The organism is Rouxiella badensis, from assembly GCF_002093665.1.
GTDB lineage: Bacteria > Pseudomonadota > Gammaproteobacteria > Enterobacterales > Enterobacteriaceae > Rouxiella > Rouxiella badensis.
This window is the reverse complement of sequence record NZ_MRWE01000001.1, coordinates 230,687-280,267: the sequence shown is the minus strand read 5'-3', so window position 1 is coordinate 280,267 and position 49,581 is coordinate 230,687. Positions and strand designations below refer to the sequence as shown.

At 53.1% G+C, this 49,581-nt stretch carries 44 protein-coding genes and 1 riboswitch (1 of these 45 running past the window's edge); of the genes, 18 read left to right on the top strand and 26 right to left on the bottom strand.

Features of this window, described 5'->3' with window-relative positions; all coding sequences use genetic code 11:
- Positions 1-328 precede the first annotated feature (328 nt).
- The 9 genes from pqqU (at position 329) to cspE (ending at position 14,571) form a co-directional block, all read left to right on the top strand.
- On the top strand, positions 329-2,512 hold the full coding sequence (gene pqqU / locus BS640_RS01320) for a TonB-dependent receptor PqqU (RefSeq protein ID WP_017491398.1): 2,184 nt from the start codon (positions 329-331) through the stop codon (positions 2,510-2,512).
- Between the two features lie 211 nt (positions 2,513-2,723).
- On the top strand, positions 2,724-5,123 hold the full coding sequence (locus BS640_RS01315; protein WP_084911662.1) for a glucose/quinate/shikimate family membrane-bound PQQ-dependent dehydrogenase: 2,400 nt from the start codon (positions 2,724-2,726) through the stop codon (positions 5,121-5,123).
- Positions 5,124-5,365: 242 nt separating this feature from the next.
- Positions 5,366-7,906 carry an OTU domain-containing protein gene (locus BS640_RS01310; RefSeq protein WP_084911660.1) on the top strand — a complete coding sequence of 847 codons (2,541 nt, stop codon included), beginning with the start codon at positions 5,366-5,368 and terminating at the stop codon, positions 7,904-7,906.
- Between the two features lie 117 nt (positions 7,907-8,023).
- Entirely contained in the window at positions 8,024-8,689 is a 666-nt protein-coding gene (locus BS640_RS01305) for a DUF1345 domain-containing protein (RefSeq protein WP_017491395.1), read from the top strand.
- Positions 8,690-8,783: 94 nt separating this feature from the next.
- Positions 8,784-9,797 carry a Ppx/GppA phosphatase family protein gene (locus BS640_RS01300; protein ID WP_084911658.1) on the top strand — a complete coding sequence of 338 codons (1,014 nt, stop codon included), beginning with the start codon at positions 8,784-8,786 and terminating at the stop codon, positions 9,795-9,797.
- Between the two features lie 68 nt (positions 9,798-9,865).
- Positions 9,866-11,935 carry a prolyl oligopeptidase family serine peptidase gene (locus BS640_RS01295; RefSeq protein WP_084911656.1) on the top strand — a complete coding sequence of 690 codons (2,070 nt, stop codon included), beginning with the start codon at positions 9,866-9,868 and terminating at the stop codon, positions 11,933-11,935.
- Positions 11,936-12,164: 229 nt separating this feature from the next.
- Entirely contained in the window at positions 12,165-13,292 is a 1,128-nt protein-coding gene (locus BS640_RS01290) for an ABC transporter substrate-binding protein (RefSeq protein ID WP_084911654.1), read from the top strand.
- 132 nt (positions 13,293-13,424) lie between these two features.
- Positions 13,425-14,186 (top strand): DUF2076 domain-containing protein, encoded by a 762-nt coding sequence (locus tag BS640_RS01285; RefSeq protein ID WP_017491391.1) that lies wholly within the window; start codon positions 13,425-13,427, stop codon positions 14,184-14,186.
- Between the two features lie 175 nt (positions 14,187-14,361).
- Complete coding sequence (cspE, locus tag BS640_RS01280; protein ID WP_009636912.1) at positions 14,362-14,571, top strand: transcription antiterminator/RNA stability regulator CspE; 210 nt, start codon at positions 14,362-14,364, stop codon at positions 14,569-14,571.
- A gap of 74 nt (positions 14,572-14,645) precedes the next feature.
- On the opposite strand, the gene BS640_RS01275 is transcribed toward cspE, so the two are convergent.
- From BS640_RS01275 to crcB, 3 genes are all read right to left on the bottom strand, one after another.
- Positions 14,646-15,845: a multidrug effflux MFS transporter gene (locus BS640_RS01275; RefSeq protein WP_017491390.1), complete on the bottom strand. Its 1,200-nt coding sequence runs from the start codon at positions 15,843-15,845 to the stop codon at positions 14,646-14,648.
- Complete coding sequence (locus BS640_RS01270) at positions 15,845-16,504, bottom strand: TetR/AcrR family transcriptional regulator (protein ID WP_026110462.1); 660 nt, start codon at positions 16,502-16,504, stop codon at positions 15,845-15,847. Before BS640_RS01270 ends, BS640_RS01275 begins: the two co-directional genes overlap by 1 nt.
- Before the next feature lie 422 nt (positions 16,505-16,926).
- Positions 16,927-17,310 (bottom strand): fluoride efflux transporter CrcB, encoded by a 384-nt coding sequence (gene crcB, locus BS640_RS01265; protein ID WP_017491388.1) that lies wholly within the window; start codon positions 17,308-17,310, stop codon positions 16,927-16,929.
- A gap of 67 nt (positions 17,311-17,377) precedes the next feature.
- Positions 17,378-17,440: riboswitch (Fluoride riboswitch) on the bottom strand.
- Between the two features lie 106 nt (positions 17,441-17,546).
- Between crcB and BS640_RS01260 the strand changes: the two genes are divergently transcribed.
- Entirely contained in the window at positions 17,547-17,972 is a 426-nt protein-coding gene (locus tag BS640_RS01260; protein WP_017491387.1) for a GNAT family N-acetyltransferase, read from the top strand.
- Between the two features lie 50 nt (positions 17,973-18,022).
- Here the strand turns inward: BS640_RS01260 and BS640_RS01255 are convergent, their stop codons facing one another.
- Positions 18,023-19,366 (bottom strand): aminotransferase class I/II-fold pyridoxal phosphate-dependent enzyme, encoded by a 1,344-nt coding sequence (locus tag BS640_RS01255; protein WP_084911652.1) that lies wholly within the window; start codon positions 19,364-19,366, stop codon positions 18,023-18,025.
- 177 nt (positions 19,367-19,543) lie between these two features.
- Between BS640_RS01255 and BS640_RS01250 the strand changes: the two genes are divergently transcribed.
- From BS640_RS01250 to tatA, 6 genes are all read left to right on the top strand, one after another.
- Positions 19,544-20,500 carry a substrate-binding domain-containing protein gene (locus BS640_RS01250; RefSeq protein WP_017491385.1) on the top strand — a complete coding sequence of 319 codons (957 nt, stop codon included), beginning with the start codon at positions 19,544-19,546 and terminating at the stop codon, positions 20,498-20,500.
- A gap of 59 nt (positions 20,501-20,559) precedes the next feature.
- Positions 20,560-21,348 (top strand): deaminated glutathione amidase, encoded by a 789-nt coding sequence (locus tag BS640_RS01245; protein ID WP_017491384.1) that lies wholly within the window; start codon positions 20,560-20,562, stop codon positions 21,346-21,348.
- 226 nt (positions 21,349-21,574) lie between these two features.
- Positions 21,575-22,471 (top strand): ABC transporter substrate-binding protein, encoded by an 897-nt coding sequence (locus BS640_RS01240; RefSeq protein WP_017491382.1) that lies wholly within the window; start codon positions 21,575-21,577, stop codon positions 22,469-22,471.
- Positions 22,468-23,412, top strand: coding sequence for an amino acid ABC transporter permease (locus tag BS640_RS01235; protein WP_017491381.1), 945 nt, complete (start codon positions 22,468-22,470; stop codon positions 23,410-23,412). The genes BS640_RS01240 and BS640_RS01235 overlap by 4 nt, the downstream gene beginning before the upstream one ends.
- A complete protein-coding gene (locus BS640_RS01230) occupies positions 23,409-24,194 on the top strand; it encodes an amino acid ABC transporter ATP-binding protein (RefSeq protein WP_017491380.1) in 786 nt (261 codons plus the stop codon). Before BS640_RS01235 ends, BS640_RS01230 begins: the two co-directional genes overlap by 4 nt.
- A 333-nt stretch (positions 24,195-24,527) precedes the next feature.
- Entirely contained in the window at positions 24,528-24,725 is a 198-nt protein-coding gene (gene tatA, locus BS640_RS01225; RefSeq protein ID WP_017491379.1) for a Sec-independent protein translocase subunit TatA, read from the top strand.
- A 92-nt stretch (positions 24,726-24,817) separates the two neighbouring features.
- Here the strand turns inward: tatA and lipA are convergent, their stop codons facing one another.
- The 13 genes from lipA to leuS form a co-directional block, all read right to left on the bottom strand.
- A complete protein-coding gene (lipA, locus tag BS640_RS01220) occupies positions 24,818-25,783 on the bottom strand; it encodes a lipoyl synthase (protein WP_017491378.1) in 966 nt (321 codons plus the stop codon).
- Positions 25,784-25,961: 178 nt separating this feature from the next.
- Entirely contained in the window at positions 25,962-26,666 is a 705-nt protein-coding gene (gene lipB, locus BS640_RS01215; RefSeq protein WP_084911650.1) for a lipoyl(octanoyl) transferase LipB, read from the bottom strand.
- Positions 26,667-26,734: 68 nt separating this feature from the next.
- Entirely contained in the window at positions 26,735-26,998 is a 264-nt protein-coding gene (gene ybeD / locus BS640_RS01210) for a DUF493 family protein YbeD (RefSeq protein WP_017491376.1), read from the bottom strand.
- Positions 26,999-27,129: 131 nt separating this feature from the next.
- Positions 27,130-28,341 (bottom strand): D-alanyl-D-alanine carboxypeptidase DacA, encoded by a 1,212-nt coding sequence (gene dacA / locus BS640_RS01205; protein WP_017491375.1) that lies wholly within the window; start codon positions 28,339-28,341, stop codon positions 27,130-27,132.
- Between the two features lie 261 nt (positions 28,342-28,602).
- Positions 28,603-29,775: an endolytic peptidoglycan transglycosylase RlpA gene (gene rlpA / locus BS640_RS01200; RefSeq protein ID WP_084911648.1), complete on the bottom strand. Its 1,173-nt coding sequence runs from the start codon at positions 29,773-29,775 to the stop codon at positions 28,603-28,605.
- A 9-nt stretch (positions 29,776-29,784) separates the two neighbouring features.
- Positions 29,785-30,897, bottom strand: coding sequence for a peptidoglycan glycosyltransferase MrdB (mrdB, locus tag BS640_RS01195; RefSeq protein WP_017491373.1), 1,113 nt, complete (start codon positions 30,895-30,897; stop codon positions 29,785-29,787).
- Between the two features lie 6 nt (positions 30,898-30,903).
- Positions 30,904-32,808, bottom strand: coding sequence for a peptidoglycan DD-transpeptidase MrdA (mrdA, locus tag BS640_RS01190; RefSeq protein ID WP_084911646.1), 1,905 nt, complete (start codon positions 32,806-32,808; stop codon positions 30,904-30,906).
- A 42-nt stretch (positions 32,809-32,850) separates the two neighbouring features.
- Complete coding sequence (rlmH, locus tag BS640_RS01185; protein WP_009636890.1) at positions 32,851-33,321, bottom strand: 23S rRNA (pseudouridine(1915)-N(3))-methyltransferase RlmH; 471 nt, start codon at positions 33,319-33,321, stop codon at positions 32,851-32,853.
- A 3-nt stretch (positions 33,322-33,324) separates the two neighbouring features.
- A complete protein-coding gene (gene rsfS / locus BS640_RS01180) occupies positions 33,325-33,642 on the bottom strand; it encodes a ribosome silencing factor (protein ID WP_017491371.1) in 318 nt (105 codons plus the stop codon).
- A gap of 66 nt (positions 33,643-33,708) precedes the next feature.
- Positions 33,709-34,374 carry a nicotinate-nucleotide adenylyltransferase gene (gene nadD, locus BS640_RS01175; protein WP_017491370.1) on the bottom strand — a complete coding sequence of 222 codons (666 nt, stop codon included), beginning with the start codon at positions 34,372-34,374 and terminating at the stop codon, positions 33,709-33,711.
- Positions 34,374-35,414 (bottom strand): DNA polymerase III subunit delta, encoded by a 1,041-nt coding sequence (gene holA / locus BS640_RS01170; protein WP_017491369.1) that lies wholly within the window; start codon positions 35,412-35,414, stop codon positions 34,374-34,376. Before holA ends, nadD begins: the two co-directional genes overlap by 1 nt.
- A 2-nt stretch (positions 35,415-35,416) precedes the next feature.
- The gene (gene lptE, locus BS640_RS01165) at positions 35,417-35,998 is read right to left on the bottom strand and encodes an LPS assembly lipoprotein LptE (RefSeq protein ID WP_038327936.1); all 582 of its coding nucleotides are present in this window, start codon (positions 35,996-35,998) and stop codon (positions 35,417-35,419) included.
- A 31-nt stretch (positions 35,999-36,029) separates the two neighbouring features.
- Positions 36,030-38,612, bottom strand: coding sequence for a leucine--tRNA ligase (gene leuS / locus BS640_RS01160; protein ID WP_017491367.1), 2,583 nt, complete (start codon positions 38,610-38,612; stop codon positions 36,030-36,032).
- Between the two features lie 349 nt (positions 38,613-38,961).
- Between leuS and BS640_RS01155 the strand changes: the two genes are divergently transcribed.
- On the top strand, positions 38,962-39,483 hold the full coding sequence (locus tag BS640_RS01155; protein WP_017491366.1) for a zinc ribbon-containing protein: 522 nt from the start codon (positions 38,962-38,964) through the stop codon (positions 39,481-39,483).
- A 140-nt stretch (positions 39,484-39,623) separates the two neighbouring features.
- Here the strand turns inward: BS640_RS01155 and BS640_RS01150 are convergent, their stop codons facing one another.
- The 9 genes from BS640_RS01150 to miaB form a co-directional block, all read right to left on the bottom strand.
- Positions 39,624-40,349 carry an amino acid ABC transporter ATP-binding protein gene (locus BS640_RS01150; RefSeq protein WP_084911644.1) on the bottom strand — a complete coding sequence of 242 codons (726 nt, stop codon included), beginning with the start codon at positions 40,347-40,349 and terminating at the stop codon, positions 39,624-39,626.
- Positions 40,346-41,023: a glutamate/aspartate ABC transporter permease GltK gene (gene gltK / locus BS640_RS01145; protein ID WP_017491364.1), complete on the bottom strand. Its 678-nt coding sequence runs from the start codon at positions 41,021-41,023 to the stop codon at positions 40,346-40,348. Before gltK ends, BS640_RS01150 begins: the two co-directional genes overlap by 4 nt.
- A gap of 3 nt (positions 41,024-41,026) precedes the next feature.
- A complete protein-coding gene (locus BS640_RS01140; RefSeq protein WP_084911642.1) occupies positions 41,027-41,767 on the bottom strand; it encodes an amino acid ABC transporter permease in 741 nt (246 codons plus the stop codon).
- 226 nt (positions 41,768-41,993) lie between these two features.
- The gene (locus tag BS640_RS01135; protein WP_017491362.1) at positions 41,994-42,890 is read right to left on the bottom strand and encodes an amino acid ABC transporter substrate-binding protein; all 897 of its coding nucleotides are present in this window, start codon (positions 42,888-42,890) and stop codon (positions 41,994-41,996) included.
- A gap of 478 nt (positions 42,891-43,368) precedes the next feature.
- Positions 43,369-44,892, bottom strand: a complete 1,524-nt coding sequence (lnt, locus tag BS640_RS01125) for an apolipoprotein N-acyltransferase (protein ID WP_017491360.1) — start codon at positions 44,890-44,892, stop codon at positions 43,369-43,371.
- A 139-nt stretch (positions 44,893-45,031) separates the two neighbouring features.
- Positions 45,032-45,910 (bottom strand): CNNM family magnesium/cobalt transport protein CorC, encoded by an 879-nt coding sequence (corC, locus tag BS640_RS01120; RefSeq protein WP_017491359.1) that lies wholly within the window; start codon positions 45,908-45,910, stop codon positions 45,032-45,034.
- Positions 45,911-46,068: 158 nt separating this feature from the next.
- The gene (gene ybeY, locus BS640_RS01115; protein WP_017491358.1) at positions 46,069-46,539 is read right to left on the bottom strand and encodes an rRNA maturation RNase YbeY; all 471 of its coding nucleotides are present in this window, start codon (positions 46,537-46,539) and stop codon (positions 46,069-46,071) included.
- A complete protein-coding gene (locus BS640_RS01110; protein ID WP_193791201.1) occupies positions 46,536-47,624 on the bottom strand; it encodes a PhoH family protein in 1,089 nt (362 codons plus the stop codon). Before BS640_RS01110 ends, ybeY begins: the two co-directional genes overlap by 4 nt.
- A 165-nt stretch (positions 47,625-47,789) precedes the next feature.
- Entirely contained in the window at positions 47,790-49,214 is a 1,425-nt protein-coding gene (gene miaB / locus BS640_RS01105) for a tRNA (N6-isopentenyl adenosine(37)-C2)-methylthiotransferase MiaB (RefSeq protein WP_017491356.1), read from the bottom strand.
- Between the two features lie 311 nt (positions 49,215-49,525).
- Here miaB and ubiF point away from each other — a divergent pair, with 311 nt between their 5' ends.
- Positions 49,526-49,581, top strand: the start of a protein-coding gene (gene ubiF / locus BS640_RS01100; RefSeq protein WP_139802750.1) for a 3-demethoxyubiquinol 3-hydroxylase. The gene runs 1,144 nt beyond the window's last position; 56 of the gene's 1,200 nt are visible here — the first part of the coding sequence; its start codon is at positions 49,526-49,528; the stop codon falls past the right edge of the window.

The following is a 49,581-nucleotide window of genomic DNA, read 5'->3' as shown; positions in this document are numbered from 1 at the left end:
ATATTCTATAATTAGGTGAGTGCTGGCGAGGCGTCTTTTTTGAATTTCGATATTTTATTCTGTTCTCTGGTTGTGTAACCGATTACACTCTTTCGTGGATACATATTTCATACGTCTGGATAACTTAAAAAATCAGGGGCGTTAACTCTGCGTGCTATATTTTTTAAAATAAGGCCATTCTGTAAGGAACTGTATATACTCGTCGCTTAATTAAATTTATATTATGCAACTGCGTAACAGGGTCGCTGGGGATTACGAGTTTCACCGACTTATTCTGAGGAGTCGGCAGGCGCGTAAGCAGGCTTAACTTACAAATCGAAATCTTTCCGTGAATAACAAAACTTCAATTTCAACTTTCGTTATTTTGTCTATTTTTTGGCCATTATCAGTAAGTTACGCGCAAACCGCAGTCACTGCAGATAAATCTTCGGCGAAGGACAATTCGGTTAAGTCTGACTCAACGCAAGGCAATACGCTGCTTATCGTTCCCCAGCAGCAGAATACCGGCCTGTCGGAGCTTGATACTCCCGCCGCCGTAAGCATAGTCAACGGCGACGACGTGCGTGACAGCAAGCCTCAGGTCAATCTTTCGGAGAGCCTAACCGGCGTCCCCGGCCTGCAGGTACAGAACCGCCAGAACTATTCACAAGATCTTCAGCTGTCGATTCGTGGCTTTGGTGCCAACTCGACCTACGGCGTCAGCGGCGTGCGAATTTACGTGGACGGTATTCCGGCGACTATGCCAGACGGTCAGGGCCAGACCTCCAACATCGACCTGGCCTCGGTCGACAAGATTGAAGTGCTGCGCGGCCCGTTTTCGGCGCTGTACGGTAACGCCTCCGGCGGCGTGGTTAACGTCGAGACCCGGTCTGGCACCCAGCCGACGACGCTGACTGCCGGCACTTATTTCGGCAGCTACGGTTCGTTTCGCAACAGCGTCACGGCCTCGGGTGCCACCGGCGATGGCACCCATGCGGGTGATGTGAATTACACCCTTTCGGCTTCGCGTTTTACCACCCAGGGCTTCCGCGACCACAGCTCGGCGCGCAAGAATCTGGGTAACGGTAAGCTTGGCGTACGCCTCGACGATCGCAGTACCTTGACGCTGATGTTTAACAGCGTCTCGGTTGATGCGGGCGATCCTGGCGGTCTGACCGAGGCCGAATGGAAGGCAAATCCGACGCAGTCACCGCGCGCCGATCAGTACAACACTCGAAAATCTATTGACCAGACGCAGGTGGGTTTGCGCTATCAGCGTGAAATGAGCGACAACGACCAGCTCACCATCATGACCTATCAGGGTGAGCGTCATACCACTCAGTATCAGTCGATCCCGAAGGCGACGCAGGCGAATCCGGCTTATCCGGGCGGCGTGATTGTGCTCGAGCGCCGTTATCAGGGGATTGACACGCGCTGGAAGCATAACGACCAGTGGGGATCGGTGCCTTTCACCCTCATTGGTGGGCTGGATTATGAAACCATGACCGAACGTCGTCAGGGTTATGAGAATTTCGTGGTGGAGAATGACTTTACCGAGTACGGCGTGAAGGGTGACGAGCGCCGTAACGAAAAGAACAAGATGTGGAATCTGGACCCTTATCTGCAAACGAGCTGGCAGCTAACGGACCGACTGACGTTGAACGCCGGGATGCGCTACAGCACCGTGAGCTTCAATTCGAAAGATTATTACATTACCACCGGCAACGGCGATGACAGCGGCAGTACGCGCTATCACAAAGCGCTGCCGATGGCTTCTCTGAGTTATGCGCTAACGCCTGCCTGGAACGTATACGTTTCAGCGGGGCGCGGATTCGAGACGCCAACCATTAATCAGCTGTCTTATCGCCCTGACGGTACGGCGGGTCTGAATATCAACCTGAAACCGTCGACCAGCAACACCGTCGAGATTGGCAGCAAGACGCGTATCGGCTATGGCCTGTTGACGGCAGCGCTGTTCCAGACCGACACCGACAACGATTTGGCCGTCGCGACCAGCGGCAGCGGGCGCACCAGTTATACCAACGTCGGCACGACGCGACGTCGCGGGCTTGAACTGTCGTTCGATCAGCAGTTTGCCTCAGACTGGCGCGTGCGCATGGCCTGGACGCTGCTCGATGCGACCTATCGTGATGACGTCAATACGGCAGTGAGCAGCATTCCTGCCGGTAACAAGATGCCGGGTATTGCGCGCAACTCCGCTTACGCCTCGCTGGGTTGGGCGCCGCCGGAAGGTTTCCATGCGGGCGCCGAAATTCGCTACATGAGCGATATTCAGGCCAACGATGCCAATACCGCTCAGGCACCGGCTTATACCCTGACCAGTCTGAACGCGGGATACCGTCTGGACTGGCGCAGCAACTGGTCGCTGGATTTATTTACCCGCGTCGACAACCTGTTCAACAGGAATTATGTCGGCTCGGTTATCGTGAACGAAAGTAATGGCCGTTATTTTGAACCGGCTCCCGGAAGAAATTGGGGCGGCGGCGCAACTCTTACCTATACTTTCGAATAATTGCACAAAATTCATACATGGTTACCTGCCAGGGAATAGACGGGACCGTTAAAGAACCTAGAGTAAGCCAGTTTTTTATACTCATTTAACCGGGGTATTGCTGCGGCTGGCTTGCTCGAGGAAGGACATTCCGTGCTTCGCCGAATGTTTTTAAGATCTCCTTTTTAATGGGCGAGATCGAAGACAATGAAAATCTTGTAAGGTTAATAATATGCAAACTAAAGCTTCGTTATCGCGCATCGTCGTTATAATTACCGCTTTGTTCGCCGCGTTAAGCGGATTATATCTGTTGGTCGGCGGGATCTGGCTGACTGCAATAGGGGGCTCCCTCTATTACATCATCGCCGGTGTTGTTTATCTGGCGACAGCATGGCTGTTGTTACGCCGCCGTGCTGGGGTTTTACTGCTCTATGCCGTATTCCTGTTTGCCACCACTCTTTGGGGTCTTTGGGAAGTAGGGTCTGACTTCTGGGCCTTGACGCCACGTTTAGATGTGACGTTCTTCCTGGGTCTGTGGATCCTGCTGCCAATCGTTTATAACTACATGAGCGTCAAGAATGCCGTTGCACGTGGTGCACTGGCTCTCTCTCTGGTGTTCACCGTCGTGGTACTGGTTTACTCAGTATTCAACGATCCACAGGAAATCAACGGCACTATCCCTGCTGCCGACAATGCGCCTGTACAGTCTACCCCAGGCGTTGCTGACGGTGACTGGCCGGCATACGGTCGTACTCAGGGCGGTACCCGTTATTCTCCACTCAGCCAGATCAACGACAAGAACGTGGGTCAGCTGAAAGAAGCTTGGTCATTCCAAACGGGTGATGTGAAAACTTCACACGATCCGGGTGAGATAACTGACGAAGTTACCCCGATTAAAATCCACGATACTCTTTATCTTTGTACTCCTCACCAGAAGCTGTTTGCTCTGGATGCGGCCACCGGTAAAGAGAAGTGGACGTTTGATCCCCAGCTGAAAACCGACCCAACCTTCCAGCACGTGACCTGCCGTGGCGTTTCTTACTATGAAGATCCTGCTGCTGCACAAAGCAACGAGACTCAGGGTGCCGCTCCGGCCATCTGTTCTCGCCGCGTCCTGCTGCCGGTCAATGACGGTCGTCTGTTTGCCCTCGATGCAGAAACTGGCGCGCGTTGTGCAGATTTCGGTAACAACGGCGAGCTGAACCTGCAGAGCAACATGCCTTATGCGACTGCGGGCCGTTACGAGCCAACCTCACCGCCGATTGTTACCAAAAGCGTAATTATCGTTGCCGGTGCGGTAACCGATAACTACTCAACCAAGGAACCTTCAGGCGTTATCCGTGGTTTCGACGTACATACGGGTAAACTGCTGTGGGCATTTGACCCAGGCGCTGCGGATCCGAACAAGATCCCAGCTCCGGGCGAAAACTACACGCCTAACTCACCAAACTCATGGGCACCTGCTGCCTACGATGCAAATCTTGACCTAGTTTACCTGCCAATGGGCGTGGAAACTCCGGATATCTGGGGCGGCAACCGTACTCCAGACATGGAGCGTTACGCGAGCAGCCTGCTGGCGCTGAATGCGACCACCGGTAAACTGGCCTGGGTTTATCAGACCGTACACCATGACCTGTGGGACATGGACGTACCCGCACAGCCAACGCTGGCTGACATCACTGACAAGAGTGGCAACAAAGTTCCGGTTATCTATGTTCCTACCAAAACCGGTAACATTTTTGTTCTCGACCGTCGTGACGGCAAACTGGTTGTTCCAGCGCCTGAAAAACCTGTTCCACAGGGCGCGGCAACGGGCGACCATACGTCTCCAACTCAGCCATTCTCTGACCTGACTTTCCGTCCATCAGCCAAGCTGACCGGTAAAGACATGTGGGGCGCAACCATCTACGACCAGCTGATGTGTCGTGTGATGTTCCATCGTCTGCGTTATGAAGGGACCTTTACACCTCCTTCAGAGCAGGGCACGTTGGTATTCCCGGGTAACCTGGGTATGTTCGAGTGGGGCGGTATCTCTGTTGACACCGATCGTCAGCTGGCTATTGCTAACCCGATCGCACTGCCGTTTACCTCTAAACTGATCCCACGTGGTCCAGGTAACCCGATTGAACCTCCAGCGGGTGCAACCGGCGGTAGCGGGACTGAATCTGGTATCCAGACTCAGTACGGCGTGCCTTACGGCGTTGAACTGAACGCGTTCCTGTCTCCACTGGGCTTCCCATGTAAGCAACCTTCATGGGGCTACATCTCCGGTGTTGACCTGAAAACCAACGATATCGTATGGAAAAAACGTATCGGTACCGTTCGCGACAGCTCACCAGTTCCATTACCGTTCAAAATGGGTATGCCAATGCTGGGTGCTCCGACCTCAACCGCGGGTAACGTCTTCTTCATCGCGGCAACGGCGGACAACTACCTGCGCGCATTCAACATGAGCAACGGTGATCAACTGTGGCAGGCTCGTCTGCCGGCGGGGGGGCAGGCTACACCAATGACCTATGAAGTGAACGGTAAGCAGTATGTGGTTATTGCTGCTGGCGGTCACGGTTCATTCGGTACCAAGCTGGGCGACTACATCATCGCTTATGCATTGCCTGACGATGCTAAAAAGTAATTAACTTAAGAGCGGCTGCGGCTGCGCGAGAGTGAAAACAAGAGGCCGCTGATTGATTCAGCGGCCTTTTTTTTATCTCGAAGGTGGATAAAAAAAAGGCATCAACAGGTCTTGTTAAGGTTGTTTTATTCTTTTAAAAGATTGAAAAATTGGAGTTTTTTATTAGTGGGATCGGTAACGTCTTGTCTCCATTCCACGAGAAGCGCTGTTAACGTGTTTAACATCTTCGGAGAGAACTCACCATGTACCGTCCGGCATTATCAGCAAGCAGGCCTGAAACAAACCCGGCTATTCCGATCAACCTCCCTGGTGAAGTCACGGCCTCATTTTCTTCAGCCATTCCCGACATTCAAAACGTGCTCAACAGCAACATGAATCTTGCCTCATTAACGCTCGAACAAATCAGGAGGCGATATGAAAAAAGTGCCCATAATTCCGCACCTATAAATCGCTCTCAGCAGGGAGGCTCCGTCTCTAAAATGCCGCCCGCTGCGCCTGTTAACGAGCGGAAGTCGGTTATCGTTGCGCCAGAAAAAAGGCTAGCGAATTTTACGCCCGAGACCCTGCGTGATATCGCCGAGCTGATGCTTAGAACACCAGGAAGTTTCAACAATCAGCTTGGCGATCATGTGCCATATTTACTGATCAATTCGGGAGCACTGCCCAGACGTGCGGTCATCTCGGTGCGCCAGAATGATGAGCCGCCGAATTACATTCGTGCTGGTCAACAGCAACAGTCCAGAATGCCTCGTGAAATAGTCATCGAATTACGGCGCACCTTTAGGCTGGGAGACGATGCGAGCGCACACTATAACTTGATTCGCGACGGGGTATCTGTCACCAATGCTCCAGACGGAGAATGCCTTTATCGCGCCATCTCACAGGGGTTAGCTGACATGGATATCCAGATCAGCATTGAGCAACTCAGGTCAATCGCTGCCGATGAACTGATTAGCCATCCCGCACGCTATCTCGGCGCGATTGACCGCGATATCTTAGATGAGGAGTATCAGGCGCTTTGTGAACAAAGGAGCGCCTGTGATGGCGGCAAGCTGCCTATTGAAAGCGCACCAGAGTGTATCGATATCGATTCACTCTCAAGCTCCGCCAGCCATCTTTCGATTGAAGAAGGCCCCTCGGCGAAAAAACCCATGCACCGCCAAGAGAGAGAGCCGGGGATTTCTACGCGGCTAGCAGGGTTATTACGAGATATGAATGGCTTACATCATGCAGAAGCGCAGGAGCTGCTCGACTTGCTTATTGTTGAACAGGTCGTGAAATACGCGAGTACGGGCATTATGAGCGGAGAGGCTGAAAAGGTCGGCGGGCGGGTTATACACAGCGTAGCCGAAGGTTTATTGGATGTTTTGCGTAGAAAAGAGAAGTCTGAAGATGAGGTTTTCCGCGCGCTTTTCCCGGACGCCTTTGATGACAAAGTGGTCTTTGTAAATGCGCTCCCGATTATCATGCATCTCCCCGCCGGACTCAGGGTGATGGAATTAATGCACTTGCTGAGCAAAGATCCCGCGCTTAAAGAGACTATCAATGTTTTTTTACATTATTCACACGTTGCTAACCGGGCAAAGAGTCTTGAATATATCAATGCCAAAAATTTCTTTGAAAGGGTGAAAATTTCTGCAGGTTCGATCACCAGGATGACTTTGGTCGATAGGGAGGTATTAAAACGCTGTGGAGCTAATAAAGAGTCTGCCGATTTATCGAAAGTCATTATGGATCACTCAATAAAACTGCTCGAAGATTCTGGCTTCACCAGAAAGAGTCTCCTAACCACAAAGTTATTTCCAGCGGGGAGAATGGGCGGCCGGCCAATGAGTGTAAAAGAAGTGCAGCTCTCTGCTGGAATCTTGTATACCGGCAGGCGACAGGCTGTCTCAGAGTTTACATTGCAAAAGCTTCAGCAGTTGGATTACGTCAGTTATTCTCGTTTCCTCAGTCGCACCCTTGGGCTTCGGAGTCACACGCAGCAGGTAAGGACGCAGTCGGATGCCAAATCCTCGCAAAGCTACAAGCTTTCAACCCTGGCGGCGGTCGCCGCATTGGGGGCATCGGCTCAGCACAGCGTGCATCTGGCAAGGGCACGCAATGCCGAAAAAGACCGCGAATGGGAGACTGGGAATGAAGCCGGCAAGGTATATGACCGTGCCGTGCGCGATAACTTCAACGAAAGAGGGCGGCTTATGGCGCCTAATTTGATCGGCATCGGCTTTAACCTGGCGCTAGACTCTATGCACCAGCAAGAAAGGCAACTGCCCTCAAGGCCTTCCCCACTGAGGATGAATCCAATTTTCAAGCAGCCCGCGCTGCCGCCTGAGAGTGCCCCTGTCACTGTGCCTGGGGCCGAGGAGAATGAGCCTATCGCTCACGTCCTTCCACGAGCATCTTCCCGCTCAAGCCTGGTTTCAGGCACTGGTATGGCCAATTTATTCGATGTTGATTCTGCGATAATGGATCAAGCGGAAGGGATGATGGATAACCTGAGTGAATTGGATTGTGAATTCGACCGCGAGCACTTGAAATCCAGGGTGGCTGATGTCTACGCGACGCAATCTGAATTTAAGAGCGATAACGAAATCAAAAAAGAGCTCCTCAAGATAGACTATAGAGACTATGTTAAATTTCGCGAGCCTGAACAACAGCAGAAACGGCGGCAACTTTATGGACCGCTGAATGCCAACTGGCTGCCCTCCAACTCTGAAAGCTCGCCACAGAAAGAACTTTCAAAGACTGAGCGCCAGCGCGAAACGGAGAAGTCATCGATTTAACCTGCCAAGAGCCAAGGCCACTTCGGTGGCCTTAAAATCAGAATCTTTCAGCCGTTCAATTTTACCCATTGCCGTCTACAGTTAACTCATCCCTGTCTCACTAACAACTGGCGGAAAATGAATCTATTACGTCCCTTCAAGCATTACTATCAAAGCCGTCCCAGGCTGCTAGCTGCGCTGCTGCTGGGCATTTTGAGCTTTTTCGCCTTACCCTCGAACCAGCCACTGCTTCAACGATTGCTGATTAGCTGGAACGTACTGGCGTGGGTGTATCTGTTTTTCCTGTGGTGGATGATGCTAAGAACGGCACCCAAAGGGATAGCGCGTATTGCACGTCAGCAGGACGAAAGTGCCAAAACGGTGCTGGCGCTGGTCTGCGTCACCTGTCTGGTCAGCATTCTGGCGATTCTTTTTGAGCTGGGGGCGGTCAAGAATCTTCACGGGGTAGACAAAATTCTGCACATTGCCCTGACTGCCGCGACGCTGGTAGTTTCATGGTTCTTACTGCCGACGTCGTTCACCATGCACTACGCCCACATGCACTACCTGCACAGCGACGGTGACGAAAAGGTGTTGTTGTTTCCGGATAAAATCCCGCAGCCCGGCTACTGGGACTTTGCCTATTACTCTTTCACCCTTGCGGTAGCGGCGCAGACGGCGGACGTCGGGACCGGCAACACCACGGTGAGGAAAATAACCCTGCTGCAGGCGGTATTGTCATTTATTTTCAACCTGGCCATTTTAGGGCTGTCGATTAACGTTGGCGCGGGGTTGATGAGTTAGCCATAAATGTCATATTCCGCTTGAAATCATCAACCTAATGACGTTATGTCTATTATTCACTTTTCTTTGCAGATTATTTCAGGGCTGGATACTGATGAATAAATGGATGAACACCGTCACCGCACTCCTTTGTCTGGGATTTGCCATGCAGGCATCGGCAAAAAACTGCACCGAAGTGCGCGCCGGTATCGATATGGGGTCGGGTACGACCAAGATTCAGGTCAGCGAAGTCAATGTCTGCAATAGAACGCTGGGCAAGGTACTGTTCTCGCAGGAAAGGCCGATTGGTTTTAACGAAGATCTCGCCGAGTCTGGCAATACTCAGCTCAGTCCGGCGATTCAGCAGCAGGGCATGACCACGCTGAAAGCGTTGGTCAGTCAGGCCGAGAAATTCCACCCGAAGCGCATTACCGGCGTCGCGACGGCGGTATTTAGAGCCGCGAGCAATGGGCAGCAGGTTATCAGACAGTTTAATCAGCAGGCGCACGTCACGATTAGGATCATTACTCAGAAACAAGAGGCCGAGTTGGGCTTTATCTCGGCCAAGGCCGCGCTGAACGATCCCAAGCTAAAAGACTCCGACCTGCTGGTCTGGGACATTGGCGGTGGGTCGATGCAAATGACCACCTATGACAGGATTGATGGCTTCAAAACGCCGGAGATCTATGAGGGCAAACTGGCGTCGGTGAGCCTCAAGGATATGGTTATTGAGGTGATGATGAACAAAAATCTCACTCAGGTGAATTCGCCAAATCCAATCGGGTCGCTAGCCGGTGAGATCCTCCGTTTCGTTAATTTCTATGCTCGCACCCACGTTCCGGCTGAAATCAAACAGGCGGCAAAAAGCAGAAAAGTAGTGGGTATCGGCGGCGTGCACGGCTATTCAATCAAAGAGCAGCTTCATCCGCTGAACAATCAATACACCGCCGCAGATCTCGACCGTGTCGCGCAGGTGAAGATTAATCAAACCGATGCCCAGCTGCCGGGCGATTATCGCGCCACGGACGTTACCAATCTGCTGCTGGTCGAAGGGTTTATGCAGGCGCTTGGGATCCCGCAGGTTACGCTCGTAAAGGCAAACCTGATTCAGGGCATTCTGTTGAAATAAACAGCTCGAAAAAATTAACCGTTGAGCGGTAAATTTGTGCCGCTCAGAACATGCAGGAGCAAGCTTATATGGTATCTGGAACCTCCACACCTCAGTCCGAACCGGTTGACGATTTTGTCTGGCTGGAAGAGATAAAAGGGGAAGTCGCCGTCGAGTGGGCAGTGCAACAGAGCAAACAGACCCGTCGCGAATTCGCCGAAAGCGATCGTTTTGAGCAGATTCGCAGCGACGTGTTTGACTGCCTGAACGCGACAACACAGATCCCGATGGTGGTTAAACGCGGCCCGCATTTTTATAATTTCTGGCAGGATGAAAAGAACCCGCGTGGCCTGCTGAGACGCACCAGCTTTGAATCTTATCGCAGCGACACCCCAGAATGGGAAACGGTTCTCGACGTTGACGCGCTCGGTGCGGCAGAAAACGTCCCCTGGGTTTATCACGGTATTCAGGCGCTGGCGCCCGATTTCCAGCGTGGGCTGGTGCACCTTTCGCCCGACGGCGGCGACGCCTCTTCCGTGCGCGAGTTTGACTTAACCACGCTGTCGTTTGTCGAAGATGGCTTTAACCTGCCTACCGCCAAGAGCCGCCTGACCTGGATAGACAAAGACCGATTGCTGGTGGCCACCGACTTTGGCCCCGACTCAATGACTACCTCGGGGTATCCGCGTATTGCCAAAATTTGGCAGCGCGGTACGCCGCTTGAGGAGGCGCAGACGCAATTTTCCGCCGAGCCGACGGATATGTCGGTGATGGTCTTTCACGACGATACCCGCGGGTTTGAACGCAGTTTTGTGGGGAGGGTGATCGATTTTTACCACCGCGAAGTTTTTCTGCTGGATAACGATAACGATAACGGTCTGTTGCAGATTGATTTACCGCAGGACGCAAGGTTCAGCACTTGGCGTGAATGGCTGCTGATTTCTTTATCAAGCGACTGGCACGTGGCGGGGCAAACCTATCCTACCGGTGCGCTGTTGGTGACTGACTTCAGGGCCTTTATGGCGGGTGAGCGTCAGTTCAAGACCCTGTTTAGTCCTGCGGAAACGACCACGCTGGACAACTACTCGATGACCCGTGATTACCTGATCCTGAGCATCATGGACGACGTAGTGAATCGCCTCGAAGTGTTGAAGCCAGAAGGCGGGCTGTGGACGCGTCAGGGACTAGGCGATGCGCCCGAGTTGAGCAAGATAAGTGCCTCGGGCATCGACGACGAAACCAATGAATTCTTCATGACTGTCACGGGTTTTCTGCAACCGACCTCGTTGTATTACGGCGTGCTGGGCGACGAGCAGACTTCCTCCGAGATAATCAAACAGGCTCCGAGCCACTTTGACGCCGAGCATTATCAGGTGGCGCAACATTTCGTGACCTCGGACGACGGAACACGCGTGCCGTACTTTATGATATCGGCTAAAGATATCGAACTCGACGGCAGTAATCCGACCCTGCTTTACGGTTACGGCGGTTTCCAGATATCGCTGGATCCCTACTATCTCGGGGTTACGGGGCCTGCATGGCTCGAGCGCGGCGGGGTCATGGTGATTGCCAACATTCGCGGCGGGGGAGAATACGGCCCACGCTGGCACCAGGCGGCGCTCAAGGACAAACGCCTGCGCGCCTACGAAGACTTCTCGTCGGTGGCGAAGGACCTGATCGCCCGTAAAATTACCTCTCCGGCGCATCTTGCCGCGCAGGGTGGCAGTAACGGCGGCCTGCTGGTCGGCAATATGTTGACTCGTTATCCTGAGCTGTTTGGCGCGATTGTGTGTGAGGTGCCGCTGCTCGACATGCAGCGCTACACGCGTATTTCCGCCGGTGCGTCGTGGATTGCCGAATACGGTGACCCGCAGAAGCCCGAGGAGTGGGCGTTCATCCAGGCTTTTTCGCCGTATCAGAATATCGACCCGTTAAAAACCTATCCGCCGGTGCTGTTTACTACCGCAACCAGCGACGACAGAGTCGGTCCAGGTCATGCCCGAAAAATGGCGGCCAAAATGCAGCAGCTGGGCATTGAGAACGTCTATTTCTATGAAAACACCGAGGGCGGTCACAGCGCAGCGGCCGATAAGGCGCAAAATGCCTTTAAGCGAGCGATGGTGAGTGAGTTCTTATGGAAGTATCTTGCTGAAAAATAAACCTTAGCAACAGGCTGCCCGGCGCTTTGTCGGGCAGCTGCTGTCTGCGCCTGTTAATCCTGAACTTTTCACTTACCCGACGTGATATTCATATTTAGACATAGTTAAAACTCTGTTCTACAGGTAAAAACGTTGCCCGCCAATCCGCTAAATGTTTATTATTTGAACCTGATTTGATAATGGTTATTAGAATCATTCATATTTATAAATCATTTTCCTGGATGCAAAAATGCTGAAAAAAACGACGCGCGTGCTTTCCGTTGCCGGCCTGATGGCGGCCTCTTTTGCGACTTTCGCAACGACTTATCCGCTGACGGTCACCGACCTTGCCGGACAGAAGCTGACCATTAATAAAGAGCCTGAGCGCATCATCATTCAGGACGGCCGTGACATTCTGTCTCTGGCTGTGTTGGATAAAAGCGATCCTTTCAAGCGCGTAGTGGCCTGGAATAACCTGCTTAAAAACACCGACTCCGGTACCTGGGACATGCTGAAAGGCAAATGGCCAGAATCGACCAAAATCCTCGACATGGGATTCAGCGACAAAGGCCAGGTTGATCTGGAAACCGTTATCGCTAAAAAACCTGATTTGATGATAGCGCAGCTGCGTGCCAAACAGTCACTGCAACAGGGCGGCGTTATCGACAGACTGAATCAGCTGCATATTCCCATCGTCTTCGTGGATTACGATATCAACCCGGCGAAAGATACGGCGCCAAGTATCGACCTGCTGGGTAAAGTGCTGAATCAGGAGAAGAACGCGCAGGCCTATACCGCTTTCTATCGTCAGCATTATCAACACATTCAGGACGAAATTGCGTCCATCAAGAATCGTCCAAACGTGTTTATTGAACCGCTGGCCGGTCGTAGCGACTCCTGCTGCTTCACTCACGGTGAAGAGGGCTGGGGCAAGCTGATTGAGGCCGTAGGCGCCAAAAATATCGGCTCCGAGCTGCTGCCGGGCGCGTCGGGTGAAGTTTCGCTCGAAAAAGTCATTAGCATGAAGCCTGATGTCTACATCTTTACCGGTTCAATCCATCCGGGCAAAGGGCAGACCACCATGATGCCTTTCGGTTTATCAGCTAACCAGGCTGACGTAGATAAAGAAGCCAAGGTGCTGACCTCCCGCACCGGTGTGGCACAGGTGCCTGCCGTGATGGACCAGCGCGTCTATGCGGTTTACCACCAGTTCTACAACCACCCGTACAACATCGTCGGCATGGAATATTTGGCGAAATTTATTTATCCGCAGCAGTTTAAAAATTTGGATCCGGCGAAGACGTATCACGAAATCATCCGTAATTACACTCAGTTACCGGACAAAGATTTCATCTTCAGCTGGCAGCCGAAGAAATAAGCGTACACAACTTTACGCCCGTCACATTTGTTGACACTCAGTTAATTCATAGATGAAACTAATTGTATTAGTGTGAGTGTCAACTTGGCCATGCTTTCGCATGGCCAGAATAAACAGTGATAGGGTGATCCCATGCAATCCGAAGAACAGCGTTTGATTGAAGGTCTTTTTAGCCGTTTACAACAGGCTGAGTCCAATACTGCACCACGTGACGCTGAAGCCGAGCGCCTCATACAGTCCTACGTGAGCAAGCAGCCTTCCGTGCCTTACTACATGGCGCAGGCCATGATCATTCAAGAGGCCGCACTGAAGCGATTGAATGCGCAGGTTCAGGATCTGCAGCAGCAGGTTGCTCAGTTGCAAAACCAGCTGCAGACCCAGGCTCAAAACAGCAAACCGCAAAGCACCGGCTTCCTGGCTGGCTTGTTCGGCGGCGGCGGTCAGCCGCAGAATCAGCAGTCCTCAGGCAGCGGCCCGATTCCGGGTACCCAGCAAAATAACGGCTGGGGCAATAATGCGGCACCGGCACAGCCGGCTTACCAGCAGGCTCCGCCGACAGCGGCCGCTGCGCCAATCGGTTCTGGCTTTATCGGTGGCGCACTGAAAACGGCTGCGGGCGTCGCGGGTGGCGTTGTGTTGGCCGATATGCTGACCGGTATGTTCCACCAGAGCCGTCCTGAAGAAATCGTCAATGTTGTTGAAAATAATCAGGTTACGGAGAATTTCAATCCGTCTACCGATCCGCTGCTGAGCGGTGACAACGCCTGGGACAACCCGGTGTACAACGACAACAATAACAGCAATGACAACACCTATTCGGGCTTCCTGAATGATTCAGACGACAGCTTCTTTGGTGGTGGCAATGACGATGACGACGACGATTCTTTCTTCTAATCGCCTTCGTTGAATCGGAAAAATTGGCATTAAGCAGTATGAACGGTTGCAGTAAGTCGAAGAGTGAGAGCTTTATCGCTTATTGCAATCGGATTTCTGGACAAAAGCTGAATCTATTGCTGTACTGTAATTGACACACTTTTTGTGTCTTACAAATCACGTAAAGGTAAGTTTGATGTCTAAGATTAAAGGTAGCGTTAAGTGGTTCAATGAATCAAAAGGTTTTGGTTTCATTACCCCTGAAGATGGCAGCAAAGATGTTTTCGTTCATTTCTCTGCTATTTCAAGCAACGGTTTCAAGACCCTTGCTGAAGGCCAACGTGTAGAGTTCGAAATCACCAATGGCGCCAAAGGCCCGTCGGCTGCTAACGTTATCGCTATCTAACTCTAGCCGATTTCTGAAAAACCCGCAGATGCGGGTTTTTTTTTGCCTGTCGTTAGAGATACAGCAAACAACGGTCAGGATTTTTTGGCGAAGGTAGGGCGGGCAAGGGTGAGGAATATCAGGATGGCAATAAAGAAACAGCCACAGATAGTCAGCCCCATTGAGAGCGCCGAGGTGCCGCCAATACCGGTTAATGGCACGGCCGTTGCCCCGAGCGCAAACATGCAGACACCCAGCAAGGCTGAGGCGCTGCCTGCATTTCTTCCCTGACTCTGCATCGCCAGCGACCCCGCATTAGGACCGATAATCCCGATATTGATAATCGAGAAGAACAGCGGCACCAGCAGCACAGCCAGCGGTGCATGCATCGCGCCTGCTACCACCAGTATCACCGAGGCAATTGCCGCAATTGTCAGGCCAATCTTGACCATCATCAGCTCGCCCCACATCACCGCAAGGCGGGATGAGATCTGCGCTGCAAACACCAGACCCATGCCGTTAAGGGCAAAGCACAGGCTGAAGGTCACCGGACTGAGGTGGTAAATCTGCTGCAAGACGAAGGGTGACGCGCCAATGTAGGCAAACATTCCGGCCATGATAAAGCCCTGCGTCAGGCAAAGCCCCATGAATTGACGCTCATGAAGCAGTTTGCCCACTGACTTTATCATCGCCACTGCGCCACCCGTCGAGCGACGTTCCGCAGGCAGGGTTTCATGCAGTTTCACGGAGGATAAGACAAACAGCAGGATGGAGATCGTCGCGATGGCTCCGAAAATTCCACGCCAGCTGAGGAAAGTCAGCAGTCCGCCGCCGAGAACGGGCGCAATAATCGGCGCAAGGCCGTTGACCAGCATCAGGAGTGCAAAGAATTTAGTCAGGTCGTGTCCACTGTACAAGTCACGCGCTACGGCTCGAGACAGTACGGCACCCCCCGCTCCAGCGATGCCCTGCAGCAGTCGGGCAACGATCAATTGATCGATATTGGTCGCCAGTGCGCACCCTACGGAAGCGGCCAGCAGCAGGAGCAGTGAGAGTAGCAGAGGGCGCATGCGGCCAAAGCGGTCACTCAGCGGCCCGAAGATCAGTTGTCCGGCACCGAGACCCAACAGACCGGCGGTCAGACTGAGCTGGCTAGTGGCGGTGTTGGTTTCCAGTTCTGCTGCCAGAGTAGGCAAGGCGGGAAGATAGAGATCGGTGCAGAGGGGGCCAAGTGCGGCAAGCGAACCCAATACCAGGGCATAGCCGAGGCGTTTTTGTACTAAATGGTCGTTCATTAATTTTCCGGAGTGTGGGAGGGAGTCGAGTCACTAAAGACTTTTAAAAAGACTTGGTTATAAATAGTTTTAAGTGTTTCTGGATCGGCATGCGCCTGCGTCAAACGACGGAATGCGGTGCCTTCACACATCACGGCCATCATTTCCAGACGCGCAGTCAGCTCTTTTTCCGGCATGTCGGGGTAGTAGGGGGTCATCATCGCTTTAGCTTCGTTAAACAGCTTGGATTCAGCGTCGCGAAGGATTTTCTCAACCACCGGGTTACGCGTCGCTTCGGCAGTCACTTCCAGCATCAGCGCATGGTCAATTTCATTCTGTTCTGGACTGAGTTCAGGGCAGTCAATTTTACTGTGATCAATATTTTGTACGCCAATCACCCGATACGCCAGATTACTGGCCATCTGTTTCAGATTGTGGGCACCGCCGGTCATTATTTGTATTTTTTTGAAGACGATACGTCGCACAATTTCTTCAATGATGGCGTCTTTATTGACGAAATAACGGTAGATTTGACCCACGCTAAGCTGCGACATTTTGGCAATTTCCGCCATGCCTGCGCCGTGGAATCCGTGCTTACGAAAACACAGTCGTGAAGCGGCGACGATCTGGTCCCTGCGGGCACAAACGCGTTGGTCTTTTGTTTGGTTAGCGGGATGCATAGAGGCACCTGAAAAGTAAAAGTAAACTTTTTTTCTCAAATTAACCCGCAATGCATTTTTTAAATTAAAAACGAGAGGATAACTTGAGAGAAAAAGTGTGAACGCTCGTTCTCAATTATAGGGAATACTGGGGGGAAGGTAAATAATTGTATTATAAATGTAGCAAAAAGAGCTTTTGTCCTTAGACAAAAGCTCTTTTAAGGGAATTTTGGCGAGGAAATCTGCGGTTACAGCAGATAGCTATGCAGGAAGCTCAACACCACAGCCAGGCAAAAAACGGAAGTCGTGATTTCGCTGGCCGTTGTCGGGAATGAAAACATCGTTAGCCTCAGGTTATCTAGACATTATGCTGTAATAAACTGAGGCTAGTATCGCTGCCGAACGTTAAGGAAACATTAAATCAGAGCGGGAGATGCGCAAAATTAATGCCCGGTGTACCAACTCACCAGCATGAAGCCCAGCAGGGTCAGCGCCAGCGAGCCAAACAGGTTGAGGGCAATATTAAGCAGCGCCGCGCCGAAGCGTCCGTCTTGCAGCATGTACACCACTTCTAGCGAAAAGGTCGAAAAGGTGGTCATACCGCCGCAGAATCCGGTGGTTAGCAGCATTTTCCACACCGGGTCAAGGTGGGTCATGCGGTTGAAAATAGCGATGCCCAGGCCGATGATAAACGCTCCCGCCAGATTGACCGTCAGTGTTCCAATCGGCAGCAGGGAGGTGGTCGGGTTGAGTTTTAAGCTGATGAACCAGCGGGCAACACTGCCCACACCGCCGCCAATTAATACTGCAAGGAAGGTGTTAAACATAAATGCCTTTCATATAAAAGTGGATGTTCAGAAAGGTCCCGGCGTCATGCTACGAACCTCTCTATGAGATTGCGTAGACATCATTAGCCGGTAAAGGCGGTTTGGGAGGAATGTCATCTCCAACTGCTTGAGCACTGAACAAGCCGTGGCTTAAACAATGAGCCCATGATATTACCGAAGTTGAATTTGATTGTGTAGTATTAACCCAAGCATTAGCCCGAGTTTAAGGAACAAAGATGATCATTCGTGATGCGCAAACGGCCGACGCGGCCGCATTGGTCCGGCTGCTCGCAGATTTGGATTATCCAGCCAGCGTCGAGTGTATCGCTCAGCAAATTATCCGCATGGAGGGCAATCCCGACAGCGTGCTGTGGGTGTCTGTCATTGACGAGCAGGTATGTGGGTTCATATCGCTGCATTTTATTCCTCAGCTGCCGCTCGCAGGCGATTTTTGCCGAATTAGCTATCTTTGCGTCAGCGACCAGCACCGCGGTGCGGGCATCGGCCAGCGTCTTCTCGATGAGGCAGAACGTTTGGCCAGCGAGCGTGGCTGCGACCGTATGGAGGTTCACAGCCATTCACGCCGCGTGCGGGCACACCAGTTTTACGCCCGCGCGGAGTATGAAGAGTCGCCTAAGTACTTGATCAAGCGCCTGCGCTAATCTGATTTTTATCTGAGGCTTTTCTGACGTTTTCCTGAAGATTACAGGCCTCAGCCCATGGCCAGCGCAATCGTGTCGGCGATAGTGTCGACCTGATCCAAACGCATCAGGCTGGTGCTGGCGCGAATAAACTGCCCAGGCCCGATTCGGCTGCGTTCGCCGGGCAGCACGGCAATGCCACGTGCGGCCAGCGTTACCAGCGCAAACTGCTCCGAGGGTACCGGAATCAACACGGAAAGCCCCTCGCGTTTCGGCAGGTGGATCCCGCGAACCGCCAGCGCATCGACCAGCGCCTGACGACGTTGCGCATAGACTTTCTTCGCTTCGGCGATCCCTTCCTGAGTGACCGGATCGTTAATCAGCCACGCCAGCGCGTGTTGCAGGATTCGGCTCGACCATCCTGCACCAAAATTACGGAACGATTTGATCTGCTTGATTAAATCATGGGATCCCGAGATAACCGCCATCCGCAGATCCGGTCCGTAGGCTTTAGAGTATGATCGTACATGCACGGTTCGCTTCGGCAAGAAAGACCCCATGCTGCGCGGTTCAGTGCAGGCCAGCTCACCGATTCCGTCATCTTCAATAATCAGCGTCTGACTGTTCTGTAAAATAGCGGCCATCTGCGCCATGCGTTCCGCGCTGACGATATGCCCACAGTGCGAGTGTGTGCGCGGCTGATAAATAAATGCCGCCGGATTTTTGTTTAATGCCGCCAGCAGAGAATCAGGGACAGGACCAAACTCGTCGCATTTCACCGCAATCACCTGGGCACCAATGTTGTCCAGCATGTCCAGCAAGCGGGTCGCGGTCGGGTCCTCAATCGCGACGACCGAGCCTTGCATAATCAGCGTTTGCAGCGTCAGGTTCATGGCATCGAAACCGCCGTCGGCGGCCATAAACGCGTCTGCTGCATAGGGCCAACTTGGCTGTACGGCATCAAGCAGCACCTGAGAAATGGCTTCGCGCTGATAGCTGTTGAGATTTTCAGTCTCGACGCTGCTAAGCAATGCCTGGTTCAAACGAGGCAGGAGCTCGGGATCCGGCGAGGCCAGCGTCATATCGGCGATGATATTGTCGCCAAAGTTGCCGATTTTCTCGAATCGTGCAGGGCGCGGGGAGAGCGTATCGCCACACACCCACACCCCGTTGCGGCCTCTGCCGGCGATAACTTTTTGGCGTCTCAGCTGCCCCCACGCCGCTGACACGGTGGCAGGACTGACGCCGAGCGCCTGAGCCAGCTCGCGCACGGCGGGGAGGTGGGTGCCGATTTCAATCACGCCAGAACGGATCATCGCGGCGGTCTCAATGGCAATGCCGCGCATCGATCTGTCCTGCAAATGGCCTGCAAACCACTCTGCATCAAGCACTTTCTCTCTCAGGCTCTCACCCATTAAATCACCTTTTGTTCAGTAACAAAGATTCTATTGTACATATTAATTTAAGCTATTAGTATCAAACTTAGTCAACGGAGGCGATAAAATAATCACATTGGGTCAGGTGTGAAAGCTCTCCGCTCGGACAGGCTCCATGTGTAAATAAGCAATTTTGCCGACATTAAGGGGAAAGACGTGGCGATTACTATCAGGCTGGCAGTTCGCGATTGGGATTATTTTACGCCGTTGGCATTGGGCGATGTGAAGGCTGAAGGGTTCAATCTCGAGATTGACCGGGTAGGGACGCTGGTAGGCGATTTAGCGACCAGCGAACAGTATGACGCCGCTGAGATCTCCTTCAGCCGTTATGCACAGGGCCGCGCACGGGGTGAAGACGACGTACTGGCCGTGCCGCATTTCCTGATGCGTGGCTTTCGACAACGCTGCATCATCACACGTGATGACAGCCCGTTGACCAAAATTTCAGAACTGGCGGGTAAACGCATTGGCGTGACCGGCTGGCAAGATTCCGGCAACACCTGGACCCGCACCGTGCTGGGCGTGGACGGAGTGGGTATTGACGACGCTTACTGGTACGCGGGGCGTCTGACTGAATCGCATCCTATCGTCGATCGCCTAAACGGCTTTGGTCGCGAGGGGCGTATTGAAGCCTGTCCTGGCGAGCGCCCGATGATGGAACTGCTGAAGGAAGGTTGGCTTGATGCGGTATTCACGCCGTTCATGCCGGAAGGTTTCTTCAAACCGGGTTCCGGTTTCCGTCAGCTGCAGCCGGATTTCCGTCAGGCAGAGCTGGAGTACTTTAACCGTGTCGGCTACGTGCCTGGCATGCATATTCTGGCTATCAAGTCGGACGTGGCGGCCGAGCACCCTTGGCTGGCCGACGCATTAAGCAAAATTATCGACAAGTCTTACAACGTCTGGATGGACAAGCGTGCGAAATATGCCGACACCACGCCTTGGTTGTTGGACGATATCCGCCGCACCGTGGTCGACCTGCCGGTGAACTGGAACGACAACGGCTTCGAGCAGAATAAAAAAATGATCGACGACTTTGCCAATGAGCTTTATGTTCAGGGAATTACCGCCGAGCGTTTGACGCCTGCGTCTCTGTTCCCGGCTTACGCCAAATAACATTGGGTGAACCCTTCACCAAATATACTTTTACGCCTTAAAAGGCGAGGGGAGTAAGAATGAAAGTCGCATTAGGCCAGTTTGCCGTTTCCCGCGAATGGGAAGCCAACGTCGAAACCTGTTTGTCGCTGATGGCAAAATCACGCGAGGCGGGTGCTGATTTACTGGTGCTGCCAGAGGGTATTTTGGCGCGTGATATCACCGATCCCGATCTGGTATTGAAAGCTGCACAGCCGTTGGATGGTCCTTTCGTGAGTAAGCTGCTGGCCGCCAGCAAAGGCAACGCACTGACCACCATGATGAGCATTCATACGCCAACACCAGACGGTCGTGCATTCAACGTATTGATTTCTATTAGAAATGGCGAAATCATTTCCGAATATCGCAAACTTCACCTGTACGATGCCTTCAATATGCAGGAGTCCAGAAACGTCAATCCGGGCACTGAAGTGCCGCCGCTGGTCGACGTTGCTGGTTTTAAAGTCGGTTTGATGACCTGCTACGACGTGCGTTTCCCAGAGCTGGCCCGCCGCCTGGTGCTCGACGGTGCCGAAGTGTTGGTGCTTCCTGCCGCCTGGGTTAAAGGCCCGCTCAAAGAGATGCATTGGGAAGTGCTGGTCACCGCGCGTGCGCTGGAAAATACCAGCTACATCGTGGCCGTGGGCGAGTGTGGTGAACGTAATATCGGCAACAGTATGGTGGTTGATCCGCTCGGCGTTGCCATCGCCCGCGCGGCCGAAGCGCCTGCGCTGGTCTTTGCCGACATTGAAAGGGAACGTCTGGCCCATGCCCGCAAAGTCTTGCCGGTGCTGGAAAACCGCTGCTTCGACGTACCGCAGTTGAAATAAATATCATCACAACGGCTGATTGAACGCGTCAACCTAACGTTATCACTCAGTTGAGCAGTAAAGGGCGCGAACCAACACCAGGGAGCGCTTTCTCAAACCGCCATTTCAGCGCCGGAAGTGGCGGTAAAAAACGCAAGGCGTTCAGGATTTCATCACCACGGAAGGTGTTAAAAAAATAAAAACTCACAACATTCACAACACTGCTTTACACAGAGGAAGACATACAATGAGGGTAAAACAATTTCGTCGTGCTGCCGTTCTGAGTGCGAGTTTGCTTTCCGTAAATGCTTTTGCCGCTGAAACTGTTTCTATTCCGGTCGTTAAAATGGACCCGGCGCTGCACGCCAAATTGCCTGCCGATATTCAGAAATCTGGCATCATGACCTCCGTGAACAACGGTTCTTTTCCTCCCTACGAAATCGTGACCGGCACCGATTCGCTGGACGGGGCGAGTGCCGACCTGGCGACCTCGATGGGCCAGCTGTTGGGGGTAAAGGTTGAGCACGCTTCGGTCAGTGGATTATCAGGTATTTTGACCGGTATCTCTTCCGGCCGCTATCAGCTGGGCATTGGCCCTATCGGTGATTACCCTGAGCGTCAGGCCAAAAATGACTTCGTCGACTTCGTCAAAGAGTACGTCGCGTTCGCCGTTCCTAACGGCAATCCTAAAAATATCCAGTCATTGAGCGATACCTGCGGTCTGCGTATTGCCGTTATGGCGGCGGGGTCGGCTGAGAAGGTGATTAAGCAGCAGTCCGAAGACTGTGTAAAAGCGGGCAAACCGGCCGTCACCGTGCAGTCGTTTACCGACCAGCCGACCTCTATTCTTGCCGTGCGCTCTAAGCGCTCTGACGCCTTCTTCTCTTCGCAGGCGCCGCTCACTTACTTCATCAAAGCGTCTAACGGTCAGCTCACGCTGGCAGGTGCCGGTAAATCCAACGGTTTTAACGACATTTATCAGGGCACCGTGGTTCCTAAAGATTCTGAAATCGGCAAGGTGGTTCTGGCCGCCTATCAGGAGCTGTTTGATAACGGCACCTACGCGATTATCATGAAAAAATGGGGTCTCGAAGGCAACATGCTAACAGCACCTGGCATCAACCTGGGAAAACCAACTAAATGACCGAGAAAACGTCCCCCGATCCACGACGCAACGTCGAGTTTGCACACGCGCCGCGTAACTACGGACGTTGGATCGCCTGGATAATTGTCCTGATCCTCGCCGCTGATGTGGTCATTAGCGTAGCCCGTAACCCAAACTTTGAGTGGCACGTCGTGGCGCAGTGGTTTACCGAGGCCTCGGTCATTCGCGGTCTGGGCGTCACGCTGGGTCTCACCGTGGTCTCGATGCTGCTGGGTACGCTGCTCGGACTGCTGCTGGCGGTGGGCCGTTTGTCGCAAAGCATGCTGTTGCGCCGCCTTTCTGGCCTCTACGTCTGGTTCTTTCGTGGTACGCCGCTGCTGGTACAACTGCTGTTTTGGTACAATATGTCTACGCTGTTCCCGCACGTCGCCATGGGTCTGCCGTTTATTGGCCCGAGCTTTGCGACCTGGAATACCAATGACCTGATCACCCCACTGACCGCCGCTATCGCCGGTTTGGCGCTCAACGAAGCGGCCTACATGGCTGAGATCATCCGCGCCGGTTTGTTGTCCGTGGATAATGGTCAGGCTGAAACCGCCCAGGCGTTTGGTATGAGTCGGGGTCGCGCGCTGCGCCGCATTATTATTCCACAGGCCATGCGTTCGATTATTCCGCCTACCGGCAACCAGTTGATCAGCATGATAAAAGCGACCTCGCTGGTGAGCGTTATCGCGATGGGTGACCTGCTGTATTCGGTGCAGACTATCTATAACCGCACCTTCGAAGTGGTGCCGATGCTGATGGTCGCGGTTATCTGGTATCTCTTGATAACTTCGATTCTGAATGTTGGACAGTCGGCGATTGAACGCTTCTATTCGAAAGGGACGCGCCGTACGGTGGCCGCCAAACGTCGGCAGCCGAATGCGCAGGGCAAAGCGTTGATAGCCCAGCCAAATCTCGCTCAGAAGGAGGACGTATGAGTCAGGTTCTGTCAGACAGTCAGCCGCTGCTGGTTACCGCCCGCAACGTGCATAAAAGCTATGGCGACAACGAGGTGTTAAAGGGCATCGATCTCGACGTGAAGCCGAGTGAAGTGGTGGTCATTCTTGGTCCTTCAGGTTCGGGGAAATCGACCTTTCTCCGCTGTATCAATCACCTGGAAGATATCGACCGCGGCACTATCATGGTCGGCGGTGAGCAGATTGGCTACGAGCTGCACGGCAATCAGCTGCGTAAACTGTCGGAAAGGGGGATTGCACGCCAGCGTCGTGATATCGGCATGGTGTTCCAGCAGTTCAATCTTTATCCCCACATGACCGTACTGCAAAACATCATCGAGGCACCGATAGGCGTGCACCGGCAGAGTCGTCACGAGGCCGAGGCTTATGCGCGCGCGCTGTTGGAAAAAGTCGGCTTAAGCGACAAGGCCGATGCCTATCCGCGCCATCTTTCCGGTGGCCAGCAGCAGCGGGTGGCGATAGCCCGTGCTCTGGCGATCAAGCCAAAGCTGATGCTCTTTGACGAGCCGACCTCGGCGCTTGACCCGGAGCTGGTGGGCGAGGTGTTGGCAACGATGCGCAGCCTGGCGGATCAGGGGCTCACCATGATTGTGGTGACCCACGAGATTGGTTTTGCGCGTGAAGCGGCCGACAGGGTGGTATTTATGGACGGCGGTTACGTCATCGAGGAAGGGCCGCCGGAAGAAGTCTTGGTCAATCCGCAGCACCCACGTTTTCAGGCCTTCCTGAGCCGTTTTATTTAACGAGCTGAAATAGAAGGGGATGGCGCTGAAGGACATCATCGATGTATTTCGGCTCATCCCCTTGGTTGTTGTAAGACTGTTGGTTTCTCGTTAAAGAGAGCACGCAAGGTTTGTTTCCAGAGGCGTCCCGGGCGTATAATCCCCCCACAATTTATGTATGCTCCCTTTGTAAAAAACAATTTATAAAGCGAAGAAATGCTTTAACGCGCGGGCTTACAGGCTCATAATGGCGCTTATGGTTATAATGCGTACAGAGACAAAATTCAGGTCGCCCACTGCGACGATTTTATTCTCCAGCTGTTTAATTCAGCAATCAGTGTAAAGAAGGTATTTATGGAAGGTTTGAGTATTACTAAACTGTTAGTTGTCGGCGTGCTGATTGTGCTGCTTTTCGGTACCAGCAAACTTCGTTCACTCGGTGGTGATCTGGGCGCTGCGCTGAGAGGCTTCAAAAAGGCCATGAATGACGATCCGGCTCCGGTAGCGAAAGCTGACGCACAGGCTGAACAGCGCGTAGAGCACAAAGACTAATTCATTCGTGAATGAATCTGATAAAAAAAAGCTGCTTAATTAAGCAGCTTTTTTTATATCTGGCGGTTGAAGTCGGACCCGGGACTGTCGGGTTACTTAACTTCAATCCCCTTGGCCTGAAGATCGGCGTGGTATGACGAACGCACGAAAGGACCGCAGGCTGCGTGGGTGAAGCCCATCTTCAACGCTTCTTCCTTCATGTATTCAAATTCTTCAGGGCTAACGTAACGTTGTACCGGCAGATGGTGACGGCTTGGCTGTAGGTACTGGCCCAGCGTCAGCATGGTTACGCCGTGACGGCGCAGGTCGCGCATCACTTCAAGAATTTCTTCGTTGGTTTCACCCAGACCTACCATCAGACCCGATTTGGTCGGCACCTCAGGGTGCGCTTCCTTAAAGCGTTCAAGCAGCTTTAATGACCACTCGTAGTTTGCGCCCGGACGAACCTGGCGGTAAACGCGCGGGACGTTTTCCAGGTTGTGGTTGAACACGTCGGGTGGCGTCGCATTGAGGATTTCCAACGCGCGGTCCATACGTCCACGGAAGTCGGGAACCAGCGTTTCAATTTTAATAGTCGGGTTTTTCTCGCGGATGGCGCTGATGCAGTCGGCAAAGTGCTGAGCACCGCCGTCGCGCAGGTCATCGCGGTCAACCGAGGTAATCACCACATAACGCAGACCCATATCGGCAATGGTCTGTGCCAGCTTTTCCGGCTCGTTGACGTCTGGCGCAACCGGACGTCCGTGTGCAACGTCGCAGAACGGGCAGCGACGGGTACAGATGGCACCGAGGATCATGAAGGTGGCCGTACCGTGGTTAAAACACTCTGAAAGGTTAGGGCAGGCGGCTTCTTCACAAACAGAGTGCAGGCCGTTTTTGCGCAGTGCGGCTTTAATGCCCTGAATACGAGAGGAGTCAGCAGGAAGTTTGATTTTCATCCAGGCCGGCTTGCGGAGCATTTCCTGCCGGTCTGTGACCACGGTTTTCACCGGGATTAACGCCATCTTATCAGCATCGCGGTATTTGACGCCGCGTTCCATTTGGATCGGTTTACTCATAATCGTGCAGTTTCCAGTATCGTCTCTCGCGGGCGAGATTTTTCATGACATTCAATGAACTAACTGCTTCATTAAAAAAATAATTGAAATTATGCAGAAATTATATCATTGAAGCGAGATAGCTTAAAGTAACGACAACTTGCTCTGTTATAAAAATGTAAAATTTCGCCTCTGTGGGCTATCGATTTAACGTCGGTACGGGATAATCTTCCAGCTGCCAAGGGTGATAATCAACCTGATGATAGCCTAGCTGTTTGTTAAAAGATTTAACTAAAACCGGCATAACCTGCTCAACGGTGATACCCGGCTTGACTCGACTCGCCTGGGTCATCTCCAGACCGGCATAACCGCAGGGATTGATGCGCAGAAAAGGTTCTAAATCCATATCGATATTCAGCGCCAGCCCGTGCAGCGAACAGCCACGGCGGATGCGCAGTCCCAGCGAGCAGATTTTCTTGCCGTCAACGTAGACGCCGGGCGCATCGGCGCGCGGATAGGCTTCGATATCGAAAAACGCCAGCGTATCGACCACGGTTTGCTCTATGGCGGTCACCAGTTCACGCACGCCCATTTTACGGCGCTTGATATCGACCATCACGTACATCACCTGCTGGCCCGGCCCATGATAGGTCACCTGACCGCCGCGATCGCTCTGAATGACCGGAATATCGCCCGGAGAAAGCACGTGTTCGGCTTTACCGGCCTGGCCCTGAGTAAAGACCTTTGGGTGTTCGACCAGCCAGATTTCGTCCTGAGTTTCGGGAGTGCGTAAATCGGTGAAGATGTGCATGGCACGGGAGACGGGTTCGTAGGGTTGCAGGCCAAGCTGGCGCAGGGTGATGCGGTCTTGCAGTTTTTCTCGTTGCACGGCAGTTATCGTCATTCTGAGAATAGGGCAATATAAAGAAAATCAGCGTAACACATTACGCGTTACGCTGATATTTGCTTGGCTTACAGAACCATACGCACGATTTCGAGGTTACCTAGCTCATCGTACAGGGTTTCGACCTGATCGATGTGAGTTGCGGTAATGGTAATCGAAACGGAATGGTAGTTGCCTTTGCTGCTTGGTTTCACCTGCGGGTTGTAATCGCCAGGCGCGTGACGCTGCACGACTTCCACAACCTGGTCAACCAACTCGGGCTGCGCCAGACCCATCACTTTATAAGTGAATGAGCAGGGGAATTCGAGTAGTTCGTTCAGTTTGGTTTTCATGTGCACTCCCGCGTAGTAACTGCTATTAAGATGTATAAACCATAACTCCCGCCGCAGCGGGAGTTATAACTAGAATTATATACTAAACATGTGGGGTTAAAGTGCACATTTTCAACCCCTGTCGCGGTGTTTTAGCCAAACCAATGATGGAACATCAGTTTAATATAGTCCACGATGCGGCTGACGAATCCGCCTTCTTTTACTTCGTTTAGCACCACAAGAGGACGCTGATCGATAGTTTTGCCGTCCAGTTGGAAGTTAATCGTGCCAACTACCTGATTTTTCTGCAATGGTGCATGCAGCTCGGTGTTGTTAAGCACGTAGCTGGCTTTCAGATCTTTCATGCGGCCGCGTGGGATGGTCAGGTAGGCATCTTTATCAACGCCCAGCTCAACGCGATCGGTGTTACCAAACCAGACAGGCTCTGACGCAAATTCTTTACCGGCTTTCAGCGGTGCCACGGTTTCGAAGAAACGGAAGCCCCAGGTCAGCAGTTTTTTACTTTCAACTTCACGACCTTTATAGGTGTGACCGCCCATGACGGCGGAGATCAAACGCATCTGGCCTTCGGTGGCAGAGGCAACCAGGTTATAGCCCGCCGATTCGGTGTGACCGGTCTTGATGCCGTCAACCTGCAGGCTAGAGTCCCACAGCAGGCCGTTACGGTTCATCTGGCGGATATTGTTGAAGGTAAACTCTTTCTCTTTGTAGGTTGCATACTCTTCTGGAACGTCGCGGATCAGCGCTTGACCGATCAGCGCCATGTCGCGCGCCGAGCTGTATTGACCGTCTGCGTCGAGGCCGTGCACGGTGCCGAAGTGGGTGTTTTTCAGGCCCAGCGCATTTACGTAGTTGTTCATCAGACCCACGAAGGCGTCCTGACTGCCGGCGACGTAGTCAGCCATGGCGACGCAGGCGTCGTTACCCGATTGCAAAATGATACCGCGGTTCAGCTCAGAGACAGGGACGCGGTCGCCGGGCTTGAGGAACATCAGGGATGAGCCTTTGAAGACCGGGTTTCCGGTTGCCCAGGCGTCTTTACCGACGGTAACGACGTCAGTCGGGGTAATTTTACCTGACTTGATGGCTTGCCCAATCACGTAGCTGGTCATCATTTTAGTCAGACTGGCCGGATCGCGACGCGCATCGGCGTTCATTTCAGCCAGCACTTTGCCCGAGTTGTAATCAATCAGAACATAGGCTTCGGCATCAATTTGCGGAACGCCAGGGATCATGGTCTTCAGATTGACATCGTCAGCAAAAACGGCGGACGTTGAACAGAAAGTAATGACGGTGCCAAGCGCGATGCCCTTGACTAAACGAGAAGGAGTAGCAAGTTTCATGATTGAGACAACAACATCCGTATAGGTAAATTAAAAACGTGCCACACTATATCAGAACCGTAACAATCAGACATCTTCCAATACGATGGCTTGCGGGGATTTACCGATTTTTACAACATGTTACCCCGCCTGATTTTGGGCGCTGTCGCAGCGTTGGCCGTAGGGGTTAACACGAATCACTGACTTGCATCAGCTCAGCGAATTAACGCACTTGCCAGCCTGCGGCAGCGCCCATGACCTCGCGGGGCGCGTTGACTACGATTACATCGCAGACGCCGATACTACAAACGACTGCTGCTGCGCTTCACTCGACAGTCGCTGTTGCAGTTGTACGGCCTGCTGGCGGCTGCTGAATGGCCCCAACTGTACGCGGTAATTGCTGCCGTTAGGCTGCACTTTTCCAGGTACGGCGAAGCGTTTGCTCAGGCTCTTCTGCCAGATTTCTGCGTTTTGCGGATTGCTCAGCGCGCCCACCTGCACCATGTATCCACCCCCGGATACCGGCGCAGACTGATGGGTAGCCGGACGAGCAACCACTGGCGCGGCAACCACCGGGGCGGCGGCCATCGCGGTGCGAGAGGTGTTTGCGCTGGCAACCGGTGCATCATCATCCGCTGCAACGGGTGCAGGTTCGCTGGTCTCAAGCACGCCCGCAGGTAAAGGCTTCGGAGCCTGAAGGAAACCGCCGCCGTTAGAGGCGCTTGCGCCCGCTCCCGCGCTATCCTCATCGCTGGTTGAATCATCGTTCTGGGTGTTCAGCGTGCTGTTGTCGACGGGACGGACGGCGGCACCGATGGCCGGTGGCGCGGACAGGACCGGCGTGCCCATGTCGCTTGAGCCGAGGCTAGGGCGTGCGGGCAGGGCGTAGGTCTGTCTGGCAACGGTGGTACCAATGGTGCCCGGGCCAGACAGCGTGCCGTCCGGCGCGACGTTAATGATGTCGAGCTTAACGCGGGTGCTGTTGGTCAGGTTAAGGCGATCGAAGGCCGCTTTAGACAAATCGATAATCTTGTCAGAGGTGAACGGACCGCGGTCATTAATACGGACTACCAGCATGCGGCCATTGGACAAGTTGGTCACGCGCACGTAGCTTGGGATCGGCAGCGTCGGGTGAGCCGCAGTCATTGCCGAAGGATCGAACTCTTCGCCGCTGGCGGTAACGTTGCTACCGGCTTCGTTGCCGTACCAGGTCGCGGTACCGGTCTGCGTAAAGCGAGACGCATCGCGAATGATTTTGTAGCTGTTGCCGTTGGCGCTGTAGTCGTTGTTGGCATTCGCATTCAGAGGCTCATAGACCGGATAGGCACCGCCAATCTCGACTACCGGCCCATTATAGGCGGGCTCTGGCGCGGCCTGCTGCGGTTGGTTGTCTGGAGAACTACAGGCACTCAATAACAGCCCGGCGATAATCGCCCCTACCCACTCCTTGCGCATTGCTCACCCCTATAAATTTTTTGATAACATTTTTCGATGAGTATGTATCGACATGACGATACCAAACCCAGCCATCAGCACGATTAGCGCTGAACCACCATAACTGACCAGAGGTAAAGGAACCCCTACTACCGGCACTATACCACTCACCATGCCAATGTTTACAAAGACATAGACAAAGAATATTAGCATTAACCCTCCCGACATAACGCGGCCGAAAGTAGTTTGCGCTTTTGCTGCAATTACCAGCCCACGGGTGATCAGGCCCAGATAGAGCGCCAGCAGCACCAGGACGCCCTGCAGGCCCAGTTCCTCGGCCAATACCGCGAAGATAAAGTCGGTGTGGCGCTCGGGCAAGAATTCAAGCTGTGACTGAGTGCCGTGCAGCCAACCTTTGCCGGAGAAACCGCCAGAACCGATGGCAATCTTGGACTGAATAATGTGATAACCGGCCCCGAGCGGGTCACTTTCCGGGTTAAGCAGCATCATCACGCGGTCTCGCTGATAGTCGTGCATCAGGAAGAACCACAGGATAGGAATAAAGGCTGCCACCAGCACGGCCGCGCAGGCAATAAGCTTCCAGCTCATGCCGGAGAGGAAAAGCACAAAGATGCCGGAGGCGGCAATCAGGATTGCGGTTCCGAGGTCCGGCTGTGCGGCGACCAGCAAGGTGGGAACAAACACCAGCACCAACGCAATGGCAGTATTTTTCAACGAAGGCGGGCAGATATCGCGGTTAATAAAGCGTGCCACCATCAGCGGTACGGCAATTTTCGCCAGCTCCGAGGGCTGGAAACGTACGAAGCCCAGATCGAGCCAGCGCTGGGCGCCTTTACTGACCTGTCCAAACACGTCTACCAATACCAGCAGGAAAATACAGAAGATGTAGAGATAGGGCGCCCAGCTTTCATACACGCGGGGGGGAACCTGCGCCAGCACCAGCATGATAACCAGTCCTCCGGCAATCTGCGCGAGTTTGCGCTCCATCATACCGACGTCCTGACCGCTCGCGCTCCAGATAACGAACGCGCTATAGACCAGCAACGCCAGTACGATAAGCAGCATAGTGATGTCGATGTGCATCTTGGTCCACAGCGACCCTTTCTGTTGGCTCTCAGTCATTCTACGTTAATCACCTTCAATGCCGGGCGCAGCAGGCGCTTCGTCCGGTAATTTTGTCGTATTGTCGCCCAATAAGATATGGTCGAGGATCTGGCGGACGATGGTCCCCACGGCGGGCCCGATACCGCCGTTTTCCAACACTACGTTGACTGCAACGGTAGGGTTGTCGTAAGGCGCAAAGGCGTTCATCAGCTTGTGGTCACGCAGATGCTCTGCAATTTTATGTGCATTATAGGTTTCATTGGCTTTGAGGCCGTAAACCTGGGCAGTACCGGATTTCGCCGCGGCTTTATACGGCGCATCCATAAAGTATTTACGTGCGGTCCCGTTCGAACGGTTTGCTACGCCAAACATGCCGTCTTTCGCCAGCTCCCAATACCCGGAATGGATATCGCCAATCTGCGTCGTTTCCTGCTGTTGGTACGGCACCTTGGTGGCACCGTCCTGTGTGTTGAGCAGCAGGTGAGGCGTTTTGACGTTGCCGTCGTTAATCAGCGTGGTTAGCGCCTTCATGTTCTGAATCGGTGTCGCGGTCCAGTAGCCTTGTCCGATCCCTACCGGGATGGTGTCACCCTGATACCACGGCTTTTTAAAGCGTTTCATCTTCCAGTCGCGCGTCGGCATGTTGCCATTACGTTCTTCCGAGAGATCGATGCCGGTATACTGGCCGTAGCCAAATTTCGACATCCACTCTGACAGACGGTCGATGCCCATATCGTAGGCCACCTGATAGAAGAAGGTATCCGCCGACTCCTCAAGGGCTTTTGTCACATTCAATCGACCGTGACCCCAGTGTTTCCAGTCTCGATAACGCTTGTCCGAGCCGGGAAGTTGCCACCATCCGGGGTCAAACAGCGACGTATTTTTGGTAATCACGCCCGCGGTCAGCGATGAAACGGCGATGTACGGTTTGACCGTCGAGGCGGGAGGATACACCCCCTGCGTCGCGCGGTTGATGAGCGGCCGATCGGGATCGTTGAGCAAGGTGTTGTAATCCTTGCTGGAAATTCCGTCTACAAACAGATTCGGATCGTAGCTTGGGTTGGAAACAAGCGCCCGAATGCTGCCATCGCGCGGATCTGTGACCACTACTGCGGCGCGGCTGCCGCTCAGCAGCTGTTCAATATAGATTTGCAGCGGGAGATCGAGCGTAAGCGTAATGTCTTTGCCGGCCTGAGGCGGCTCTTCGTGTAGCTGACGGATAACTCTGCCACGGTTGTTGACTTCAACTTCGGCGTAGCCCGTTTTGCCGTGTAGCGTGCTTTCGTAGTAACGCTCAATGCCCAGCTTGCCGATGTCGTGCGTCGCGGCGTAGTTAGCAAGAATACCGTCTTTGTCCAGCCTTTCAACGTCGCGATCGTTAATTTTTGAAACATAACCAATCACGTGTGTCAGCGCGGAACCGTAAGGGTAATAGCGGCGCTGATAGCCTTTGACTTCAACGCCGGGGAATTTGAATTGGTTGACCGCAAAACGCGCCACCTGCACCTCGGTTAATCCCACTTTTACCGGAATAGAGGTGAAGCGTCGCGCACGTTTGCGTTCTTTGTAGAAGTTTTCAATATCTTCAGAGGTGAGATCGACAATCGTCGTCAACGCAATCAGCGTATTTTTAACGTCGTCGACCTTCTCTGGCATCATTTCCAGCTGATAGATGGTGCGATTAAGCGCCAGCGGGGTGCCATTTCGGTCGTAGATAATTCCACGACTCGGTGCAATGGGAATGAGCTTGATGCGGTTATCGTTCGATCGGGTTTGATAATCCTGAAAACGCACCACCTGGATAGTGTATAGATTGTAAACCAGTATGCTGCTAAGCAGCAGAATGCCAAAAAGCGCCACCAGTGCACGGCGCACAAAGAGGGCTGATTCAGCCGAATAGTCGCGAAAAGGATTACGGTCTATTTTCATCCCACTACTTAATCCACTGTGCTGCTGATATTGACCTACCGATTATTCGCGGTGGTACGGATGATTAGTGGTAATACTCCAGGCACGATAAAGGCTTTCGGCCACCAGAACCCGAACCAGCGGGTGTGGTAGCGTCAGCGGAGAGAGCGACCAGCTCTGAACCGCAGCCTCCTTGCATGCCGGTGCCAGCCCTTCAGGACCGCCGATGAGCAAACTGACATCTCTGCCGTCCTGCTTCCAGCGCTCAAGCTGTTGGGCCAACTGCGGGGTCTCCCAGGGGGTTCCCGGAATATCCAGCGTAACAATACGATTGCCTTTTCCAACCACCGACAGCATCTGTTCGCCTTCTTTTTCAAGAATGCGTTTGATATCTGCGTTTTTCCCGCGTTTACCCGCGGGGACTTCAATCAACTCAAACGGCATGTCTTTTGGGAAACGGCGGAGATAATCCGTGAAGCCAGTCTGCACCCAATCGGGCATTTTCGTACCTACGGCGACGAGTTGCAGCTTCACTCATTAACCCCAGAGTTTCTCGAGTTCGTACAGCACGCGGCTTTCTTCCTGCATGACGTGAACGATCACTTCACCGAGGTCAACAACAACCCAGTCAGCTTCGTTAATGCCTTTGATGCCGTGAGCTTCAAGGCCTGCTGCCTTGGCTTCTTCAACCAGGTGACCGGCGATGGAAACAACGTGACGGCTAGAGGTGCCGGTGCAGATGACCATGCAGTCGGTGATGCTTGATTTGCCAGCAACGTCGATAGCAACGATGTCTTGGGCTTTGAGGTCATCAACTTTGTCGATGACGAATTCTTGGAGCGCTTTACCTTGCAAAGATTCCCCCTGGGGATTGAGTAGTCTGGAACCGAAAATTAAGCGGCGGAGTATAACACGCGTTGTCTACGCGCGGTACAACCCCTGTGATTCGATATAGCGCTCAACGGAGAAGGGAAGTAAATCTGAGCAATCGCGGCCCTCGTGGCGGCGCTGACGGATTTCGGTAGCCGAAATATCCAGCAGCGGCGTGTTGGCCTGATAAATATAGCCTTGAGGACGTTGCCTGAGCTGACCGGCATCTTCTGTCTTGTGCGCATCGTACCAACGCTGTAACTCGGGCGTGTCCAGCTCGCTGCCATATCCCGGGCGGGCTAAAACCACCAGATGACACACGTCGAGTAAAGACTCCCAGCGGTGCCATTTGTAAAGCGTTAGTAATGAATCTTGGCCAATAATAAACGCCAAAGGCTGTTGAGTGCCACGTTCTTTACGTAACGTTGCAAGAGTCTCAATAGTGTAGGAGGGCGTATCGCGCTGAAGTTCACGAGAGTCCACTGAAAACAATGGGTTACCTTCAACTGCCAACTGGGCCATTTTGAGTCGCTGAGACGGCGTGGCCTCTGGCTGTGGGCGGTGCGGCGGCACATTGTTCGGCAGAAGAATCACTTTCTCAAGCTGGATCTCGTGGGCCAATTGTTCAACGGGACGCAAATGACCGTAATGAATCGGGTCAAAGGTGCCGCCGAACAGTGCCATCAGGTCGTGTTCATCGTGCGTGGCTGGGGTCATTACAAGGTTCCTGAATCAATAAAGCTGGGCGGAAGGGGTTTCCCGCACAGCAGCATTGAAAGGCTTTCCAGTTCGGGCCATACCGATTGACCATAGTCCTGTTTTAGGCGGATTTCCATCTGCGTCAACAGCTTTACTGCCTGATTCAGCTGGGCAAGCGAAAGACGCTGTAGCGCCTGCGTAACCAGCGCTCGACGGTTTTGCCACACTTTGTACTGGTCGAACAGGTTGCGCAGCGGCTGCTGGTCCATCTTGCGGCGCAGATTGAGGAGCATCAGCAGCTCACGTTGCAAAGTGCGCAGCAGAATCACCGGTTCGCTGTCTTCCTGCTGCAGTTGGCGCAGGATGTGCCAGGCACGTTTGCTTTTTCCGGCCAAAATAGCATCGAGCCAATGGTAAGGCGTAAAGTGTGCCGCATCATTAACGGCGTCTTCTACGCGTGGCAGCGTCAGTTTTCCGTCGGGATAGAGCAGGGCAAGCCTTTCGAGCGACTGGGCCAGCGCGAGCAGGTTACCCTCATAGCAGTAACACAGCAGCTGATTGGCGGGGTCATCTAATTCGAGCGACAGCGCTTTGGCGCGTTTGGCAACCCAGCGCGGCAGTTGAGCCTGCTCGGGCGTCTGGCAGGTGACAAATACCGTGCGGTCGCTCAGTGCCTTGAACCAGGCCGCATTTTCCTGCGCCTTGGTGAGCTTGCTGGCGCGCAGAATCAGTAAAATATCGTCGTGCAGCAGGCTGACCAGCGTCTTGAGCTGCTCTGCCATTGGCGCAGAGGGGCCGTTTTCGGGAAGGTGCAGTGTCAGGGTCTGGCGACTGGCGAACAGACTCAGCGCCTGGCAACTGCTGAATATGCTGTCCCACTCGGTGTGGGCATCAAGAATAAAGCTAAAGTGTTCGTTGAATTGTGCTGCATTTGCGGCCTGACGCACGGCGTCCTGGCTTTCCTGCAACAGCAGCGGATCGTTACCGCATAATAAATAACAAGCGCGCAGCCCCTCTCGGAGCTGCGCGGCAAGTTGTTCAGGATAGACACGAGTCATAGCTAGTAAGTACTGGCCGCAGGGGCTTTCCCGACGCTAATGATTTCTGGTGTACCGTCTACCACATCTTTTTTGGTCAACTCTGAGGCGTGTACGGTCAGCAGTTTACGAATCAGCTGCTGAGCGGCCTGTTCACGCATCTCTTTGTCGATAATGTCCTGCTCGGCATCTTTTGCTAACGCTGCCAATGGGTTATCGAAGAAGGAGCGGAACACGGTCACGCTGATAGGGTAAATATCTTTACCCGGCATCAGGACCTGCGCACGCACGGTCATTTCTTTCTGGTATTCGGCAGTCTTGCCGTCCTGGAAGATAGAGGCCGTCGCCTGGCTCTCCGTTGCGCCAACTATACGCAGCTCGGGGAGGCTTTTCTTGTTGGAAACCGTGGGTTCCACTACGGTGACATCGCTCAGTTTTAACTGGCTGCGAATTTCACGCGTGAGCGGACCGTAAGGGTCATAGCTGTTGAGGGTAATGGTTTTCAAATCGCTCGGCACGTTGGTCGTGCCACGCAGATGAAAACCACAGCCCGAAGTCACCAGAACAATCGCGCCTAACAACAGCATCAAAATACGATTTCGCATAATATTTTCTCGCAAAAAAAGCCTCCTTGAATCAACCGACTACCAGGTTAAGCAGCTTGCCTGGCACGTAGATTACCTTGCGAACTGTAACCCCATCCAGATATTTTGCGACCAGATATTCTTGCGCCGCTAATTCGCGAACCTGCTCTTCTGTCGCGTCTGCGGCAACGGTTATTTTGGCACGTACTTTACCATTTACCTGTACCACTACCAGCTTAGAGTCTTCGACCATGGCTTTTTCATCTGCCACCGGCCAAGGCGCGGTATCGACATCACCTTCGCCGCCCAGTGTCTGCCACAGGCTGAAGCACACGTGCGGAGTGAACGGATACAGCATGCGAACCACGGCCAGCAGAGCTTCCTGTAGCAGTGCGCGATCCTGGTCGGTGTCCTGAGGTGCACGACCCATCTTGTTCATCAGCTCCATAATCGCCGCGATTGCGGTGTTAAAGGTCTGACGACGGCCGATATCATCGGTCACTTTAGCGATAGTTTTGTGCAGGTCGCGGCGAAGATCTTTCTGCTCAGCAGAAAGGGTCGCAACGTCCAGCGCAGGCGCAGCGCCTTTTTCACTGTGCTCATAGGCCAGTTTCCAGACACGTTTCAGGAAGCGGTTTGCCCCTTCAACGCCGGATTCCTGCCATTCGAGGGTCATTTCTGCCGGAGAAGCGAACATCATGAACAGACGCACGGTGTCAGCACCGTATTTCTGCACCATGACCTGCGGGTCGATGCCGTTGTTTTTGGACTTGGACATCTTGCTCATGCCCGCATACACCAGCTCGCGACCTTCAGGGTCGGTGGCTTTCACGATGCGGCCTTTCTCATCACGCTCAAGGGTGGCATCGATTGGGGAAACCCAAACGCGTGCGCCACCCTCGTTCAGGTAGTAGAAGGCGTCAGCCAGCACCATACCCTGACACAGCAGGCGTTTTGCTGGTTCATCTGAGGTGACCAGACCCGCGTCGCGCATCAGTTTGTGGAAGAAGCGGAAGTACATCAGGTGCATGATGGCGTGTTCGATACCGCCAACATATTGGTCTACCGGCAGCCAGTAGTTGGCCGCAGCGGGATCCAGCATGCCTTTATCGTAGTCCGGGCAGGTGTAACGCGCGTAGTACCAGGACGACTCCATGAAGGTATCGAAGGTGTCGGTTTCGCGCAGGCCAGGGATGCCATTAACGGTGGTTTTTGCCCACTCAGGATCGGCCTTGATTGGGCTGGTGATGCCGTCCATGACGACGTCTTCCGGCAGAACCACCGGCAGTTGATCTTCAGGCGTTGGAATGACGGTACCGTCTTCCAGCGTGATCATCGGGATTGGCGCACCCCAGTAACGCTGGCGTGATACACCCCAGTCGCGCAGACGGTAGTTAACTTTACGCTCACCGACGCCCAGGCTCACCAGTTTGTCAGCGATGGCGTTGAAGCCTTGCTCGTGATTTAGACCGTCGAACTCGCCGGAGTTGCAAAGTACGCCTTTCTCGGTCATGACTTCGGACTGGACGTCAGGCACGCTGCCGTCGGCGTTCAGGATAACCGCTTCAATTGGCAGGTTATATTTAGTGGCGAATTCCCAGTCGCGGGCATCGTGGCCAGGAACGGCCATTACCGCACCGGTGCCGTATTCCATCAGAACGAAGTTGGCGACCCAGATTGGGATTTTTTTGCCGTTCAACGGATGAATCGCGAACAGGCCGGTCGGCATGCCTTTCTTCTCCATGGTCGCCATTTCTGCTTCGGCTACCTTGGTGTTGCGGCATTCGTCGATAAAGTCGGCCAGCGCAGGCTGTGAAGCGGCTGCCTGCAGTGACAGTGGGTGACCCGCAGCCACGGCGGCGTAGGTTGCCCCCATGAAGGTGTCTGGACGCGTGGTGTAAACCGTCAGTTTCTCTTCGCTGTTTTCAACGTCGAAGGTTATTTCGACGCCTTCAGAGCGGCCAATCCAGTTACGCTGCATGGTCTTGACCTGCTCAGGCCAGCTCTCGAGGGTATCGAGGTCGTTCAGCAGCTGATCGGCGTAGGCAGTGATTTTAATGAACCATTGTGGGATCTCTTTACGCTCAACCTTGGTATCGCAGCGCCAGCAGCAGCCGTCGATAACCTGTTCGTTAGCCAGAACGGTCAAGTCCTGCGGACACCAGTTCACCGCTGAGGTTTTTTTGTAAACCAGACCTTTCTCGTAGAGCTTGGTGAAGAACCATTGTTCCCAGCGATAGTATTCAGGCTGACAGGTCGCGAGCTCGCGGTCCCAGTCATAGCCGAAGCCCAGCAGTTTAAGCTGGTTCTTCATGTATTCGATGTTTTCGTAAGTCCATGGCGCCGGCGCGGTGTTGTTTTTAACCGCGGCACCTTCAGCGGGCAGACCAAACGCATCCCAGCCGATCGGCTGTAGAACGTTTTTACCGAGCATACGCTGATAGCGGGAAATCACGTCACCGATGGTGTAGTTACGAACGTGACCCATGTGTAGACGGCCTGATGGATAAGGCAACATGGAGAGGCAGTAATACTTCTCTTTTCCCGGTTCTTCGGTAACTTTGAAGGTTTGCTTCTCTTGCCAGTGAAGTTGAACCTGTGACTCTATATCTTCTGGACGGTATTGCTCTTGCATGGCGGCCGATGGTCCTGTGAGTGAAAAACAGCTACATCCGTAGCCCTATTTCGTTAATCAAATATCAAATGATGCGTTAATAACAAAACTTTCAAACAGATCCGCATAGCATAGCTGATAAGCGGCAAGGGCAACAACACCAAGCGTGGCACCAGAGGCTTTTTATGCTGATCTATGGGGGTTTATTTTTCGGACAAAGCGGAAACTGTGGGCTGCATCCGACCGAGTCAGAGATTCACGACTAAAATAGGCAGAAGGGCCATAAAGCGAAAGCTTTGTTTTTTGAATGTAATTTGTTCAACGAAAGCAAACTGTTTTAGGCGTTTAAGTCGCACTTTAAGGAGCAACTATGACAAATGAACAGCAGGACTATCGCCAATTAATGGCTTCATTGACGGAGCGCCTGCGCGGCGGTGAACGCGATATCGATTTGCTGGTGCGCGATGCGCGAGAAAGCCTTAAACAAGAAGGCAACCTGTCGGTAAACGAAATAGACAGACTGACTATCTCGGCAAGGCGTGACTTGCAGGAATTTGCCCGCATTTACGGTGAATACGCGCCGTCGCACAGAATCGCCCCTAAGCCTACGTCGGAAGCGCCGGAAGAAGAAGACAGCGTGTTCATGCGCGTTATTAAGGAAAGCCTGTGGCGCGAGCTTGCGGATATCACCGACAAAACCCAACTTGAGTGGAAAGAGGTGTTTAAAGACGTAAACCATCACGGTGTTTATCACAGCGGAGAAGTGGTCGGGTTGGGGGATCTTATCTGCGAGAAATGCCATTTTCATCTCGCCGTTTACACGCCGGAGATTCTGAGCAAATGCCCGGAGTGCGGGAATGACGAGTTTTCCCGCAGGCCGTTCGAACCTTAATCTTGCAGCGGCAGCTGCCCCAGCTCACCCCAGTCAATGACTCCTGTAAGCGACTGGGGATTTACAGGGTAATTCGCTTCCTCTTTGAGGCTTACCCCTTAGGGTCCGCTGCCTTGTCGCAGTGCCGATGAATTTGGAAATTAGTGCAGGATTTTGGCTAAGAAATCTCTCGCACGCTCAGACTCGGGATTATTGAAGAAGTCGTCTTTATTGCGATCCTCCACAATCTTGCCCTCATCCATAAAGATAACCCGGTTCGCCACCTTACGGGCAAAGCCCATCTCGTGGGTCACGACCATCATGGTCATGCCTTCGTTGGCGAGCTCGACCATCACGTCGAGCACTTCATTGATCATCTCCGGGTCAAGCGCCGAGGTCGGTTCGTCAAACAGCATTGCAATAGGGTCCATGCACAGTGCGCGCGCGATGGCGACACGTTGCTGCTGTCCGCCGGAAAGCTGGCCCGGAAATTTATTGGCGTGCGCAGAGAGCCCAACGCGGTCGAGCAGCTTGAGGCCTTTATCGCGTGCGGCGGCCTTGTCACGCTTGAGCACTTTGACCTGTGCCAGGGTCAGGTTTTCAACGATAGACAGATGCGGGAACAGCTCGAAATGCTGGAACACCATGCCGACTTTGGAACGCAGCTGCGCCAGATTGGTTTTTTTGTCATTCACGGGCGTACCGTTAACGAGAATCTGGCCTTTCTGGATGGGTTCCAGGCCGTTAACGGTTTTGATCAGCGTCGACTTACCTGAGCCTGAAGGGCCGCAGACTACGACCACTTCCCCTTTCTTAACTTCGGTACTGCATTCGGTCAATACCTGGAAATGACCGTACCACTTGGAGACATTTTTCAGCGAAATCATGAAAGGGTCCTTTTCTTCAAGAAGCTCACCAGCAATGAGGCAGAGAGGCTGATGACAAAATAGACAAAACCGGCAAACAGGATCATCTCGACCTGTGTTCCGTCACGCTCGCCAATGTTGGTTGCCGTACGGAAGAAGTCCGCAAGACTGAGCACGTACACCAGAGAGGTATCCTGAAATAACACGATCGCCTGCGTTAGCAGCAGCGGCACCATGGCGCGGAAGGCCTGTGGCAAAATGATCAGCTGCATCGACTGCCAATGGGTCATACCGAGCGCCAGCGCGGCGGAGGACTGCCCACGGGCAATACTTTGAATACCGGCGCGGATGATCTCCGAGTAATAGGCCGCTTCAAACAGCGCAAAGGCGACCATCGCAGAAATCAGACGGATATCGGTCTTCGGCGACAGACCGAGCACCTGTTGCAGGAAACTTGGCACCACCAGATAAAACCACAGCAGCACCATGACCAGCGGCACGGCGCGGAACATGTTGACGTAAATTCGGGCAAACCAGCTGATCGGTTTGAACGACGACAGGCGCATGACAGCCAGCAGGGTTCCCCAAAGAATACCGAATACGATAGCGATAGCGGTTATCTTCAGCGTAATGACCATGCCGCTTATCAGGTAGGGCAGGCTGGGAACAATCGAACTCCAGTCAAATTGATACATGAATTATTTGCTCCCCAGATTGCCCGGCAGGCGAATCTTGCGTTCAACCTGTTGCATGATAAGCATGATGACCGCGTTGATGAGGACATAAGCCAGCGTGATGGCGGTAAAGGACTCATAGGCGTGAGCCGAATAGTCGAGCAGTTTGCCGGCCTGTGCGGCCATGTCGACCAGGCCGATAGTCGAGGCTATTGCCGAGTTTTTGACCAGATTAAGCATCTCGGAGGTCAGCGGCGGCACGATAACGCGATAGGCATTGGGCAGCAGCACGTAGCGATAGGTCTGCGGCAGGGTCAACCCCATCGCTAGTCCGGCGGCTTTCTGACCGCGCGGCAGTGACTGGATGGCCGCACGGACCTGTTCGCAGACGCGCGCGGCGGTAAACAACCCCAAACAGACCATCGACGAAACAAAGAACTGCACGTTAGGGTCAAGATCCTGCTTGAACCACATGCCGATGTTCTCGGGCAGCAGTTCAGGCACCACCAGATACCAGATAAAGAATTGCACAATCAGCGGGACATTACGGAAAAGTTCCACGTAGCAGGTGCCGAGTGCAGACAGGAAGCGGTTAGGCACGGTACGCAGAATGCCGAATGCTGAACCGACGAGGAATGCGATGATCCAGGCGCAGATTGACAGCGCCACGGTGACCTGAAAACCAGACCAGATCCAGCCGAGATAAGTGGTGTTACCGAAGGGGGCCTGTTCGAGAAAAATGCCCCAATTCCAACCAGAAGACATAGCGTACTCCATTAATTGCCGTGCAAGTGATGACGTGAACAGTCTGGATTTGTGGGTGTAAAGAATGGCGGGGTGGGGAACGACCACCCCGCATTCTCCCTGCTATGTTGCAGGTTCCTGTGCCCCTGTCAGGACATCATCACCTTCCCTTTGCCCCTGTAGCTACGAAGCTGCAGCATCAAAGGCTTCGGGGATACTTCAGTGTTTAGTGACTTTACGTATTTAATTAAAGCGCCTTATCGTTTGGCGTTTTGAACAGGGCTTTCATGTCGTCAGACAATTCAAAGTTCATGTTCAGATTCTTTGGTGGAATAGGCTGTTTGAACCAGGTGTCGAACCATTTAGCGGCCTGGCCTGAGGTCTCTGCCTGCACGATGGTGTCATCAACCAGTTTCTTGAATTCAGGGTCATCTTTACGCAGCATACAGCCGTAGGCTTCTTTAGACTGCGGAGTGCCGAGAATGACCCAGTCATTCGGGTTTTTGGCTTTGGCGCGCTCGCCTGCCAGCAGGGCGTCATCAAGCATAAATGCAGCAGCACGGCCAGTTTCCAGTGTACGGAAGGAGTCACCGTGGTCTTTAGTACTGATGATTTTCAGACCCAGCTTCTTCTCGTCGTTCAGTTTGTTGAGCAGCACTTCAGAGGTCGTCCCTGAAGTAACGACCACGGTTTTACCCTTCAGATCGTCGAAGTCTTTAATCGGCGAGCCTTTCTTAACCAGAAGACGGGTACCGATAACGAAGATGGTGTCAGAGAACGCCGCCTGCTGCTGACGTTCAAGGTTGTTGGTGGTGGACCCACACTCGAAGTCGTAGGTGCCGTTTTGCAGCAGCGGAATGCGGTTTTGCGAGGTGATAGGCAACATTTTCACCTGAAGATTTGGCGCGTTGAGCTTCTTCTTAATAGCATCAACAATGGCGTTAGAGAAATCCTGTGAATATCCCACCACTTTCTGTTCATTATTGTAATAAGAGAAGGGAATAGAAGACTCACGGTGGCCGACAACAATCAGGCCGCTGTCTTTGATTTTTTTCAGCGTACCCGTCAGGTCTTCGGCGTGGGCTAGGCTACTTGCGGCGACACTTGCCAGCAGAACTGACAACACCAGTTTGCGCATTTGCATGGTCCAACTCCTTTGCTTAGTGATGGATCCCTCAGGAAGGATCAAAGATGAATCCGATAATAAAGACTTCCGTTAACTCACTCTCGGCTGTGCTCAATATAATCTTGGCATTCAGAAGATACCGTAATGTGAATATTGTGAAATCGTTATGTTTCTTTTTTGAGACAACGCGCGCACCAATTTCAAGCAACAATGGCCTGTTGCACCGGTATGGTGACCAGTTTTTGCACGAAATGTGTCAAAACGATGCAAAGCGCGACTATAAGTTTATAAATAAGATATCTTTCAACAAGATGTAGCAAGATGCATGCCAACTGAACTTATTAGTCGAATTTATGAACGAATAGCGAAGGTAAGTGAAAAGAATAGAACGGCGAAAACGGCGACCAGGCAGGAAGTAAAAAGAGACCATTAAGAATAGGGTTGCACTGAAAACAGGCAGAGGCACCCTTAAGTGCCTCTGCATAATGACAATAACTTACGCCTTGCGGCGGCTTAACAGGATGCTTGCAACGGCAAACAGCAGGGTCAGGATCCACACCGGCCAGCTTCCCATGCGGGCATAAGGCGTAACACCGGCGGTTGGCGTGACTTTTACTTCCAGCACCTGACGGGTGAACTGCGGGATCTCGGCGATAATATTGCCCTCGGCATCAACGGCGGCAGTAACACCGTTATTGGTGCTGCGCAGCAGAGGACGGCCAAGCTCGACGGCGCGCATGCGTGCCATCTGGAAATGCTGCCACGGCCCGATCGAGTGTCCAAACCACGCGTCGTTTGAAACGGTCAGCAGCAGGTTGGTATCAGGATGGAAGTTCTCCCGCACCTGTTCGCCTTCGACAATTTCATAGCAAATGGCGGTGGTGAAATTCAGACCGGCAACGTGCAGCGGTGGCTGAATATAGTTACCGCGACTAAATGATGACATCGGCAAATCGAAGAACGGGGCTAAAGGACGCAGCAGGTCTTCCATAGGTACAAACTCACCGAATGGCACCAGATGATATTTGTTGTAGCGATTAGGATCGGGATAACGATAAGGCTCAGGCTCACCCAGAGCGATCACGCTGTTATAAGTCTTGGCACCGGTTTCGGTACGCTGATAATCAACGATGCCGGTGATCAGATGACTGTGATGTGCGCGTGAAAGGTCATCCATCATGGTCAGAAACTGCTGCTGATCGGATTCGATATCCGGGATAGCCGACTCTGGCCAGATGATGATTTTCGCCTTGCCGAGGTAAGGACGCGTCTCGTCGAGATAGGCCTGTAGCGTTGAGATAAGCGCTTTCGGGTCCCACTTCATCGACTGCGGAATATTTCCCTGAACCATAGCAACGTCAACGGTTTTGTCCGGCTGTGGCGTGAACCAGTGCACCTGACGCAGAGGCCAAGGCAGCAGCAGCATGGCCAGCGCGATGACCGCCGGCACTTTCTTACGTTGATGCAGCGCATACACCAGCAGACCGCTGAGCGACATCATCACAAAGGTGATGCTCTCAACGCCACCGAGCGGAGCGAGCCCTTTCAATGGACCATTGATCTGGCTGTAGCCAAACTGTAGCCACGGGAAGCCGGTCAGTACCCAACCGCGTAAAAACTCGGTAATTTGCCACAGCGCAGGTGCCGCAAGCGCCAGACGCCACCAGGTGGTTTTAGGCCACAGCTTGGCAAGTAATGCGCCAAACAGCAGGGTATAGAGTGACAGATAGACGGCGAGCAGCGCCACCAGGAAGATGTTCACCGGGCCTGGCATACCGCCAAAAGTGGCGATACTGACATAAACCCAGTTCACGCCGCTGCCGAACAGGCCTAATCCCCAACAAAAACCCAGCAGCGCCGACTGGCCCGGACGGCGGTCAAGGGTAACCGCCAGCAGGCCAAACAGCGAGATGATGGCCGCAGGCCAAAAGTCATAAGGGGAGAAGGACAGCGTGCCACAGGCACCAAATAAAACCGCCAGCAGGCATCTCACCCGCTGGCGTTGGAATATACCCGTCATATTTCACACCACAAATGTGTTGGCTTCATTCCCTTACCCAAGCGGCTTCTCTGTGTAAGCGCCTGGGGATGCGTTCCTTTGCCGCCTTCCTGCGACGCGAAATCTGACAGGTATAAAAATTTTAGTGCCATGTTTTAAATTAAGCTTCCAATTTCGGTTGCGGCGCGTCGTCCGGGATTTTTACGTGAACCTGAATGATACGGCGGCTATCGGCCATCGCAACTTTGAATACGTAACCGTCGATTTCGATCGTTTCGCCGCGGGCAGGGAGGTGCCCAAAGGATTGCATGACCAGACCGCCAATGGTGTCGACCTCTTCATCGCTGAAGTTGGTGTCGAATACCTCGTTGAAGTCTTCAATTGGCGCAAGTGCGCGAACGGTATAGGTATGTCGGCTTAGCTGACGGATATTGAGATCTTCTTCATCATCGTATTCGTCTTCAATTTCGCCAACGATCAGCTCGAGAATGTCTTCAATGGTCACCAGACCAGAGACGCCACCAAACTCGTCAACCACAATCGCCATGTGGTAACGCTGTGAACGGAACTCTTTCAGCATGCGGTCTACGCGCTTGCTTTCAGGAACGACAACAGCGGTTCTCAGCACTTTATCGATGCTGAATGGCTCTGATTCGGTACGCATAAATGGCAATAAGTCTTTTGCCATCAGAATACCTTCAATGTGGTCCTTATCTTCACTGATGATCGGGAATCGTGAGTGGGCTGACTCGATAATGACGTCCAGGCACTCTTCGATTGGCTGATTGCGTTTAAGCGTAATCATCTGCGAACGCGGGATCATGATGTCACGAACGCGCTGCTCGGCGATATCCATCACGCCTTCCAGCATGTCTCGGGTATCGGGGTCGATCAGATCGTTTTGTTCGGAATCACGGATCAGCTCAACCAAATCACCACGGTTTTTAGGTTCACCGTGAAATAACTGGTTAAGAATAAGGGAAAAGAAGCCCTTCTTGGGACTGGGGCTGTCGCTGTTTTGTGGGTGGTCATCGCTCATGGCGTTGGGTTGGAGATTCTCTTGTTGATAATAGTAAAATCATTGACGTCAGGGCGTGGCGCTAGCGTCAATGACATGGGTAATGAAAACAGAGTAATGCTTTTTAGTGCGTTTCGTCGAGTGACACTATTCTTTCGACTAATGATTCATCGAATAAATCATTCGTCGAGCAAAAGATAAGGGTCGGGATGTCCGAGAGATTGCATAATCTCAATCTCGATGGCTTCCATCTCTTCCGCTTCTTCCTCTTCGATGTGGTCATACCCTAGCAGATGGAGGCTACCGTGGACAACCATATGGGCCCAGTGCGCATTTAACGCCTTATTTTGCTCGCGGGCTTCTTGTTCAACGACCTGACGGCAGATGACCAAATCGCCAAGCAACGGCATTTCCATGCCCGGTGGTGCTTCAAACGGGAAAGACAGCACGTTGGTCGGCTTGTCTTTACCGCGATAGGTCATGTTCAGCTCATGGCTTTCCGCCTCGTCAACGATGCGGATTGTCACTTCCGACTCTTCCTGGAACTGAGGAAGTACGGCTTCCAGCCACTGCTGGAAGTCGCTCTCTGCCGGCAAGCCTTCGCTGCTCTCGCTGGCAATCTGTAAATCTAAAATAACCTGATGACTCATGTATTGCTCTGTTCAGGGGTGGGTTGGGCAGCATACTGCTGTGATTCTTGCTTGCGCTGTCTGGCAACCTCGTCACGGCGTTTCTGGTCTTCTTCTTCCCAGGTTTCATACGCGACCACGATGCGGGCAACCACCGGGTGGCGCACGACGTCTTCGCTGTGGAAGAAGTTAAAGCTCAACTCTTCAACGCCAGAAAGCACTTCAATGGCGTGGCGCAGGCCGGATTTTTGGTGGCGCGGCAGGTCAATCTGCGTAACGTCGCCGGTAATAACCGCCTTGGAGTTGAAACCGATACGCGTCAGGAACATTTTCATCTGTTCAATCGAGGTATTCTGGCTTTCGTCCAGAATGATAAAGGCGTCATTGAGTGTACGGCCGCGCATGTAGGCCAGCGGCGCAACTTCAATTACGTTTCGCTCAATCAGCTTCTCGACTTTCTCAAAGCCGAGCATTTCGAACAGCGCATCATACAGGGGACGCAGGTAAGGGTCGACCTTCTGGCTGAGATCGCCGGGCAGGAAGCCCAGTTTTTCACCGGCTTCGACCGCGGGGCGCGTCAGTAGAATACGACGAACCTCCTGGCGCTCCAGTGCGTCAACCGCTGCCGCAACCGCCAGATACGTTTTACCCGTACCGGCAGGCCCGATACCAAAGGTGATATCGTGGTCAAGCACGTTGGCAATATACTGTGCCTGGTTCGGCGTGCGCGGCTTAATCATGCCGCGCTTGGTCTTGATAATGACCGCTTTACCGTAGTCCGGCACGCTCTCTGCGGTTTGCTCCAGTACACGACTCTCTTTAATGGCCAGGTGGATTTTTTCAGGATCGATGTCCTGAATTTCACCGCGCAGCGGCGCCGTGTCGACATACAGGTCGCGCAGGATATCCGCGGCCGCTTCGACGCAAAGGTTTTTACCTACCAGTTTAAAGGCGTTATCACGACGATTGATCTCGATGCCCAACCGGCGCTCCAGTTGTTTGATGTTGTCATCAAACGGGCCACAAAGACTCAGCAGACGCTGATTGTCTTCGGGCTCCAGCAAAATCTCTTGTGTTACAACGTTCAAACTATTCCTCTGGGCCACTCGGGACCTGTTGAAGGTGTATTTCGATGACGACTTTATAAAGTAATCATACATGCCCTTGGCGAAATTTTCCCAGCACCTCAAGTGCTGTTGATCAGAATATGCGGCCTTTCTCCAAAAAATAAAGGGCGCCTGAGCGCCCTTTAACGTTAATCATTGAAAAGATTAGGGCTGATAGAGACCCACGCCGATTTCATTCTCTTTACGGGTGCGTGCAATCACCGACTGCGGGGAGGCAATTTGACGCAGATCCATCTGGTCTTCGGTACGCACCACGATGCCGCGCAGGGAGTTGGTCAGTACGTCGATAATCTCGACGTCTACGAACTTGCCAATCATGTCCGGCGTGCCTTCGAAATTGACCACGCGGTTGTTTTCGGTGCGGCCTGTCAACTCCATGATGCTCTTGCGAGACGTGCCTTCCACCAGAATGCGTTGCACGGTGCCAATCATGGCGCGACTAATGCGCAGGGACTGCTGGAGAATGCGTTCCTGCAATTCGTACAGGCGCTGCTTCTTCTCCTCTTCGCTGACGTCGTCAACCATGTCCGCCGCCGGCGTGCCCGGGCGAGCAGAGTAGATAAAGCTGTAGCTGACGTCCATGTTGACGTCGGCGATAAGCTTCATGGTCTGCGCGTGGTCTTCCGCGGTCTCACCAGGGAAGCCGACGATAAAGTCGGAGCTAAAGGTGATGCCAGGGCGCGCCTTGAGGATTTTACGCAGCGTGGATTTATACTCCAGCACGGTGTGCGCGCGCTTCATCATGGTCAGCACACGGTCTGAGCCGCATTGCACCGGCAGATGCAGGAAGCTCACCAGCTCAGGGGTATCTTTATAAACCTCGATGATGTCGTCGGTAAACTCGATAGGGTGGCTGGTGGTGAAGCGAATACGGTCGATGCCGTCGATGCTAGCGACCAGGCGCAGCAGCTCGGCGAAGGTGCAAATCTCACCGTCAAAGCCAGGACCGCGATAGGCGTTAACATTCTGGCCCAGCAGGTTAACCTCACGCACGCCCTGTGCCGCAAGTTGGGCGATTTCGAACAGCACGTCGTCGCTCGGGCGGCTGACTTCTTCGCCGCGGGTGTAAGGCACTACGCAGAAGCTACAGTACTTGTTGCAGCCCTCCATGATGGAGACAAAGGCGGTCGGGCCGTCGGCACGGGGTTCAGGCAGGCGGTCGAATTTTTCGATTTCGGGGAAGCTGACGTCAACGATAGGACTTTTGCTGCCGCGTACGTGGTTGATCATTTCCGGCAGGCGGTGCAGCGTTTGCGGGCCGAATACGATGTCGACATAGTGGGCGCGCTGGCGAATCAGCTTGCCTTCCTGCGAGGCCACGCAGCCGCCGACGCCGATAATAATCTCGGGTCTTTTGCGCTTGAGCAGCTTCCAGCGGCCGAGCTGGTGGAAGACTTTCTCCTGCGCCTTTTCCCTGATTGAGCAAGTATTAAGCAACAGCACGTCGGCCTCTTCGGCATTTTCAGTGAGTTCGAAACCGTGTGTGCTGTTAAGCAGGTCAGCCATTTTAGATGAATCGTACTCGTTCATCTGGCAGCCCCAGGTTTTAATATGCAGTTTTTTCTTCATTGACATGCCATTACTCAAAAAGCGTTAAACAAAACACCCCTATACTCTACTTCTGGAGTGAAGCCTCAGAGCCTATTGGTCAATAGTTTGGGAATGGGGTGGCGAATAGACTCTGCCGTACAGCCGGTGAGTGTTTTTTACCGGGCGGCGTATTTCTGGAGAAGTATTGTAATCCCACATCAATCGAGTGGCTAGTGCGTCAGCGCAGGTTACGGACTGATAGCAACAGAAAAATCCGGTACACTTCTCAAAATATCTATCGGGCGCGTGCCTTGATTTCACGAAAAATAACCCAGTAAACGAAGAGCAGAATGAATACTGTCGTGACAAAAATGATAAATAAGTCCTTCGACGTGGTGGTGGTAGG

Bases quoted from the DNA above. Each gene is read 5' to 3' on its own strand.
- BS640_RS01300 (WP_084911658.1), top strand. From the start codon at position 8,784: ATGAATAAATGGATGAACACCGTCACCGCACTCCTTTGTCTGGGATTT.
- rlpA (WP_084911648.1), bottom strand. From the start codon at position 29,775: ATGCGCAAGGAGTGGGTAGGGGCGATTATCGCCGGGCTGTTATTGAGT.
- gltK (WP_017491364.1), bottom strand. From the start codon at position 41,023: ATGTATCAATTTGACTGGAGTTCGATTGTTCCCAGCCTGCCCTACCTG.
- BS640_RS01140 (WP_084911642.1), bottom strand. From the start codon at position 41,767: ATGTCTTCTGGTTGGAATTGGGGCATTTTTCTCGAACAGGCCCCCTTC.
- leuS (WP_017491367.1), bottom strand. From the start codon at position 38,612: ATGCAAGAGCAATACCGTCCAGAAGATATAGAGTCACAGGTTCAACTT.
- BS640_RS01255 (WP_084911652.1), bottom strand. From the start codon at position 19,366: ATGGGTGAGAGCCTGAGAGAGAAAGTGCTTGATGCAGAGTGGTTTGCA.
- corC (WP_017491359.1), bottom strand. From the start codon at position 45,910: ATGAGCGATGACCACCCACAAAACAGCGACAGCCCCAGTCCCAAGAAG.
- BS640_RS01155 (WP_017491366.1), top strand. From the start codon at position 38,962: ATGACAAATGAACAGCAGGACTATCGCCAATTAATGGCTTCATTGACG.
- crcB (WP_017491388.1), bottom strand. From the start codon at position 17,310: ATGTTTAACACCTTCCTTGCAGTATTAATTGGCGGCGGTGTGGGCAGT.
- cspE (WP_009636912.1), top strand. From the start codon at position 14,362: ATGTCTAAGATTAAAGGTAGCGTTAAGTGGTTCAATGAATCAAAAGGT.
- BS640_RS01135 (WP_017491362.1), bottom strand. From the start codon at position 42,890: ATGCAAATGCGCAAACTGGTGTTGTCAGTTCTGCTGGCAAGTGTCGCC.
- ybeD (WP_017491376.1), bottom strand. From the start codon at position 26,998: ATGAAAACCAAACTGAACGAACTACTCGAATTCCCCTGCTCATTCACT.
- BS640_RS01240 (WP_017491382.1), top strand. From the start codon at position 21,575: ATGAGGGTAAAACAATTTCGTCGTGCTGCCGTTCTGAGTGCGAGTTTG.
- BS640_RS01150 (WP_084911644.1), bottom strand. From the start codon at position 40,349: ATGATTTCGCTGAAAAATGTCTCCAAGTGGTACGGTCATTTCCAGGTA.
- BS640_RS01305 (WP_017491395.1), top strand. From the start codon at position 8,024: ATGAATCTATTACGTCCCTTCAAGCATTACTATCAAAGCCGTCCCAGG.
- miaB (WP_017491356.1), bottom strand. From the start codon at position 49,214: ATGAAGAAAAAACTGCATATTAAAACCTGGGGCTGCCAGATGAACGAG.
- lipB (WP_084911650.1), bottom strand. From the start codon at position 26,666: ATGACGATAACTGCCGTGCAACGAGAAAAACTGCAAGACCGCATCACC.
- BS640_RS01260 (WP_017491387.1), top strand. From the start codon at position 17,547: ATGATCATTCGTGATGCGCAAACGGCCGACGCGGCCGCATTGGTCCGG.
- BS640_RS01295 (WP_084911656.1), top strand. From the start codon at position 9,866: ATGGTATCTGGAACCTCCACACCTCAGTCCGAACCGGTTGACGATTTT.
- BS640_RS01230 (WP_017491380.1), top strand. From the start codon at position 23,409: ATGAGTCAGGTTCTGTCAGACAGTCAGCCGCTGCTGGTTACCGCCCGC.
- mrdA (WP_084911646.1), bottom strand. From the start codon at position 32,808: ATGAAAATAGACCGTAATCCTTTTCGCGACTATTCGGCTGAATCAGCC.
- ybeY (WP_017491358.1), bottom strand. From the start codon at position 46,539: ATGAGTCATCAGGTTATTTTAGATTTACAGATTGCCAGCGAGAGCAGC.
- lipA (WP_017491378.1), bottom strand. From the start codon at position 25,783: ATGAGTAAACCGATCCAAATGGAACGCGGCGTCAAATACCGCGATGCT.
- BS640_RS01290 (WP_084911654.1), top strand. From the start codon at position 12,165: ATGCTGAAAAAAACGACGCGCGTGCTTTCCGTTGCCGGCCTGATGGCG.
- BS640_RS01285 (WP_017491391.1), top strand. From the start codon at position 13,425: ATGCAATCCGAAGAACAGCGTTTGATTGAAGGTCTTTTTAGCCGTTTA.
- mrdB (WP_017491373.1), bottom strand. From the start codon at position 30,897: ATGACTGAGAGCCAACAGAAAGGGTCGCTGTGGACCAAGATGCACATC.
- tatA (WP_017491379.1), top strand. From the start codon at position 24,528: ATGGAAGGTTTGAGTATTACTAAACTGTTAGTTGTCGGCGTGCTGATT.
- holA (WP_017491369.1), bottom strand. From the start codon at position 35,414: ATGACTCGTGTCTATCCTGAACAACTTGCCGCGCAGCTCCGAGAGGGG.
- BS640_RS01275 (WP_017491390.1), bottom strand. From the start codon at position 15,845: ATGAACGACCATTTAGTACAAAAACGCCTCGGCTATGCCCTGGTATTG.
- BS640_RS01235 (WP_017491381.1), top strand. From the start codon at position 22,468: ATGACCGAGAAAACGTCCCCCGATCCACGACGCAACGTCGAGTTTGCA.
- nadD (WP_017491370.1), bottom strand. From the start codon at position 34,374: ATGACCCCAGCCACGCACGATGAACACGACCTGATGGCACTGTTCGGC.
- lptE (WP_038327936.1), bottom strand. From the start codon at position 35,998: ATGCGAAATCGTATTTTGATGCTGTTGTTAGGCGCGATTGTTCTGGTG.
- BS640_RS01315 (WP_084911662.1), top strand. From the start codon at position 2,724: ATGCAAACTAAAGCTTCGTTATCGCGCATCGTCGTTATAATTACCGCT.
- dacA (WP_017491375.1), bottom strand. From the start codon at position 28,341: ATGAAACTTGCTACTCCTTCTCGTTTAGTCAAGGGCATCGCGCTTGGC.
- BS640_RS01245 (WP_017491384.1), top strand. From the start codon at position 20,560: ATGAAAGTCGCATTAGGCCAGTTTGCCGTTTCCCGCGAATGGGAAGCC.
- BS640_RS01270 (WP_026110462.1), bottom strand. From the start codon at position 16,504: ATGCATCCCGCTAACCAAACAAAAGACCAACGCGTTTGTGCCCGCAGG.
- lnt (WP_017491360.1), bottom strand. From the start codon at position 44,892: ATGACGGGTATATTCCAACGCCAGCGGGTGAGATGCCTGCTGGCGGTT.
- BS640_RS01310 (WP_084911660.1), top strand. From the start codon at position 5,366: ATGTACCGTCCGGCATTATCAGCAAGCAGGCCTGAAACAAACCCGGCT.